The following is a 53,219-nucleotide window of genomic DNA, read 5'->3' on the forward strand; positions in this document are numbered from 1 at the left end:
GCCCGCCGAGCGCGGCCCAGGTCGTCGCGGCGAGGACGGCGGCGCCCGCCCGACCGCGCCGCGCGGCGGCGCCCGCCGCGAGGGCCGGCAGCGCGACGAGCGTCGCGCAGTACGCGGCGCCGACGGCGCGTGAGGGCCGGTGCTCGCGGCGCTCCGCGAGCGCGGCGGCGACCCCGAACACCGCGACGGGGTGGCCGCGACGCGGGTCGGGGACCACGCGGTCGAGGGCCCACCCGGCCAGGAGGGCGTGCGCGGTCACGCTCCGACCGGTCGGTTCGCGGCGGCGACGGTCCAGCGGCCGTCGTGGGCGTGCAGGATCGTCGCGTGCAGCGGGGCGACGTCGATCCGCCAGAACGCCTCGGGCGGGGCGCCGAGCGCGTGGACGACCGCGGCCTTCACGACGCCGCCGTGGGTGACCGCGACGGTCCGCGCGTCACGTGCCGCCTCACGGTCGAGCCAGGAGCCGACGCGGCGCAGGAGGGCGAGCAGCGACTCGCCGCCGTGCGGCGCGGCGGCCGGGTCCGTCATCCATGTGCGTGTCGCGTCGGAATCGGTCTCGGTGACGGCGGCGAGCGTCCGTCCCGCCCAGGAGCCGAAGTCGGCCTCGGCGAGCGCCGGCTCGTCACGGACGTCCGTGAGCCCGAGGAGGCGGGCCGTCTCGCGGGCGCGGCGCAGGGGGCTGCTCGCCGCGCCGTCCCGCGCCCACCCCGCGGCGGCGACGGCGGGGGCGAGCGCAGCGGCGTCGTCGCGCCCGCACGTGTCGAGCGGGTCGTCGGCGGTCGGGAAACCCGCACGAGCGGCGGCCGAGGTCCGGGCGTGGCGCAGAAGCACGAGACGGTGCACCGGGGTGGACGGTCAGCCCGCGACCGCGGCCCGCTGCGCACCCGCGGTGCGGGCCGCTCGGTCCGAGGCGATGCCGAACCCGATGCCGAGCACGGCCCAGAACACGGCCTGCGTGCCGAGCGAGCTGAGGCGGAACTCCCACAGGAGCGACGGCGGGAAGCCGGCGGGGACCTCGTCGATGGCCGGCAGGAGCGCGACGAGCGCGCCCGCGACGAGCACGTAGGTGACGATCATCGCCAGCGGGCGCCGCCACGGCTCCTCGCCGCCGGCCTCGGCGCTGCGGCCGGCGCGCGCCGCCGCGACGAACGCGAGGACGGCGCCGACGACGAGGACGACGTAGAGCGCGGTCCGCTCCCCGATGGTGTCGGGATCGCCGACGGCCGGCGGGTTCGCCGGGTACTTCACGAACGGGAGGAGCGCGAGGGCGAGGAACGCGCCGAACGCGACGAAGGTCGCGAGCTGCCAGTCGCTGCGCGGGCGGCCGCGGCCCCTCAGCGCGAGGAAGACGGCGGCGAAGACGCCGCCCATCGCGAGTCCGTAGAGGCCGTAGCCGAGGAACAGGCCGCCGCGCTGCGCCTCGCGGGTCACCTCGAGGTCTGAGATGTGGGCGGGCACCGCGAGAACGAGGCTCGCCTGCGCGGCGCCGGCCTCCTCGATGTCGATGGCGTCCTGGACGAGGGGCTCACCGACGACGTACGCGAACAGGCCCGCGAGGAGCCCGGCGAGCACGCCGACGAGGAGCCCCCGCTTCACGGGGGTCCAGATCATGGGGGGTCCTCCTGGCGCTCAGTGGCAGGGGACGCCGAGCAGATGCCGGGCGTCGTGCACGAGCTCGTGGAGGAACGCGCCGGTCTGCGAGACGGCGCCCTGGTCGAACTGCACCAGGTAGACGAGGAGGAGGAGCGCCGCGGCCGTGAGGAGGGCCGGGGCGAGGTCCCGCAGGGGGACGGGGGGCGCTGCGTGGTTCATTCGTGCCTCCCGGGATCGAGCGTCCCGTGTCGTGGGCCGTGACGGGCGGAGTGTCCTGGCTCCCGGATCGCTGCTCCCCCCGCCTTCCAGTCCGTGTGGACCGTGGCTTCATGGGGTTCGCTCCCCGGACACAGTGGCGCGACCGCCCCGGTCTCTCACCGGGTTCCTTCGCGCCGTCACGAAGTACGTCCGGCAACCTAGCGCGTCGCGACGACGAACGTCAACGCGACGGCGCGGCGCTACCCTGCCGCCCCGTGTCGCGACGTCCCGATGCCTTCACGCGGCCTCCGACGCCCGCCGGCTTCGATGCGTCGAGGGCCGCCGAGCGTGCCGCCGACCCGACCGGGTGGCGCTACGACGACGCCGCCCGCGAGGTCGTCCACCGTGTCATCGCCGATCGTCGCGACATCCGTCGCTTTCGTCCCGACCCCGTGCCCGACGAGGTTCTGCGACGTGTGTTGCACGCTGCGCACCGCGCCCCGTCGGTGGGTCTCATGCAGCCGACGCGGCTCGTCATCGTCCGCGACATCGCCACCCGCAGCGCGATGCGAGCGATCGCGCAGCGCGAGCGCCTGCGACAGTCCGCGCGCTTCGACGAGCGCTCGGCGCACTTCCTCGATCAGAAGATCGAGGGGGTCGTCGAGGCGCCTCTCGGCGTCGTCGTGTGCTGCGATCGCGGCGAGGACGGCGCCGTCGTGCTCGGCCGGGGGACGATCCCCGAGACCGACGTCTACTCGACGGCGTGCGCGGTGCAGAACCTCTGGCTCGCCGCGCGGGCCGAGGGGCTCGGCGTCGGTTGGGTGAGCTTCTACCGGCCCGACGACCTCCGCGCCCTGCTCGGGATTCCGGACCGCGTCGAGCCGCTCGCGTGGCTGTGCCTCGGCTGGCCCGACGAGCGTCCCGAGCGGCCGGGCCTCGAGGCGGCGGGGTGGGGGGCGCGGCACGACCTCGACGCCGTCGTCATGCAGGAGCGCTGGGACGAAGGGGCGCCGGTGAGCGCGACCGTGCGCCGCTCGGTCGGCCCGGACCGCGAGTCGGCCGCCGTCGCGCGCGACCGCTTCGACGAGCTCGTCGCCCCGACCGGCAGCCTCGGCGCTCTCCAGTCCCACGTCGAGCGGTGGGCCGCGGTCACCGGGGCGGCGCCGCCGACCGAGCTGCGGGCCGGCGTCCTCGTCTGCGCCGCCGACCACGGCCACGTCGCGCGCGGCACGAGCCTCTTCACCGACGGCGTGAGCACCGACATCGTCGCCGCGACGGTGCGGGGCGAGACCGCGTCGGCGGTCCTCGCGCGCGGCGGCGGCCACCGGCTCCTCGTCGCTGACGCAGGACTGCGCGGGCCGCACGTCGACGGCGCCCGCGACGTGCGGATCCGCGACGGCAGTCACGATCTCGTCGTCACCGACCCGCTCACCGCCGAGGAGGTCGACGCCGCGATCGCCGCGGGCGTGCAGCTCGCGGAGGAGCTCGCCGGCGACGGTGTCGACGCGCTCATCCTCGGCGAGATCGGCATCGGCAACACGACGACCGCCGCTGCGCTCGCCGCGGTCCTCGGCGTCGCCGAACCGGCACGTCTCATCGGCCGCGGAGCGGGGGCAGATTCCGCCGCTTTGCAGCGCAAACGCGAGGTGATCGAGGCGGTCGTCGCGCGCGTCGCGGGGGAGGGCGGGGTGACGGGCGGACGCGACGCCCTCCGCGTCGCGGGCGGGTTCGAGCTCGCGGCGCTCGCCGGCGCCGTCGAGGCCGCCGCGCGCCTCCGTCTCCCGGTCGTCCTCGATGGATTCGCGACCGCCGTCGCGGCGCTGTGTGCGGTGCGGGACGACCCGCTCGCCGGCGAGGTTCTCGTCGCCGGCCACCGCTCCGCTGAGCCCGCCCACGCGCTCGTCCTCACCGAGCTCGGGCTCGAGCCCGTACTCGACCTGAGGCTGCGGCTCGGCGAAGCGTCGGGGGCGCTCCTCGCTCTCCCGGTGCTGGCCGCGGCCGGTCGGCTCCATCGTGAGATGGGGGCGTTCGCCGAGGCGCCGTGACGAGCGCGTCTGCCGCGCCCGCGGCCTCGTCGCATCGTGGCGGGGTGTGTTGCGGCGGGGACGCTGGGTCCACGCGGAAGGGGAAGAGCCGCGCTGGAGTTCGGTCCGGGTCCGCGCGCGCACGGCCGACGCCCGCGGCGGCAGTCCCTCACGCCGCGGCGCTGACGATCTCGGACGAAAGGCTCTACGGCTGACGCCGGTCTCACGCGGTCGGATCGCGACGCACGAGTCCCGGTTTCATCGCCTGGAGCATGTTGACCATCGCGTCCCAATCCTCGTCGCTGAGGGGGAAGGCAGCCTGGAGCGTCGCCCAGCCTCCGGGCGAATACGGGATCTGGACCGACGTCCGGTCGGGACCTTGGGTGTGCCCAGCGACAGGGTCAGCTATGGCGTGGACGAACGGGTTCGCGGGGCGTGGGGGGTCCGCTCCGCGTGGTGGCGCGAGGTCCAGGGAAGCGTCCGCGGGCGCATCGTCTCCCTCGTCGGACTCCGGGCCGTCCGCGCCCTGCGACGACCCGCCGACACCGGCGAAGTCGAGCGTCGCACGGAGTCGCGAGAGGAAGTCCTTGGCTGCGCCCTCGTCGACGAAGCCGAGATCGAACAGGAGGTAGCGGAGCACGATTCTGTCGTCTGGGAGCGGCACATCGAAGTGGTCCAGCACCTGACGATGGATCTTCGGTCGCAGGGCGGCCTCCCGGACCAGTTCCAACCACCTCGCCGTCGAGCGGTCGTCACTGGAGAACGCAACGTCTCGGCCTTCGTCCGTCAGGGCTAGGAGGCGGTTTGCCCCGTCACCCACGTCCTTGACGAACCCGAAGCGCTTGAGCGCCGCTGCGACGGTCTTGCCGCTGCTACTGGTGGGTTTGAAGCCCCACTCCTCGGCAGCGGTGTCGATCGGGACCGGGTGGCGCGGCGAGATCTTGTACAGGTCGACTGTGCGCTCGATCGCTGTCTTCAGATCGATGGCTGGGTAGCCCGGGTTCCGCTTGCGTGCTGGTGCGTCGGTGTCGGCCATACACAGGAGTGTACCAGTCTCTTGGATGAAGCTGAACTGCTTCTGTCTATGCGCCCTGTATTCTTGACATCGCGAGGTGTACGGAGACATCAGCACTTGACTTCCACCGACCTCACCAGCCACGTCAGTAGAGCCGGCGCGACGATCGGAGGGGCAGCGCTCGGCTTGCCGGTCTGGCTGGTGGTCGCCGCCCTCGTGGCGACGGTGGCAGTCGATCTCGTGTGGCGCATCTACAGCCAGCCGGGCCTCTTCCAGCAGTGGCTCGATGTCTGGGACTCACGACGCAGCTGACCGCGCGCGCGAGTGAGCGACGCCTGGGAGGAACGGCCCACGGTAAGCCACCGCGGCCCGCGATCTGCGACCTGGCGACCCGACCCTGCGGGGTCTGCTGTCCGGCCTACTCCTCGCTGAGCGAGACGCTTCCCGGGCACGCCCGACCGCCCCTTCGCCCTTGCCCTCACGCGTGAACACGGGCACCGAGGCGTGCCCCGGGAACCCTCGGCCCGACGACGTGGCCCGCCTCGCACCGTGTGTCGTTCAAACGACGCTCCGCGTCGCCCGAACGCCGCACGTCCGCAGCGCCCCGCGCCGCGCCGCCGACGCGCCGCGCATCCTTCTCGCTCAGCGAGAGCTTTCCGAGGCACCCTCGCGCGTGAACCCGGACGTCCGCGGTCGGTGGCCGCTCGACTCGGTGCGCGAGCCGACGTGGGAGCTCGTTGCGCTGACGCGGCGGAAATCACGTGCCTGGCCGCCGGCGTTGAGGCCATGGTCAAGGCCGGCGCCGTCGAAGATAGCCCCCTAAGCGCTACCCACGAGCGCTACCCACGAGCCGAATCCGCGCTCTCACCACGCCCCGCCCAAAGAGAAACCCCGCGATTTGCGGGGCTTCTCTGCAAGCGGGCGACCGGGCTCGAACCGGCGACATTCAGCTTGGAAGGCTGACGCTCTACCAACTGAGCTACACCCGCAGAGCGGACTGAAGGGTACCGGGTCCGCACAGGTCCGTCTCGGCGTGCGTCATGAGAGGGTGGGGCGATGAGCGACGAGAACGATCGGGCCCTCGCCGGGCGCGTCCTCGCGATCGCCGGGGCGACGGGCGGCCTCGGGCCGAGCGTCGCGCGCCGGTTCGCCGCCGCGGGGGCGACGCTCGCGCTCGCCGACGTCGACGGGTCGGCCGTCGAAGGCCTCGCGCAGGACCTCGGCGTCCCGGGCAACCGCGTCGACGTCCGGGCGGTCGACCTCCTCGACGAGGACGCGGCGCGCGCGTGGCGCGACGATCTCCTCGAGCGGTTCGGTCACGTCGACGGCCTCGTCCACCTCGTCGGGGGCTGGCGCGGCGGCGAGCCGCTCGAGACGGCGCCGCTCGAGGACTGGGCGGTTCTGCACGACCTCCTCGTCCGCACCGTGCAGCACACGACCCGGGCGTTCTCGAACGCCCTGCTCGACAGCGGGCGGGGGAGGTTCGTCCTCGTGTCGAGCGCGCAGGCGCAGCGGCCGGAGCACGGGAGCGCCGCCTACGCGGCGGCGAAGGCGGCCGCCGAGGCCTGGACGCTCGCGCTCGCCGACGGGTTCGGTCGCGCGGCGGCGGAGGAGACGCCGCCCGGCGCACCGCGACGGCGGGCGACCGCGAACATCGTCGTCGTCGACGCGATCGCGACCCCGGAGATGGTCGAGGACAAGGACGACGACGCCTATGCGTCGTTCGCCGACGCCGACGACATCGCCGCGCTCATCGCCATGGTCGTGGGGGACGGCGCGAGCGCGATGAACGGCCAGCGCATCGGGCTCCACGGCGGCACGCGCCGCTGACCGCACCCGCACTGACGTTCCTCACGCCCAGCGTGAGGAACGTCAGGGTCGTGCGCGCGCGGGGCGCCTGCACGCCCCCAAGGAAGTGCGACGGTGCCCGCGGTTGGCGCGCGCACGTCCGGGTACCCGTCGGCGACCCCGGCGAAAGGAGACCACCGTGGCGAATCCCGTCCCGACCGGCAGCGACGTCTCGGCCGGCACCTACCGCTGCACGAGCTGCGGCTACGAGCTCGAGGTGGGCTCGACGACCCATCTGCCGCCGTGCCCGTCGTGCGGCAACAACCGGTTCGACACCGTGAGCGGCGGGGACAGCGTCCACGACCCGTACCCCGACCGGCCGGACAAGCGCCGGTAGCGAGGCCCGCCGCGTGCGTCAGGCGTCGGCGGTCGCGCCCGCCGGCGCCGCGCGCCGCGCGAGCTCCTCACGGACGACCGGCACGACCTCCGTCCCGAAGAGCTCCATCGAGCGGAGGACGTCGACGTGGTCGACCGCGCCGACGCTCATCTGCGCGAGGTAGCGGTCGTGGCCGAAGAGGTCGTGCTCCATGAGGAGCTTCTCGGCGACCTCCTGCGGCGAGCCCGCGGCGACCGCGCCCTGCGGTGAGCGCAGCGCCTGGAACTCGCGCATGCCGGACGGCGGCCAGCCACGCTCGCGGCCCACGCGGTTCATGACCTCGAGGTACGCGGGCGCGAACGACCGGTCGACGTCGACGACGCTCGGGGCGACGAACGCGTGCGTGTTGATCCCGACCTTGGCCGCCTCCGGCGGGTGGCCGCCGCGCTCGACCGCCTCGCGGTAGAGGTCGACGAGGGGGGCGAAGCGCCGCGGCTCGCCGCCGATGATCGCGATCATGAGCGGCAGGCCGAGCAGCCCCGCGCGCGCGACGGACTGCGGCGTGCCGCCGACCGCGATCCACACGGGCAGCGGGTCCTGCACGGGACGCGGATAGATCGACGCGTCCTCGAGCGGCGGCCGGTGCCTCCCCGACCACGTCACCGGCTCGCCGGAGCGCAGCCGCAGCAGCAGGTCGAGCTTCTCGGCGTAGAGCTCGTCGTAGTCCTCGAGCCGCTGACCGAAGAGCGGGAAGGACTCGGTGAACGACCCGCGGCCGGCCATGATCTCGGCGCGGCCGCCCGAGACGAGGTCGAGGTGCGCGAACTGCTGGAAGACGCGCACGGGATCCTCCGAGCTGAGGACGGTCACCGCGCTCGACAGGCGGATCCGCTCGGTCTGCGCGGCGATGGCCGCGAGCGCGACGGGGGGAGAGGAGACGAGGTAGTCCGGCCGGTGGTGCTCGCCGACGGCGAACACGTCGAGCCCCAGCTCCTCGGCGAGGCGCGCCTCCTCGAGGAGGTTCCGCATCCGCTGCTCCGGGGACTGGCCGGCGGCGAGGTCGGCGAAGGTTGCGAGTCCGATCTCCATGCCTGCACGGTAGCAGGTGGTTGCGCGCGCAACTAGTGGACTAGATCCAGCCTCGCCCCTTGAACACCGCGTAGAGCGTCCCGCTCACGCCGAGCATGAGGACGAGCGCGAACGGATACCCGAGCTCCCAGGCCAGCTCGGGCATGTCGTCGAAGTTCATGCCGTAGACCGTGCCCACGAGCGTGGGGGCGAAGAGGATCGCGGCCCATGCGGAGATCTTCTTCACCTCCTCGTTCTGCGCGTTCGACACCTCGTTGAGCGACTTCGTCTCGAGCGTGAGGTTGACGCTGAGGATGTTCTGCAGGAGGTGGCGGAAGCCGTCGGCCTGCTCGACGACCCGCGTCGCGTGGTCGTGCACGTCGCGCAGGTAGCGGGTCTCCTCCGAGCCGACGGCCTCGTCGTCCATGAGACGGGTGAGCATCCCGACGAGGGGCTGCGTCGCCCGCTGGAAGGCGATCACCTCGCGGATGAGCTCGTAGATGCGCCGCGAGACGTCCTGCGAGGTCCCGCCGAACACCTCGTCCTCGATCTCGTCGATGTCGTTCTGGATGCCGGCGAGGACCGGTGCGTAGTCGTCGACGACCTTGTCGAGGATCGCGTGCAGCACGGTGACCGGGCCCCGCGCGAGGAGGTCCGGACGACGTTCGAGTCGCTCGCGGACGTCGGCGATGTCCGGCACCTCGCTGTGGCGGACGGTGACGACGAACCCGGGCCCGGCGAAGACGTGGATCTCGCCGAAGACGACGGCCTCCTGCGCGTCGTCGTAGCGCGCGGGGCGCAGCACGCAGAAGAGCGTGTGCCCGTAGCGCTCGAGCTTCGGCCGCTGGTGGGCCTCGAGCGCGTCCTCGACCGAGAGCTCGTGGAGGCCGAACGCGTCCGCGACCCCGTCGAACTCCCGCTCCGACGGCCGGTAGAGGCCGACCCACGCCATGACGTCCGGCTCGCTGCTGCGCTCATGGAGGTGCTGGAGGTCGAACGGGCCCTCGTCCCGATGCCCGCCCCGGTAGAGCGCCTGGTCGACGATCACCCCGCGGACGCTACCCCGCGCGGGCGACGACGCCGAGAGTCATGGGCCTCGCCCGGCTTCCTGTCGACGAGCGCGCCACCCGCACCACCGGCCCCGCGCCCGGCGCGGTACCCTGTCGGACGACACGGGGAGTGGCGCAGTCTGGTAGCGCACCCGGCTGGGGGCCGGGCGGTCGCAGGTTCAAATCCTGTCTCCCCGATGCTCGAAAGCCCTGCAAATGCGGGGCTTTCGGCGTTATCGGGTACCAATCGAGGTACCAAGTTGCGGCGATCGGCGTCAGGCCGCGAGCCGACGATCGCGTCGGCTCTTGCAGCGCTTGAGCCCGCACGTGACCGCGTCTCGGCGCGACGAGACGAAGAACTCACCGCACTCGGGACACTTGCCGAAGGTGCGTGAGGCCCACTCACGGACGTAGTGCGAGCCCGGCGGCGGCGACGACGCCGGCAAGAGCGCGGTCGCCGTCCCGCGGCCCGAGAAGGCGGCAGCGATGTCGCTCAGTGTGCAGGACGGAACCCGCTCGTCGGCCGCCATGTGCCGACACCGCCTGCAGCGACGCGTGTGCGGCCGCTTCGTCGAGAACACCGCCGTGCACGAGTCGCAGACGCCTAGCCGGACGGGCGAGCCGTACCACTCGCCTGCGACCGTGCACGCTGCGTCGGTGCCGCTACCCAGCAGGCGGCGGAGGTGTCCCGAGACCATCTCCCATGCCAACAGGTCGGCGATCGCGCTCGGCGCTAGGACCACGGTCGGCCGCACGAAGCGGCCGGCCCTGCGGAGCAACCCGCGGAACGCGACGGGCTCGAGTGCGGCGAGCGGATCGCCGCTCGGCTGTCGCATGTCCTCGTCTCGGAGCACGCGGACGACGTCGGCGAGCTCGGCGAGGGGGACCGTCGCCTCCCAGTCCTCGTCGAGCCATCCCACGGGCGTCGGCAGGCTGGGGGGGTTGGCCCAGCGGTGGAGGGCCGCGAGCACCATTTCGCCGTAGGGCAGCGCCTCCAGTTGAGCAGGCGTGAGGGTCCACGGTTCAAGTTCCGGGGTCGCTCCGGGGGACTTCCGTACGGAGCTCTTCCGTGTGGTCGACGGTGGCGACATGACGCCGACTACTTCTACCAGCGACCGCGGCGCCAGACTCCGGGCCGCGCGCGAGGCGGCAGGTCTGAGCCGCGCTCAGCTGGCAGCCCTGTGCGGGCGGTCGATCGCATCGCTCGCGAACATCGAGCTCGGCGCGGTGCCCAAGCGCAGCGCCGTGCTCGAGGAGGCACTCGCGGCGATCGATGCCTACCTCGCGACCCCGGAAACGAACGAGGGCCCCGCCGCTAACGGGACCCCCGCCAAGACGCGCGACAGCACCGCGCATGCCCCAGGGTAGTCGGGCCGCAGGTCGGCCCGATGATGCCGACCTCGCTGAGATCATCGCCGCGCGCGTTGCCGCGATGCTCGCGGCCGCAGGGCCCGAGCCTCTTCTCGACGCCGACGGCGCTGCCGAGCTCCTATGCGTTCCCACGAGTCACGTCCGCGCGCTCGCGCGCGCCGGCAGGCTCCCGCATGTCAGAGTCGGCGAGAAGTACGTGCGCTTCCAGCGGGCCGAGCTCGTCCGATGGATCGAAGAGCAGCGCGCGTCATGACCCGCGAGCAGCTCTCCGAGCGCGCCCATCTCGCGGTCCTCGCCTGCGGCGGCGCCGCGCCCCCGGCTCTCATCGAGGATGTGCTTGCTGCGCACGCCGGGCAGCACATCGCCCGGACGGTCATCGCCGAGACGATCGTTCGCGGCCGGCTGCGCCTGGATGACGACGGGCTCGTGCGCCCCGTCGGGACCAAGACGGACGACGGGGCGAGTGCGTGAGGGCGTTCGATCACATCATGCTGCACACGAAGGCGGGCGCCTCCTCGAAGCTCGGCCGCCTCACGCCCGCGGAGCGCTGGGCATGGGCGGGCGGGGTTCTCTGTATCGCGGGCGACGCCGATCGCCGCGGCACCCTCACGATCGGTGACGGCATCCCGGCCGACGAGCGCGACGTCGCGCGCAAGGCCGGCGTCTCCTTGAGTGTCGCTAGGAGCGCGCTCGTGAAGATGCGAGAGCTCGGAATGCTGCACGCCGACGAGCACGGCGTCGAGTACGTCCACGACTGGGACGAGCATCAGCCGCAGCCGAAGCACGACCGAACCGCGGCTGAAAGGAAACGGCGTCAGCGGGAGCGCGAGCGCGCCGCCCGTGCCGCGACCGTCACGCCGGCGGTCACGCATGAGTCACGGCGTGACAACCGTGACGTCACGCCCCGGGAAGAAGAAGGAGAAGGAGAAGTACCGCAGCAGGAGGACGCGCGGGCGGGCGCGCGGGCGGGCGCCTTGCATCCGGCGCTGCCCGAGGTCCTCGAGATCCTCGGGGCGGCTCCCGGGCTCGTCGTCGAGCCGATGGCGGTCGAGAGCGCGTGTCGCGCCGGCGGCGATGAGCTCGACCCGGTCGCCGCGGCGTACACCGTCGCTTCGTGGGCGCACGAGGGCGGCCTCTCGGTCACATCGGCGTCTCGGCTCCTGCACCGCGCGCTCGATCGGCAGCGAACGGACGCCGCGAAGCGAGCCAAGCAGGTCGCCGCAGCGCCGGTCCGGGGGCAGCGCTCGCCGAACGGCGGGAACGGCGGGAGCCGCACCGACCGCATCCGCGAGCAGGCCGAGCGCCTCGGCGCGGCCGAGGAGGCTGGTCGATGACCCTCCGCGAGTGGGTTGAGACGCAGGCTGTCGTCGCCGCGCTGTGGCCGCACGCCCGCGAGCTCGACGACGCGCAGCTGCAGATCCAGCACCGCCTGCTCGCCGGCCTGGACCGCGACGATGTCGTCCGCGCTCTGCAGGCAGAGGCGCGGTCGGGTGCCGCGTTCCCGCCGACGCCCGGCCAACTCGCGAAGCGCTGCGCGCAGTCGGCCGCCGGCGGCGAGGCGCTGCCCTGGACTGCGGTCGCCGCCCTCCTGCGGCAGGCCGCCTCGCGGTTCGGCCGGGCGCGCGAGGCCGAGGCGCTCGCATGGCTCGCCGAGCAGTCGCCGCACGCCGCGCGGTTCGCCCTTGAGCACGGATGGGCGCAGTGGTGCGCCGAGCCGATCGACGACCCGCAGCACGGCGGCGCCGTCCTCGTCCGCCTGGAGCGGTCCTACATCAGCGTCGCGGCGGCGCTCGACACCGAGATCGCCGAGGGCCGCATCCTGCCGCGCGTCCGCGAGCGGCTCCGCGCGCTCGAGACGCGCACAGCGCCGCGCACCGGTCTCCGTCGCCTCGACGCGCGATCCGCAATCGGCGCCGAGCCGCCCGCGCTCCCCGCCGGCGACGACGATGAGGCCGCCCCGTGAGCCGAGCGGCCCGCATGAGCACACCACTTCACCCGGCCGCAGTCTCCTCCTCCTGCGTCCGCGTGAGGGCACGCTCGCCGCGTCCGGCACTCCTGGAGCTGGACGCGCAGCGCGCAGCCTCGGAGAGCCCGCCGCCGCCGCCGACAGAGGACGACGGCGCGGCGGCGGGCCCCGAACCCACCCGAGCGAACGGCGCGGCGACGACATGAGCGTCCACCCGGTCACCCGCGGCGATGGAACGCGGGCGTGGCGCGTTCGGTGGCGGGAGGACGGCCGCAACCGCTCGCGCCGGTTCGAGCGCAAGGCAGATGCCCAGGCGTGGGACGTCGAAGTCAAGCGACGTCGCCAGCTCGGGCCGCTCGCGGTCTCGCAGATGACGAGCAAGGGCCCCACGCTCGGCGAGTGGATCGCGGAGCGCTGGGCGCCGCAGCACGTCGCCGGCCTCGAGCAGTCCACCCGCGAGCTCTACGCCCGGATCTACGTCGATCGGCTCGAGCCGTGGCTCGGGCACCTCCCGCTGCAGGACCTCACCGTCTCCCGGCTCCGCGAGTGGCAGCGCGACCGGCTCGCCGATGGCCTCTCCCCGGACGCGGTCGTCAAGGCGCGCACCGTCCTCTCGAGCGTCCTGCGGCACGCCGCCGAGAGCGAGGCGATGCCGAGCAACCCGATCACCCTCGTCCGGCCGCCGAAGCGCGACCAACGCGACGAGGTCGACCCGCTAACCCCCGCGCAGATCGAGGCCGTCCGCGCCCGGCTCGGACCGCGCGACGCAGCGCTCGTGAGCGTCCTCGCCTACGCCGGCCTGCGGCCCGGCGAGATGCGCGGCCTCCGCTGGGGCGACATCCGCGAGCGCACGATGCTCGTGCAGCGCGCCGTCCGCCCCGACGGGACCGCCAAGCCGACGAAGACCCGGAAGGCGCGCACCGTCCGGCTCCTCGCCCCGCTTGCTGAGGACCTCGCCGCGTGGCGCGCCGAGAGCGGCGGCCGCGCCCGCGACGTCATCTTCGCCACCCGCGCCGGCGACTTCTGGAACGGCGACGCGTGGGAGAACTGGCGCGCCCGGGTCTGGCGGCCCGCCTGCCACGCCGCCGGGCTCGACCCGATCCCCCGGCCCTACGACCTGCGGCACAGCTTCGCGTCGCTCCTCCTCGCCGAGGGCCGCACCGTCCACGACGTCGCGACGCAGCTCGGGCACTCGCCCGAGCTCACGCTGCGCACCTACGGGCACGTCATCGACGAGTACGCCGGCCTCCCCGCCGGCGACCGCCCCGACGCCGCGGCCGAGATCGCGACCGCCCGGACGAAGTGCCACGCCGACGTGGCCGCCTCGTTCCCCTCGCCGAAGCGAACCCGAGCCGACCGCGTGACCGAACCGCCGACGGACACGGGGCGCGGCGCGCCCGCCGACCGCGCCGAGGACGGAGAGCCTGGGACGCTGCCACCCATCGCGCCGGACGTGGAGGCCGGGGGCGCATGAGCGACGCCATCCCGCACGTCCGGATCACCGGCGCGCTCCTCTCCGGCCCGACCGCCTACGCGCTGGCCCGCGGGATCGACGCCGAGGAGGTCCTCGACGCCCTCCGCGCTCGCGGGTTCGGCGAGCAGTGGCTCGAGGAGGCTCGCCGCGGGCTCGCAGCGATCGAGCGCGAGGCCGAGGCATGGGGCGAGGCCGCACGCGCTGAGGTCGAGCGACGCCGCGGAAATGCGGAAGTTCCGCGCTCCCCGGCTGTGCCACCGTCGCCACCCATGACCGACCCGATGACGACACGAGAGGCCAGCGCGGTGCTCGGGATCTCCGATCGGCAGGTACGCAACCTCGCCGCCGGCGGCGCCCTCCCGGCGCAGCGCGACAGCCGTGGATGGGCGCTCGACCGCGCGGCGGTGCTCGCCCGCGCCGAGGCGGGTGAGGCGGCATGAACGGCGCGACCCGCCGCCACCCCGTCGGGCGCATCCTGCAGGACGCTGCCCTCGGCGAGAAGCCGACGCGCGGCGACCTCGACGCGCTCGGCCTCCCCGCCGGCCAGCGCCGCCGCCTCGGCGAGGCCGCCTCGCGGGCCGTGGCCCTCAAGCGCGACGGCGCGAACCAGGCCGCTCGCCGCTGCGCGGAAGAGGCGGCCGTCGCGATCATCGCCGCGCTTCCAGAGGACCAGCGCGACGCCGAGCCGCGACCCGATCCGCTCGCCGATGTCGATGACCCCGCCGAGCTCGCCGCGCGCGTGCAGCGGTGGTGAGAGGACAGCCATGACTCAGCACACCGTCACGCCCCGCAAGATGTTCCGGTCGGCCGAGGATCGCGAGCGCGAGGAGGATGAGGCACGCCAGATCCGCTGGCGCGCGCGTCACGCCGCCGAACGCCGCGGCGATCCGCCGCGCAAGACGTTCGACGCGCGTGTCGTCGCGTTCGCCTTCCACGGCCACCAGGACGAGCTCGAGGAGCTCGACGCCCTCGCGGCTCGTCGCCGCGCCGAGCTCGACGAGCAGGCCCAGCGCGAGCAGGACCGCTTCGCTCTGCAGCACGAGACGCGCGCCGTCCTGCGCGAGTGGGACGCGCAGGCCGCGGCCGAGCGACAGGCGAAGGCCGAGGCCGAGGCCCGCCGCCGACTCGGATGGGACAAGGCCACGTGAACTTCGGCGCGCGTCATGGCCGCGTGAACGACCGCCGCGTCCCCGCGTCACCTCCTCGCGGGGCGCGGCGGTCGCCGGAGCCCCCTGGGGAGGGCTCCCCTCGACGCCCGGAGCGCACCGCCGTGGTTAGCACCAGCGACCGTGTACGGAACCCGAAGGCCGTCATCCACCCTCGTCGGGGCCCTCATCGACCCCCGGGGGTGGACCCCCTCGAGGCGGGGAGCGCACCGCGCAGGGGGGCGGCTCGCGGTGCGTGCACTGCGGTCACGGCCGGTTTTCCCGGGAGCGTCGATGCCTGAGCGGCGTATCCCGCGCGCTCCGAAGGGGCTCGGCGCGGCCGGCCGAGCGCTGTGGCGGCAACTGCACCACGCGCTCGACGACGACCAAGAGTTCGACGAGCGCGAGGCCGCGATCCTCACACTCGCGTGTCGGCAGGCGGACGACGTCGCCGCGCTCGAGGGCGCGCTCGCCGAGCACGGCGTCGTAGTGAGCGGATCGAAGGGCCAGCCGCGCCTGTCGCAGATCGTCGGCGAGGTCCGGCAGGGCCGGCTGGCGCTCTACCGCCTCCTCTCGGGCTTCGACCTCACCGACGCCGATGGGGTCGAGCGCTCGCTCGCGTCGGCTCGCGGCCGAAAGGCCGCGCGGGCCCGCTGGGACCGCCGCGACGAGCTCGCCGCGCGCAGGAGATCCGCCGATGCCTCGCAGGCGCCGCGACCTCTCCCCGCCGCGGGACGTCCTCGACGAGCGCGAGATCGCCGCCGCGGACTACGCGATCCGCTGCGTCGAGCGCACCGGCCTCGCCTCCGACCCGCCCGACGAGACGCTCCGCGGCGCCGTCCTCAACGCACGGGCGGCGACGCAGGATCTCGACGTGCCGACGCCCGCCCGGCTCGCCGCGCTCCTCGACGAGCTCGAGGTCCGCGGCGTCAACGCGCGCGCCGCGGCCGAGCGCGCCCGCTCGGCGTGGCTCGAGACCGACGGTCGCCCGTGGGTTCACCGCGGATCCGCTGCGGCGCACATGACGACCGAGGAGGACCCGAACCGATGAGCCGAACGATGGACGACGAGATCCGCCGCCGCGCGGGCCGGCAGACATCCCCCGAGGCGCGCGCGGACGCGCAGGCCGCGCAGGAGCAGCGCGACCAGGCCGAGCGGGAGCGGCGCGAGCGCGAGCAGGACGCGACGCTCGCACGCGCCCTCGATGAGAACGCCCGGCGGGCCGCGCAGGAGCGCGAGACCGCCGACCGCGAGGCGCGCGAGGCTGCGCTGCGCCGCGCCGGCTCGTTCGACGGCGGCAGCGGCGAGGGCCGCGCCAGCCACCACGACCGCAGCCCGACCGCCGACCTCGAGGACGCGCTACGCGCCGCCGCCAACGGCGAGCTGCGCGGCGTCATCGGATCGAGCGACGTCCTCGGCGACGCCGCATGAGCCCCCACGACGTCATCGCCTGGGCCGACGAGCAGCTCACCGAGCAGCGCGAGGCCAACGCGCGCGGCTACGCCCGCGCCGAAGCGCTCGCCGAGCTCCGCGGGCTCCTCGTCGAGCTCGCCGCGGCCACCGGCCGGACCTTCGTCTTCGCCGAGGACCTCGCCGACCTCGCGTCGAGCGAAGAGCAGCACGCCCACCTCAAGGCGCTCCTCGGCGCCGTCATCGACAACAACACCACCCCCGACCAGGAGGACCCCGCACCATGAGCACGACCACCCCGCACACCGCCCTCGACGTCCGCCGGGAGCACGCGCGCCGCGCCGCGGCGAAGACCGACCCGGCCGTCACGCGCCGTCAGCGCCACCAGCGCCTTCGCACCGTGAACCTCCCGACCACGATCAGCGACAAGCCGATCGCGAAGGCCGCAGCCGAGTACACGCGCCTCGTCGGCGAGGCGAAGGCCGCCGACGCGCGCGCCGCCGATCTCGAGCAGAGCCGCGGCACCGCGCTGGCCGCCGACGAGCAGGCCTACGCCGCCGCCATCCGCGCCGGCAAGCCCGACCCCGGTCAGCAGCACACCCGCAACGCCGACGAAGAGATCGTGCAGGCTCGCCGGCACGCCGACGCGACCGCGCTCGCCGCCACCCAGGCCCTCGACGACCTGCAGGCCGTTTTCGGCGACGGCCGCGAGCGCTGGGAGGCCGCGCTGCACAAGCAGGTCGACGCGCACCGCACAAAGCTCGCCGAGATCATCGACGCGCTCGAGAGCGAGGTCTCGGCGCTCGCCGAGGCCCGCGCCACGCTCGACTGGCTCGACGGTGGCCCCGAGCGCGGCCGCTTCCTGCCCGAGAAGCGTCGCGGCGCGCTGCCCGGGCTCCGCGGGCCCAACGGCGAGCCGATGCGCCTCGGCGCCGTCCTCGGCGCCCTGCGCGTCCTCGGCGACCCCGAGCCCAGCGCATAGGGGCCTAGGCGACCCCGAGCGCAGCGCATAGGGGCCTAGGCGACGGCGCGCCCGCCGCCTCGTGCGGGTCGCGCCGCGCTCGCCGGGAGCGTAGGATCGACCGCCGAACCCACAAGCGGGGCCGGCGGTGCGCGAACACCCCGGCCCCTGGACCACGAGAGGAACCCTCATGGCCGACCGACACCCTAGCCGCGACACCGCGGCGACACTGCGCGATGTCGCGGAACTCTGCGAGGTCGTCGCCGACATCGTCGCCGACGTCCTCGCCCGCGACGCCGACAGCCTCACCGACGCGTCCCGCGACCAGCTGCGCACCCTCCACGCTCGGATGCAGGCAGGCGCCGCCGAGGGTGAGCGGCGAGCCTCGGAGCACGAGCGATGAGCACGACGCACGACGCGCACCTCCACAACGCCGCGCGCACCCTCGAGCGACTCCTCGCCCACCAGCACCCCGGGCACGTCTTCGTCGTGGAGGTCCGCGACCGCCCCGCGCGCGACACGGAGCCCGCCCCGCACACGGGGGACGCGCGATGAGCCGCCGCAGCTACGGCACCGGATCGCTCTTCGTGCGGAGGGACGCTCGCGACCGGGAGGTCTGGTACGGGAAGTGGCGCCACGACGGCGCCCAGGTCAAGCGTCGGATCGGTCCCAAGCGCTCGCACGGCCGCGCCGACGGCATGACGAAGGCCGACGCCGAGACGCGCCTGCGCGAGCTCATCGCAGCGCACGCGACCGACTCGCACGGGACCGGGCGCCGCGAGTCGGCACAGACGATGGCCGACCTGTGGAAGCGGTACGACGCCGACCGCGGGCGCAGGCTCAAGGATCGGACGCGCGCCGAGTACGCGAGCTACGTCCGCGTTCACGTCGGCCCGTTCTTCGGCGACCGCGCCATCGCCCGCATCCGGCGCGAGGACGTCGCCGCGTTCGTCGCGCACCTCGAGCGCCGCGGCCTCGCCGCGAAGAGTGTCCGCAACCTCGTGATGTTCGTAGCCGGGCTCTTCAACTACGCCGTGGCGTGCGGATGGATCGGCCTGAACCCGTCGAAGGGCGTCGACCTCCCCGATCCTGAGGAGGCCGGCGCCGAGGAGCTGCGCTTCCTCGAGCCGCACGAGGTGAACGACCTTCTCTCGGCCGTCGCGGACGGCGCCTACGCCGCCGTCGATCGAGCCCTGTACACCACCGCGACGATGGCCGGCCTACGGACCGGCGAGCTCCTCGCCCTGCGATGGGAGTCCGTCGACCTCGCCAATGGTCGCCTCCGCGTCGTGCGCGCCTACTCGGGTGCGAAGGTGAGCAGCACGAAGGGTCGGCGACAGCGCAGCGTCCCGCTCGCCCCGCAGGTCTCCGAAGCACTGGAAGCGCTGCGCGCCGTGTCGCCGTGGACGCGGCCGAGTCACCTCGTCTTCGCCGACCCCCGCACCGGCGAACGGCTCGCCGGCACGCCGCGCTACCGGCGCTGGCAGGCGGCGAAGAAGGCGGCCGGGATCGACCCCGGCTTCGTCTTCCACGACCTGCGGCACACCTTCGGCACTACGTGCGCCCGCAACGGCGTCCCGCTCGCGACCATCGCCCAGTGGATGGGGCACCAGTCAACGAGCACGACCGAGATCTACGCGATGCACGCGCCGGCTCACGAGGACGGCGTCCGGCTCGGCGCCTACTTCGTCGCCGCCGACCCCCGGGCGATTGGTACCCCGGGTACCAACCTGCCCGCGTCCGGCATGCCTGAGAGCACCTCAGAACACCGCAGAGCCGCATAGATACGGGACGTCACTCTGGGGCGTCGGATTCAAATCCTGTCTCCCCGATGCAGCGGAGGGCCCTCGACGGAGGGCCCTTCTCCATCTCCTCGTGGGATCTCGCCCAGGGCCCCGAATCGCGCCCCGCGCAACCCACTCGCTCGCACTCGTCAGGGCCAGCCCTGAACCGCCTCAGGGTCTGCCCTGAACTTCCTTGACCGCGGTTCGAACGCTCCGCGACGGTCGCCTCATGCCCATCGACAAGACGGATCTCGCGGCGCTCGTCGACGAGCTCGGCGCACTGCTCGGAGCTGACGACGGGGTGAGCCCCGAGGCCACCGAATGCGGCCTGCTGAACGAGTTGCAGGAGCAGATCGTCGAGGTCGCCGGTTCGGCGGCTTCCGCGATCGTCGGGACGCTCACGCAGGACGCGGCCAGCGCGGCGCTGGCACTGCGGTTCTACGATCTCCACACCATCGTCTGCGAGGCGACGACCGACAACGTGGGCGGCGACGAGTTGAGCCTCACGCTCTCTCCGGTCGCCGCTACAGGGATTGACATCGCGTCGGTCATGGGGCAGCTCAAGGGCTTCGGCGACAGCTTCCTGCTCGACCTCGTCGGCGCCAACGTCCAGCCTCCCGCGACGCCGCTGCACGTGCCGGACATCTCGCTGAACAACTGTGAGGGCGAGGACACCTACGAGCACGGGCAGCTGCCGGTCCCCTTCCTCGGAAGTCTCCAGGTCGACATGGTCGACGACGACGACACGCTCTTCACCGGGAATGACGACCACCTGACGCCCGTGCAGATCACCGCAGAGCCCGGCCGGAGGCAGACGGTCATGGTCGGAGAGGGTGGGAGGTACGTGCTCGACTACACCGTGCTCACCCTGCAGGGCCTCCTCGGGAGCCTCGCCGGCTGCACCGGAGGTCAGCCGCTCTCCGTCGACCGGGTTCGTCGCTCCGCGGTCTGGCGCGACGACGAGGAGGACACGATCGCGGTCCGCGACGTGAGCTGGGCAGACCTGTTGGCGGCGTGGAAGACGCACTTCGAGAACGGCTTGGAGCTGGACCGCGTCGACACGCACGCTCGACACGGACAGCGGCTGTTCAGCGGCTACTTCGAGCGTCCGGACGGGTCGTCCGCGGTCGGCAGCCGGATGGAGGTCGGCGATGAGGACAGCATCCGAGCGCTGCACGGGAAGCTCGTCGGCGAGAAGTGGCGGATGACCGACCTGCTCACCTTCATGGAGGGAGGGACGCGGCGCTGGGTGGGCGTCTGGCGTCCCGGCGAGGGCATCAGCCAGATGCTGACCAACCGGACGTTCGAGGGCTTGGCGACGTGGGCGGCGAGCCAGCTGCCGATGGGCACGCGCCTGGAACGTATCCGCACCTACCTGGCGGACGGGAAGCGACTGTGGGCGGGCATCGTCAACACGGCTCCGGGCGGCTACGTCCTCGTCGTCGGCGACGAAGTCACGGTGAAGAAGTCCCAGACCGACCTGCGGGCCAAGGGGTTCGAGGTCTTCGACCTCGAGCCCTTCGTGGACGAGCAGCAGCAGCGGTGGGCGGCGCTGTTCCACGCGTCGAGCACCCCGTCACGGGTGATGTTCGGTCTCGACCACGAGACGTACGAGCTGACCACCTTCAACGAAGGGCTCAAGGGCAACGAGGCCGTCGACGTGGAGACCTACCAGGCGTGACGACGGTGCCCGCCGGGGTCCGGTCGGGCAGCACGGCGCCGCTCCCCGCCCGCCGGACCCGGCCCGGTCACCCCGGCGGTGGACCCAGCACCGCGTGGCTCGTCACCGCGCGCGCGATGACGCGGCCGTCCTGCGTGATCTCCGCCTCGGCGGACGCGATGCGGCGGCCCGCCTGGACGCACCGCCCGTGGCAGACGAGCGTCGCGCCCGCGACGGCGGCCCTGACGTACTGCACGCTGAGCTGGACGTGAGGCGCGGCGACGCCGGTCGGGACGTGGGCGTGGACCGCCCATCCGGTCGCGCTGTCGAGGAGGGCGGTGAGGTAGCCGCCGTGGACGATCCCGCCGCCGTTGAGGTGCTCCGGCGCGGGGTCGGCCTCGACGACGGCGCCCTCGAGGTCCGCGCGCAGGACCCGGAACCCCAGGTGCGCCGCGAACGGGCCGGGGCCGATGCGCTCCTTCTCGTCTTCCACGCAGCCGATGGTCGCAGGCTCGGTCGCCTTCGGGCGCGCACGAGCGACGACGCGGAACCCCTCCGCCCGGTCAGGCGGCGGCGGGCTCCGGGTCGGGCCGGACGACGACCGTGTCGGCCACGGGCACGATCTCGTCGACCGGGAGGCCGGCGCGCTGCGCGTGCTCGCGGATCGCCTCGGCGCTCGTGGCCTGGTAGATGCACACGGTGCCGAGTGGCCCCGAGCCTTCGTCGAGGACGTAGGAGCAAATCCAGCGGATGTCGTCGGACATCTCGTCGTCGCCGACCTGCTTCGAGCGGGCGGCGGCCGCCTCGAGCTCCTCCCCCGACTTCCACCCGTTGCGTCGAAGGATCACGTAGGTCTGCATGGGACCGCTCCTGTCTCGTAGTGGTCCGAAGCTACTCCTGCCCGGGCAGGTGGTCAACGTGGCCCCCGTCGCCGTCATCCCAGCAGCGCCGCGCGCAGCTCCTCGAGCTCTGCTTCGAGCTGCGCGCGCCACGTCGTGGTGCCCGCCGCGAGGGCGCGGCGCTTGACGGCCCACGTCGCGGACGTCGGGAGCCTGGCGATGTGCTCGGCGACCGCCCGGGCGGCGGTGCCGTCGCCGCGCCGGGTCGCGAGGCCGAGTCGCGCGGCCTCCTCGGCGTGCACGGTCCGGCCCGTGAGGCAGAGATCGCGCACGATCGGCTCGGGCAGCACCGCGCGCGCCGCGGCGCCGCTCGGCGGGATGCCGCGCGCGACCTCCGGGAAGCCGAAGCCCGCATCCCGCCCCACCACGCGCGCGTCGCAGAGGCATGCGAGCACCATGCCGCCTCCGAGTGCGGGGCCCTGGACGTCGGCGACGACCGGCTTCGGGAAGTCGGCGAGACCGCCGAACGCCCGCGCGCTGCTCGTGATGAGCCGCTCCCGGTGCGGGCGGTCGCCGCCGAACTCGCTCGTGTCGACACCCGCGCAGAACGCGGAGCCGGCCGCGGTGAGGAGGACGACGTGGACGCCATCGTCGGCGGCGAGCCCGTCGAGCGCATCGGCGAGGAGCTCCCGCAGCTCGATCGAGAGCGCGTTGCGCTTCTCCGGCCGGTTGAGCGTGAGCGTCGCGAGGGCGCCGTCGCGTTGGGCGATGAGCGGCGGGTCGGTCACGTGCGGATGCTCCCACGCGCGCAGCGGAACGGAGGGAGGTTCGAGCACCCGGACAGGTCGGGGGAATGCGCTCAAGTTGTGAGACGTGCGTCGCCGATAAGGCTGGAGACATCTGCGGGCAGGGCCTTCAGATGGACGACCCGCTCACGGAAGGACCTCGCCATGCGACGCACCCGGATCCTGCTTCTCTCGCTCTTCGCGCTCGCCTTGGGCGCAGTGGCCGCTGTGGTGCTTCTCCAAGCCGTGGCGCGGGACGGCAGGGACGGGCAGATGCACCTCGCGGCGCTCGAGGTCCACCTCGAGGAGATCCAGGACATCCCGTGGCTCGGGACCCCCGGACACGACAGCTCCCGCGACAGCGCCCGCGTGCAGTTCGACGCCGCAGCCGCCGACTTCGCGCGAGCCCTCGCTGATCTCCGTCGCGACGACGTCGCCGACCGCGAGCTCGCGCGGATCGACCGGCCCTTCCGGCAGATGCTCATCCCGCTGCGGACGATCATCCCCCTCGCGCAGGCCGGGGAGGCGGCACGCGCGAGCGATGCCGCCGGCGTCGCGTGGACCCATGCCGAGCGCGTCCGCATCGCGCTCCACGCGGCACGCGACCGGTACGCCGCTCACGCCGATCAGGCTCTCGACGGAGCTCTCTACGGGTCGGCGACCGCGATCGGCGTTCTCTTTCTCGCCTTCGCGTTCTTCGTCCGCCGCGCCTCGATGGCGCGCGAGGACGCCGAGAAGCTCGCTGCGGAGGTCAGTGGTCTGCTGGAGGTGACGAGCGAGCAGGCGACGACGGACGCCCTCACCGGGCTCGGCAACCTGCGCGCCTTGCGGGACGACCTCGCCACTGCGCTCGAGCGGCTGTCGGAGGCGGAGCGGCGCGTGCTCGTCGTCTTCGACCTCGACGGCTTCAAGGTCTACAACGACACCTACGGCCACCCGGCGGGGGATGCCCTCCTCGCGCGCCTCGGTCGGCGTCTCGCGACGACCGTCGAGGGCTTCGGCACCGCGTATCGCATGGGTGGCGACGAGTTCTGCCTGCTCGCCGTGCCGGGGCCCGAAGGGGCCGACGCACTCGCGCGGCTCGCCGCCGCCGCGCTCACCGAGGACGGCGAGGGCTTCAGCGTCGGCTGCTCGTACGGCCTCGTGGAGCTTCCCGGCGAGACGACCGCGGCAGGCGAGGCCCTCGCCCTCGCCGATCAGCGCATGTACCGGCAGAAGACGTCGGGCCGCGCCTCGGCGAGCAGGCAGAGCACCGACGTGCTCGTCCGCGTGCTCGGTGAGCGGGGCGTCGGACTCGAGGAGCACATCGACGGCGTCGCCCGGCTCGCCGAGCACACCGCCCGCCTCCTGCGACTGCCCGACCAGGACGTCGACACGATCCGCCTGGCCGCCGAGCTCCACGACGTGGGGAAGGTCGCGATCCCCGACGCCATCCTCCTCAACCCCGGTCCGCTCACCGACGAGGAGTGGACGTTCATGCGCCGCCACACGCTCATCGGGGAGCGCATCGCGCTCGCGGCCCCGTCTCTCGCCCACACCGCGGCGCTCATCCGGTCGAGCCACGAGCGGATGGACGGCCGCGGATACCCCGATGGTCTCTCCGGGGACGGGATCCCGCTCGGCGCCCGCATCATCTCGGTGTGCGACGCCTTCGATGCCATGATCAGCGACCGTCCGTACCACGAGGCGATGACCCCCGACGCGGCGCTCTCGGAGCTGCGTCGCTGCGCGGGGTCGCAGTTCGACGCGCAGGTGGTCGACGTCTTCGCGACCGTCCTCGCAGACGTGGACGTGATGACGGGCGGGGGGGCCGAGCGGCACGCGTAGAACGCGGGGGACTCCTCCCACGCCCACCCCCGCATGGGGGATGCTGCGCGCCATGCGCAAGCTCCAGGTCCAGGGCGTCCACCACGTCACGATCGTCGGCGCCGACCGCCAGACCTCGATCGACTTCTGGGAGGGCGTGCTCGGAATGCCGTTCGTGTTCGAGCAGCCGAACCTCGACCGCGAGGAGGAGAGCCACCTCTACTTCGACCCGGGCGACGGCCGGCTCATCACCGTCTTCACGAAGGAGGACCGCGCACCCGACCCGACGCGCGCGCCGACCGATCCCGGCTGCCTGCACCACCTGGCGCTCGCGATCTCGCAGGCGACGTTCGCCCAGACCGTCGAGCGCCTCGACGAGCGCGGCATCCGCCACAGCGGCCCCAAGGACCGCGGGTTCATGGACTCGATCTACTTCACCGATCCGCTGGGCATGCTCATCGAGCTCGCCTCCTACCGCTTCGAGCCGCCGGTCGGTCACACGCACACCGACGTCCTGTTCGAGGCGCACCTCCTCCGCGTCGAGCGCGGCGACCGGGCGATCGATCGCATCCACGTCGCGGACGCGATCGAGCGGCTCGTCCTGCGTTCGCAGAGGTCGCTCTCGGAGGACCGCACGCCGAAGGCGGCGTACCGCGAGGACGGATGAGAGGCCGCACGACCGCCCTCCGGCGCCCCGCCGCTCTCGACGTCCTCGCGGGGGTCTACGCGCTCGGCGCGGCGGGCACGGCCGCGTACTGGGCGGCGTTCGCCGCCGGCTCCGCGCGGACGAGCGACGATCCGGGCTACGTCGACTTCGAGCTCTCGTTCCCGCTGGCCGACGCCTACCTCGCCGGCATGTCGGGCGCGGCGGCCGTCGCGTGCCGGCGCCGGGACCCGAGCGCGCTGCCGCTCGGGCTCATGGCCTCCGGCGCCTCGGTCTTCCTCGGCCTGATGGACGTCCTCTACAACGTGCGCCACGGGAAGTACCGCGCGGTGCGCGGCCCGATGGCGGCGGAGGCGGTCGTCAACGCCTCCTCGCTCGTCGGCGGCGTGGTCGCCGCGCAGCGGCTGTGGGCCGCTCGCGACGAGCTGCTCGCGGGCGGCGGCGGGCCGTCCGCCTGACGTCGCCCGGCCCGGGCCTCGGGCGACGTCGAGCGGGGGAGGGGACGACCGTCAGGGCGTCGACTCGGCGGGCTCGGCCACCGGCTCCTCCGCCGGGCCGCCGATGCGCTCGAGGTCCCACTCGGCCCAGATGGGCGTCGCGAGCATGTCGCGGTGCTCCTGCGGGCTCCACGGCCACAGCGCGGGCAGGCCGTCCTTGCCGATGTACCAGCTGTCGCAGCCCGAGACCCAGATCGTCGACGGGTACGCCTCCCGCATCTCCGCGTTGAAGGCCTCGGCGGCCTCGGCCTTCGGCGTCGCCGCGTCGAAGGCGCCGCGCCGCCACGCGTCGATCCACTGCAGGACGTAGTCGACCTGCGTCTCGGTGATCATGAAGAGCGACTGGTTGCCGATCGGCGAGTGCGGGCCGAGGAGGAGGAACGTGTTCGGGAAGCCGGGCAGCCCGACCGTCCGGTAGCCGCGGGGCTCGTCGGACCACACGTCGGACAGGCGCAGACCGCCGGGCCCGACGAGCTCGACCGGCTGGAGGTAGCGGTGCGCGTGGAAGCCCGTCGCCAGCACGATGACGTCGACCTCGTGCTCGACGCCGTCCGCGGTGCGGATGCCTGTCGGCGTGACGCGTTCGATGGGCTGGTCGACGAGGTCGACGCCCTCGCGCTGGAAGGCCTCGTAGAAGCCGGTCGCGACGATGAGCCGCTTGCACATCGGCTTGTCCTCCGGCGTGAAGCGGCGGCGCAGCTCCGGATCGCGCACCGTGCGCAGGTGCGCCTTCACGGCGAGGGCGACGGAGGACCGCTGCCAGCCGGGCTTGATGACCGCCGTGCAGAAGACGCGCTCGAAGTACTGCTGCCAGAAGCGGTAGGCGAGCCGGCCCCAGACGCGGTTGAGCGCCGGGAAGCGGCGCAGGAGCCGCCTGGTCGAGCGCCGGTAGGCGGGGTTGGGGACGGGCATGATCCACTGGGGCGTGCGCTGGAAGAGCTTGAACTCGCGGCAGCGCGGGGCGAGCGCCTTCGTGATCTGCACGCCCGTGGAGCCGGTGCCGATGACGGCGACCCTGCGGCCGTCGAGCGGCACCGAGTGGTCCCAGCGCGCGGAGTGGAAGGACGCGCCCTCGAAGTCCTCGAGGCCGGGGATCTCCGGGGTCTTCGGATGGTGGAGGACGCCCGAGGCGGAGATGAGGAAGTCGTAGTCGGCCTCGTCGCCGTCGGTGGTGCGCACCCGCCAGCGGCCCTCGTCGGTCCACGTCGCCTCGTCCACCTCGCAGGCGAAGCGGATCTTCGACCGCAGCCCGAGGTCGTCGACGACGCGGTCGAGGTAGTCGAAGATCTCGCCGCCGGGGGAGAAGACGTGCGTCCAGTCCGGGTTCGGGGCGAACGTGTAGCTGTAGTACCGCGACGGGACGTCGCAGCTGAGGCCCGGGTAGGTGTTCTCGCGCCACGTGCCGCCGATGCGGTCGGCCTTCTCGTAGACGACGACGTCCTCGACCCCGGCGAACTTCAGCTTCGCGGCGGCGCAGATGCCGGACATGCCCGCGCCGATGACGGCGACCTTCGGTTCACGCATGCCGCACAACTTACAGAACGGGCGTTCTGTAGTCTAGGACCATGGCGACACAGGCCGCACGCAGCGCGACGACGCGCGAGAAGGCGATCGCGGCGACGATCGGCTGCCTCGTCGAGCGCGGCTACGCCGGCACGAGCATCGGCGCGATCTGCGAGCGGGCCGGGCTGTCCCGCGGCGCCCTCACGCACCAGTGGCCGGACAAGCAGAGCCTCGTCGTCGACACGATCGACGAGATCTCACGCCGCATCGCTGCCTCGTTCTCCGCCCGCGTCGACGCCGCGGCGAGCCTCCGGGCGCGCATCGAGCACGGCCTCGACGAGCTGTGGGGCGTCTTCACCGGCGAGGTCTTCGTCGCCGCGCTCGAGGTCTACGTCGGCGCGCGGACCGACCCGCGCCTGCTGCCGCACGTGCGCGACCTCGAGACGCGCGTCGACGCGCGGGTCCGCGAGAGCGTCGCCGAGATCGTCGGCCGCTCCACCCCCGAGATCGAGGCCCGTGCCGACGTCCTCGTCAACACCGTCCGCGGCATCGCCCTCCTCTGGACGACCGGCGGCCGCCGCGACGAGCTCGCCGTGACCTGGACCCGCGTGCGCGACGAGGCGGTCCGCGACCTCGCGGCCGCTGCGGGAGCCTGAGCGCCGTCGAGCTCGACGAGCGGGGAGCTGCGGAGGGCCGGCCCCGCCGCTCCTACTCGGAACGGCGCGCGACGAGCACGTAGTAGAAGATCTCGCCGCCCGACATGCTGAGGCGGTGGCGGAAGCGCTCGAGGACGCGCACGTCGGTCGCGTCCTCGCCCTTGCGGAGGTCCTCGACGAACTCGTGGAGCTCCTCGCCCTCGGAGGTCATGACGTCCTCGTGGAACGTCACCGCGAGGTACGAGCCGGCCGGCAGCGCGTTCCACGCCGACTCGATCTCCTCGCGGCTCATGTGCCCCATGCCGAGCGCACCGGCGCCGACGATCGCATTGACGTCGTAGGTGCGGACGAGCCGCTCGACGTCCGCCTCGTCGAGGGTCGTCGCGAGGAACTCGGCGTAGAGCCCGGGGCGGTCGCGCTCAGCCGCGGGCTTCGCCGCCGGCGTCGGGTCGAGGCCGATGAGCGTGCCGGTCACCCCGCGCTCGCGGAGCTCCTCGCCGACGACGCCGTTGCCCGCGCCGAGGTCGAGGACGCGGAGGTCGGCGGGCGAGCCGCCGTCCGCGGCCACCTGCTCGACGAGGCGGTCGGCGAGGATGCGCGCCGACAGGCACTCGAGCCGCTCGTAGACGACGTGCTCGTAGAGCCCGGGGATCGCGTACACCCGGTCGTACTCGTGGAGGCGCATCGTCTCTTCGCGTCCGTCGTCGTGAACGACGGTGAGCGTCTCCTCCGTCTGGGAGAGGCCGTCGTCCGTGCTGAGTCTCACCTGCATGCTCTGCCTTCCGTCGGGGGTGCGGGGCCGGCCCGTGCGGTGACCGACGGGCACACTAGCGGCGTGTCACCGCCGGGGCGGTCTCCGCGCGAAGAAGCGCGGGCAGCACGGGGGTCCGGAATTCCGGCTGGCGTCGCAAAGGCCGTTAAAGTGAACGTCGGGGTTCGCTCCACGCAGGTGACAGTTCAGCCGTCCCGGTCCAGCCGTTCGTGACGGAAGGGCGCGCGAGGTGCGCGCCCGTGTCAGGGGGAACGTCTCGATGAGGCACCAATGCAGGCTCAAGTTCGACGCCCGTCGCGCCGATTCACGGGGCGATCCGACGCACGCCCATCCCCGGGCGCGGAGGCCCATCATGTCCCCGGCACGCCTGCCATCACCCTCTCCTCGCCGAGCGCTCCCATGAGCCGGTCCGACGGCTCCTCGCCCGAGCTGGCTGCCGCGGCGGAGGCCGAGCAGCTGTTCCGCGCCGCGCACGCCGAGGCCGAGCGCCTCCGTCTCGCGCGCAACGATGCGATCCGAGCTGCACTGCGGCGCCACACGCATGCCGAGGTCGCGCGGGCGACGGGCCTCACCCGCGGTCGCGTCGGGCAGATCAGCGCCGCCGGCGACCACTGACCCGAACGCGCGAGCGCCAGGTCTGCCTAGGCCCCTTGCTAGGATGCGGCTCTCGGCCCGGGCGCCTTCGTCCCTACCCCTGCAGGCGCTCGGGCCGAGAACATTGCGGCGTCCCGAGGCGGCGTGGGACTCCGCGAGGTCGTAGCGTACCGCATGTCGGTGCGCCCCGTCCTGCGCGCTGCTTGCGGCTGCTTAGGGCCGTTGGCAAGATGGGGCTCGTGGAACCGCCCGTCGACGTCGCGCCGCCGCAGCCCGAGCCGTTCCGAGCCGTGGTGGTGAGCGAGCTCGTCGCGCGCGGCATCTCGGTCGCCGACCTCGCGGCGGACGTCGTCCGCGTCGCGGAGGAGGGGGGCGTCGCGCAGCCTCGCCGATTCGCCGGGGACCTCGAGGCGCACCTCAGCGGCGGCGACCAAGCGCCCGCGCCGCTCGTCATGAGCCTCACAGCCCGCGTGCTCGCGGTCAGCCCCGAGCGCTTCGCCGAGTATCGGCTCGCGCGTGTCCGCGAGGCGCTCGACGAGCGCAACGTCGGGCTGGAGACCGCCCTCGAGCGGCTGCGGCGCGTCGAGGTCGTGCTCGGCACGCCGAGCGGCCGGCCGTAGTCCCGCCCGCCACCCTCAGGGGTTGGCCGCAGGAACTCGGCGGCGTCTTCGCACCAGAAGAGGGAAAACCGCTCTCGTCTGGCCTTCGTCGCGGGTCGAGGCTGCGCGGCATGCCCCGCTTCCGCTGCACCGCGTCCGCCGCCCTCGCCGCGGCCTTCGCCTGGCCGGCGCAGGCGTCCGCGAGCTCGCCCGCCCACGATCCGCTTCGCTCCCACCAGTGGGGGATGTACGCGGTCCGGGCCGACGAGGCCCCGGCGACGCCGCGCGGAGCAGGCGTCACGGTCGCCGTCGTCGACAGCGGAGTCGACCTCGACCACCCGGACCTCCGCGGTGGCCTCGCGGCCGGCCTCGACCTCGTCGATGGCGGCGCGCCGCAGGACGCGAACGGCCATGGGACGCACGTCGCGGGCATCATCGGCGCCCGGGCCGGCAACGGCATCGGCATCGAGGGCGTCGCACCAGCTGTGACGATCCTCCCGGTGCGCGTTCTCGACGCCGCGAACAACGGGTCGATGAGCGCCGTCGCCCAGGGCATCGACAGGGCCGTCGCGGCGGGCGCTCAGGTGGTCAACCTCTCGCTCAGCCCCGGGCCGGACGCCGCGCTCCGCTACGCGCTCGATTCGCCGATCGTGACGGCGATCGACCGCGCGGTGGACGCGGGAGTCGTCGTCGTGGCGGCCGCCGGGAACTTCAGCCTCCCGCTCTGCGCCCAGCCGATCACGAGCCGGCGCATGCTCTGCGTCGGCGCCGTCGACGAGCAGCGACAGCTCGCGCACTACAGCGACTACGGCACCCGTGTCGACATGGTCGCGCCCGGGGACCGCATCATGTCGACGACCCTCAACGGCATGTACGGGACGATGTCGGGCACGTCGCAGGCGACCCCGCACGTGGCCGCGGCGGCGGCGCTCCTGCGCGCTCACGGCCTCGGAGCGGGCGCGACGGTCGACCGGCTCGTCACGACCGCCCGTGATCTCGGCATCCCCGGCGTCGACCTCACCTACGGGGCCGGCATGCTCGACATCGGCGCGGCCGTGGCGACGCTCGGGAGCACGACCGCCTCTCCCGCCACGCCCGCGAAGCTCCGGCTCGAGCGCGCCGCGATCGCCGACGGCCGCCTCGACCTCCTCGCCCGCCTCACGTCGCGCGCGAGGGGACGCGTCCGCATCACCGTGCGCGCCGGTGGCCGTAGCCACGCGCTCACCGCCCCGATCTCCGAGACGGGCTCCGTGAGGGTGAGTGCCCGGCTTCCGTCCGCGATGCGCTCGGCGAGCACCGCGATCGTCCGCATCGGCTACGGCGGCAGCGCGGCCGTGTGGCCGGCCGAGCTGAAGGCCCGCGCGGCGAGGCGCCGCGCGGACCTCCGCCGCACGTCCTCCTCCCTCGCCGACGGGCATCTGCGGGTGGCGGGCACGATCTCCCGGCGGGCACGCGGCGTCGTCCACGTCCTCTACGAGCACGGCGATGGCGCCGGCACACGCGTGCTGCACCGCTGGAAGGCGAGGATCAGCGACGGCCGCTGGCGCCTCGAGGAGCACGTCACGGGCCGTGCCGCCGAGGGGGGACAGCTGTCGATCAGCTTCACGGGGGACCTCGCCCGCCGCATCCGCGGCGAGCAGGTGTCGAAGGCGCTCCCGTCGCGGTGAGCCCGGGCGCGACCCTCCTCACGCGAGGGAGTCGTGCCCCCGGTTCATGAGCGAGGCGCGCCGGGTGGAGCGCTCGGCTCGACCTCGCGGCTCATGCCCGGCGCAGCGCGTCGGGGCGGTGCACGGCCTCACCGCCGGACTTCTCGCTCTGCACGAGGTACTGGGGGTCGTCGTCGGAGGCGCGGACGGTGCGGCCCGCGGCCTGGGTGTCCTCGGTGATCTTCTTCTTCACCTCACCGACGGCCTCACCGCCGTGCGACGACCACTTCACCTTGTCTCCGGGCTTGAACTCGGGCATGGCGGTGCCTACCCGGAGCGCGAGCGCGCGGGCGCCCGGTCAGCCGGTGTTCCTCAGCCCGCCGGAGATGCCGTTGAGCGTGAGGAGGCTCACGCGCGCGAGCGGGTCGGCCATCCCGCCGGTCGCCGCAGCCCGTCGGCGACGCAAGAGCTCGATCTGGAGGAAGCTCAGCGGATCGACGTAGGGGTTGCGACGGTCGATCGACGCCTGGAGCACCGGGGCCCGGTCGAGCAGCCGCTCCTCGTCGCGCACGGCGAGCAGCTCGGCCCGCGTGCGCTCGAACTCGTCGGTGATGCGCGACCAGATCCGCTCCCGCGGCTCCTCGAGCTCCCAGAGGTCGACGTAGCGGCGGGCGATGCGCAGATCGGCCTTGGCGAGCGCCATGCCCGCGTTCGCGAGGAGCCCGCCGAAGAACCCCCATGTGCGCTCCATGTCGCGCAAGACGTCGAGGCCGACCGTCTCCCGCGCGTCGGCGAGCGCCGTCCCGAGCCCGAACCAGGCGGGGAGGACGATCCGCGCCTGCGTCCACGAGAAGACCCACGGGATCGCGCGGAGGGTCTCGATCCCGCCGCCGGCGCGGCGACGCGCCGGACGGGACCCGACCTGGAGCCGCGAGACCTCGTCGATCGGGGTCACCGCCTCGAAGAAGCGCACGAAGTCCGGATCGCCGTGCACGAGGTCGCGGTACTCGCGCTCGGAGACCTCCGCCATGCGCGCGACGACGTCGCCGTAGCGCGCCGCGTGCGAGGCGTCGGGCGCCGGCGGCGGGCGGAAGGCGGCGAGGAGCGCGGCGCTCACGGTGAGCTCGAGCTCGCGATGGGCCACCTCCGGGACGGCGTACTTCGCCGCGAGGACCTCGCCCTGCTCGGTCATCTTCAGCCGCCCGCCGACGGTGCCGGCGGGGAGCGCGAGGACCGCGGTGTTCGTCGGCCCCCCGCCGCGGCCGAGCGCGCCGCCGCGTCCGTGGAAGAAGAGCCACGAGGCGCCGTGCTCGCGCAGGACCGCGGCGACCTCCTCCTGCGCGCGGTAGGTCGTCCAGCCGGAGGCGACGTAGCCGGCGTCCTTGTTCGAGTCGGAGTAGCCGATCATCACCTCCTGCTCGTCGCCGACGGCCCGCAGGGCCTCGCGGTACTCCGGACGGCGCAGGAGCACGTCCATCGTCGCCGCGGCCCCGCGAAGCGTGTCGGCCGCCTCGAAGAGCGGGACGATCCGCAGCTCCGCGTCGCGGCCCCCGGCGCGCGCGAGCCCCGCCTCCTTCATGAGGAGGAGCACCTCGAGGAGGTCCGCGGGACCCTCGGTGCCGGAGATGACGTACGACTCGATCGCGCCCGGGTGCTCGCCCCGGAGGAGGTCGCGGACGGTGCGGAACGCGCGCACGACCGTCCGGGTGTCCTCCTCGAAGCCGGAGAGGTCCTCCGGGACCACGGGCCGATGGTCGGCGATGAGCTCGCAGAGGAGATCGACGCGCTCGTCCGCGTCGAGGCCGGCGTAGTCCTCGCAGACGCCGAGCTCGGCGAGCATCTCGTGCAGCGCCGCGCGGTGGCGCCCCGCGTGCTCGCGGACGTCGAGCCGCGCGAAGTGCAGGCCGAAGACCTCGACCTGCCGCAGCACGTCGTGGAGGTCGCCGCCCGCGGTGATCGCGCCGGCCCCCGCGCGCAGCGAGGACTCGATCTCGCGAAGGTCCGCGAGCAGCTCGGCGGGCGACCGGTAGGCGTGGACGCGGCGGCCGAGGGTCTCCCGCAGCCGCTCGCGGAGGAACGTGAACGCGCGGCGGTACGGCTCCTCGGGGTTGAGCTCGGCGAGGCGCGCGGCGAGCGCGGGGAAGCGCGTCTCGCCATCGGCGAGGACGCGGTCGAGCCCCTCGGCAGGGCCGGCGAGCCGCTCGGAGAGCGAGACCCGGCCGGCGAGCATCTCGACCCGGTGCTCGAGGAAGCGGACGCACTGCTCGCGCATGACGTCGAGCGTCTCGGCGGTCGCCTCCGGCGTGACGAACGGGTTGCCGTCGCGGTCGCCGCCGATCCACGAGCCGAACGCGAGCAGAGGGGGCACCCCGGGGCCGGCGTCGGGATAGACGTCGCCGAGCGCCTCCTCGATGTCGCGGTAGACCTCGGGCACCTCGCGGGCGAGCGTCGTGATGAACCACACGAGCCCCGTGCGCACCTCGTCGAGGACCGTGGGGGAGACGGCGCGCAGCTCGTCGCTCGCCCACAGCTCCTGCACGGTCGGAGCGAGGCGGCGGCGGGCGACGGCAGGGGACAGCGCGGGGCGCTCGTCGAGGTCGCGGAGGACCCCGAAGACGCGCGAGAGCTTCTCGAGCGTCGTGCGGCGGCGGACCTCGGTCGGGTGCGCGGTGAGAACGAGGCGGATCTCGGCGCGGTCGAGGAGCGCGCGGACCGCGTCGGCGCCGACGCCGTCGTCCCGCAGCCGCTCGATCGCATCGCGGACCGAGCCGCGCCGCGCCGCCGGCGCCTCCCTCGCCTCCCGCGCCCGCATGCGCCGGATGCGCTCGTTGTCCTCGGCGAGGTTGATGAGCTGGAACCAGCGGGTGAGCGAGCGGACGAGGACCTCGGCCGCGCGCGCGTCGAGCGAGGCGACGAGCGCGGCGAGATCGTCGTCGGCGGTCGCCTCCCCGGCGCGCGCGGCGCGCGCCAGCTCGACGGCGCGCTCGTGGAGCGCGAGGGCGTCGGGTCCCTCGGCGAGCTCGACGACCTCGCGGAAGACGTCGAGGAGGAGGGAGCGGTCGTCCCGGAACGTGCGCGTTCCCATCGGCGGGACCCTCGCAGGTCGGCCGGGCCTCGTCATGGCCTGCTCCCCTCGCATCGGGTGAGGGCTCGTGGGTAGGGTGAGGCCATGAGCTCGCGTTCCGGACTGAAGACCGCCGACGGACAGCGCCTCAGCGTCTCGCTCGCGGCGTTGTGCGCCGGCTCGACGATCTTCCTCGAGGTCGCGGCGCGCCGGCCGCTCGACCCGCTGCGCAAGGCGCTCGACGCGACCTTCAACCTCATCGGCGGTCCGCGCCCGCAGGACGTCAGCGAGCGCGACCTCACGCTCGACGTCGCGGGCGGGCCGGGCGTGCCGGCGAAGCTCTACGAGCCGCAGGGCGCCGGCCCCGAGGACGGCCTGCTCGTCTACTTCCACGGCGGCGGCTGGGTCGTCGGGAGCCTCGACAGCCACGCGCCCACGCTGCGTGCCGTCGCCTCCCGTGCCCGGTGCCGCGTCCTGGCGGTCGGCTACCGCAAGGCGCCCGAGCACCCGTTCCCTGCGGCGTTCGACGACGCGCGCGGGGCGTACCGGTGGGCGGTCGCGCACGCCGACGAGCTGGGCGTCGACCCGGCGCGGATCGCGGTCGGGGGCGACAGCGCAGGCGGCAACCTCGCGGCCGCGGTCTGCCTCCACCTCGACACGAACGAGCGCAAGCCCGCGTTCGCGTGGCTCATCTACCCGCTCGTCGACGCCGACATGGACCGCTACCCGTCGACGGCGCACTTCGCGAAGGGCCCTCTCCTCTCGCGCCAGTCGATCCGCGACATGATCGGCCACTACGCCCCGAGCCCACGTGCCCAGCTGGACCCGCGCATGAGCGTCATCGAGTCGCACGCCCTCGAGCGGCTCCCGCGGACGTACATCGCGACCGCGGGGATGGACATCCTCCGCGATCAGGGCGAGCGCTTCGGCGAGATGGCGCGCGAGGCGGGCGTCGACGTCGAGGTCCGGCGCTTCGACGACATGCCGCACGGGTTCGCCTCGCTGCGAATCGACCCGGGAGCGCGCGCCTGCGGCGACGAGGCCGTCGACGCGCTTCGCGCGGGCCTGCGCGCCGTGGCCGACGTCGCGGTCGGCACCTGAGGGGCAGCGCCGCCCGGCGCTCCCCGACATTCGTCCAGCTCCCGCCGACGACCCACATCCGCGGTCGTGGCGGCGGGGGGCCGGGTAAAGACACACATGAGCGCTGGCGTGTCGGAAAACCCGGAGACGTTGCCGACGGCGAGTCGGCGGGACCGCTGGGCCCGCCGGGACGCGCTCGCGCGCGAGTCCGAGGAGCGCGCGGAGCGCCGCGACTGGGAAGCCGACGAGCTCGAGGCCGCCTGGCGCTCGCGAGGGCGGCGGGGCGGGCCGATCATCCGCCGCATCATCGAGCTCGCGGCGGAGTCGCGCCGCGCAGCGGCCGAGGACCGCGCTCGCGCGGCGCATGATCGCGAGATGGCGGACGACGAGATGCGCGCGCTCGCGGAGCGCGTGACGGCGAGCGAGACGGACGTGCTCACCGGCGCCCGGTCTCGGGGACCAGGGTTGACCGACCTCGCGGCCGAGATCAGCCGTGCGCGTCGCAGCGGCGTGCCGCTCACCGTCGCCTTCTGCGACCTCGTCGGACTCAAGGCCGTCAACGACACCCGGGGTCACGACGCTGGGGACGAGATGCTGCGGACCGTCGTGCGCGTCCTGCGGCAGCGTCTGCGCCCGTACGACCTCGTCGTGCGTGTCGGCGGCGACGAGTTCCTCTGCGTCATGTCGTCGGCGACGCTCGAGGACGCGAAGGGCAGGATCGCGGAGATCCGCGCGGAGCTCGCCGGCGCGGGGGCGCCGATCGCCGTCGGGTTCGCGGGCCTCGCGCCCCGGGACGACGCCGAGTCGCTCATGCGCCGCGCCGACGCCGACCTCATCGCCACGCGGCCGCGCGGCGCGACGCGGTCCGGCTGACCGGTCCCGCCCGCCGCTCGACCGCCCGGCGCGCGGTCGTCCGCACGGCATCTGGGACGATCCCGCGCGATGGAAAGCGCAGAGGACGTCCCGCTCGCGCCGCTCACGACGCTGCGCCTCGGCGGGAGCGCGGAGCGGCTCGTCCGCGCACGGACCGAGCAGGAGCTCGTCGAGGCGGTGCGCTCCGCCGACGGCTCGGATGCACCGATCCTCGTCCTCGGGGGAGGGAGCAACGTCGTCGTCGCCGACGAGGGCGTCGCGGGGACCGTCGTCCACGTCGCGACGCGCGGGGTCGAGATCGCCCGCGGCGACGGCGACGTCGTGCACGTGACCGTCGCGGCGGGGGAGCCGTGGGACGCGTTCGTCGCCCGCTGCGTCGAGGAGGGGCTCGCCGGCGTGGAGTGCCTCTCCGGGATCCCCGGACTCGTCGGCGCGACGCCGATCCAGAACGTCGGCGCCTACGGGCAGGAGGTCGCCGACACGATCGCGTCGGTCCGCGTCCTCGACCGCCGCGACGGTCAGGTGCGGGACCTGGCCGCAGCGGAGTGCGGGTTCGCCTATCGCGACAGCCGCTTCAAGGGCACCGACGACTTCGTCGTCCTCGCGGTCACCTTCGCGCTCCGCGACGATCCCGGAGGCGGGGAGGCGCGCTACGCCGAGCTCGCGCGTGCGCTCGGCGTCGAGCCCGGATCACGCGTGCCGCTCGGCGAGGCTCGAGACGCCGTGCTGCGCCTGCGGACGGGGAAGGGCATGGTCCTCGACGCCACCGACCACGACACCTGGAGCGCCGGGTCCTTCTTCACGAACCCGATCATGAGCCCGGAGGAGTTCGCCGCCCTCGAGGTGCGCGCGGCCGAGCGCCTCGGACCGGACGCCCCTGCGCCGCCGGCGTGGCCCGAGGCCGACGGGAAGGTGAAGTGCAGCGCGGCGTGGCTCATCGAGCGCGCGGGGTTCGGGAAGGGCCACGAGGGGCCCGGGGGGCGCGTCGCGCTCTCCTCGAAGCACGCGCTGGCGATCACGAACCGCGGCGGGGCGTCGACGGCGGACCTCGTCGCGCTCGCCCGAGAGCTGCGGGACGGCGTCCGCGACGCGTTCGGCGTGAACCTGCACCCCGAGCCGGTGTTCGTCGGTCACCGGCTGTAGAGAGCTCCGCGAACGGCGAGGGCCCCGGTCGACCGGGGCCCTCGGCACGTCGATGCGGATGAGAGGACTCGAACCTCCACGGAGTCTCCTCCACACGGACCTGAACCGTGCGCGTCTACCAGTTCCGCCACATCCGCGAGCGGACGCATGACGATACCGGACCCATGCCGTTCAGCGACCTCCCAACCTTTCGCCTCCGGCGGCGTTCGAACTGCACGATGACCATGTCACGAACCTCCCGAATCACCATGTCCACCATCGGCGCCGGCCTCGCCGCGGCTGCCCTCGCCGCCGGCCCTGCCGTCGCGGAGCGCCCGTCCGATGCCGACCGGCCCGGCAAGCCCGAGGGCAAGGGCAACGGCGCCCAGACCGAGCGGGGCAAGCCCGAGAGCCGCCCCGTCCGTCGCGGGAACTCCGTCGGCGCGACGAAGCGCTGCAGCAAGGGCAAGACCCGCGGGTACGTCACCGCCGGCACGCTCGTGTCGCAGTCGCTCACCGAGAACGCCGACGGCACCGTCGACGGCACCGTCGTGATCGACGTCGACCGCACGAACAAGCACGCGCGCGCCGACGAGGACAAGCAGATCACCTACACCCTCGACGACGCCCGCCTCAAGGTCGTCACGGGCGACCGCACGGGCGACGGCGAGCAGACGATCCTCGACGCCGCCGCCGGCGACCGCATCAAGCTCATCGGCCGCGTCTCGAAGACGAAGAAGAAGTGCGCCGACAACGGCACCGAGCGCGTCGTGAGCTTCCGCAAGGCGACGATCGCGCCGCCGCGTCCGGCCGAGACCGACGACGACTGACCAAGCCGCAGCGCACACCGCGGGTCCGGAGGGCGGGGCGAAGAGCCCCGCCCTCCGTGCGTCCGCACCCGCGCGGGCAAGCCGTCGAGCGGTCGCGGGACTGCCGCGTCGGCACGCGTAGTCACCACGGATCCACGTCGTACTGTCGCGGCTCAGGATGGGCGCCGCTCCACGTCCATCCCACCCGGAGGCCGCCATGCGCCCATCTCGACTCTCCCTCCTCGTCGCCTCGGCGGCGGCCGCTCTCGGCGTCGCGCCCGCGGCCGCCTCGGCGATGACCACCGCCTCGCTCTCGGGCACGACGCTCAGCGTCGTCGGCGGCCCCGAGGCCAACGTCGTGACGATCGGCGTCACCACCCCCGTCGTGAGCGACCCGGGTGGTGTCGTCGCCGGCGCCGGCTGCAGCCAGGTCAACCCGACGACGGCGGACTGCGGCTGGGACTGGGAGCGGCTCGAGGGCCGCTTCGGCGACGGCAACGACGTCCTCACCGCCGGCGCGCTCTCCCCGCGGTACGCCGTCGTCGACGGCGAGGGCGGTGACGACGACCTCGGGACGGGCGGGATGGCCGACCAGCTCAGCGGCGGCGCGGGCAACGATCGGCTCGCGAGCGGCGGCGGCGACGACCTCCTCCTCGGCGGTCCCGGCAACGACACGATCCAGGCGGGTGGCGGCAACGACAACGTCGACGCCGGGACCGGCATGGACAGCGTGAGCGCGGACGGCTACATCGGCTGGGAGGACGGCAACGACATCATCAACATCCGGGACGGCGAGTCGGACACCGCGCAGTGCGGCTTCGGCGCGGATCGCGTGACCGCGGACGCCGTCGACGTCATCGACCTCCCCGACTGCGAATCGGTGGACGTCGGCGCCGCCGCGCCGGCTCCGGCGCCCGGCACCGGGACGACCCCGGTCGCCACGGCGCCGAAGGTGACGATCGCGCCGCACGCGAAGATGCGCCTGCGGACGCTGGTCGTGAAGGGCATCGGCATGCGCACCACGTACTCGATGCCGGGGAGGGCGACCGTGCGGCTCACGGTCTCGGGCACGCAGGCCCGCAAGCTCGGGCTCAGCCGCAAGACGACGATCGCGAAGGTGACGCGCGACGTCCTCGCCGCGACCCGCACGATCCGCCTGCGGCCGGCCGAGCGCTTCCGCAACCGGCTGCGGAGGCTGCGGCGCAGCATCAGCATGGCGGTCGAGGTGACCGAGACGACGTCCGCCGGGACGGCGAAGGCGAAGCGCTCCGTCACCTTCGTCCCGTAAGGACCTCTTTCAGAATCAGCGCGTCGTGTGAGCGGGCCGGATCGCGGATGCCGGACGGCGCGGGTTCATGCAGTCGATACCGGTGGTATTGGCGGCATGGACCCGCGCCGATCCGGCGCCGCGAGGTGGTGCGCTCACGCGGCGCGCATTGTGAAAGAGGTTCTAAGGCCCCGGGCCGCCCCGACGACGCCGCGTGCGCGCCAATCGCGCGTCGCGGCGCGTCGGAGCGGCCGGCTCTGCCCACCGCAACGGTCATGAGCACCGCCCAGGACTTCATCGACGCCCTCGGCCGCCTCGAGGCCGACGGGGACACCGAGCCGATCGCCGGCCTCTACGCGCCCCAGGCGCGCTCCGAGAACCTCACGACCGTCCACGAGTCGACCGGCCCCGAGGGCGCCGCGCGCTTCTGGGAACAGGACCGCGCGCTGTTCGACGACATCCGCTCGGAGTTCCGCTCGGTCGTCGAGGACGGCGACCGGGTCGCGCTCGAATGGACCCGGGAGGGCACGCGGCGCGGACGGCCGGTCCGCTTCGACGGCGTGAGCGTCCTCGAGCTCGAGGACGGCCGCATCGCCCGCTTCACCGCCTACTTCGACCCGGCCGCCGTCGGGGTGGACTGACACCCGCCGCCCTCCGGGGCGGCAAACCGCGTCGCGCCGCTCCCCGCAGCGTCTTGCTACCCTGACGGCCGTCCTTGCCGCCATCGTCTAGGGGACTAGGACGCCGCCCTCTCACGGCGGAAACCGGGGTTCGAATCCCCGTGGCGGTACTGATCGAAGGCCCCGCTCCGGCGGGGCCTTCGACGTTCTCGCGAAGCGCCGGCCGAACGTCACCCGATCGCGTCGACGACCGCCTCGGCTCCCGCGAGGAGCGCCGAGGCCTCGTCCTCCTCGATCTGCGACGGCGTCATCGCCTCGACCTGCTGGGTGAAGGTCCGCAGCGCCCGCACGGCCGCCTCGTCGTCGCCTGCCGCGAGGTGGTCGCGAGCGGCCTCGAGCCGGCGTTCGAGCGCCCGCGAGACGCCGGGGCCGAGGTCGGCCGCCGCGAGGTCGTCGTCGAGGGCGGCCAGCGCCTGCTCGGGGGTGACGGCGTGCGCGACGGCGTCCGCGATGCCCTGGAGTATGTGCGCCTCGCCGGCGTATCCCACCTGCTTCGACACGATCTCCATGCGGCTGTCGAGGAAGACGACGAGCGGGATCGCCTGCTGGGTCGGGTCCGGCGAGTAGTCGGCGATCATCGTGGAGACCGGCGACGCGGCCGATCCGTCGGGGTGGAGGACGGGGACGCGGTTGAGCGACAGCTGGTTCGCCCACGCGGTCGCGAGGGACTGGGTGGCGGGTTGCCCAGGCGCGGACCCGTCGACGACGACCTCGACGATCTGGGCCGCGTCGGGCCCGTGGGCCGCCTCGGCGGCGTCGAGGATGCCCGGGGTGTCACGCGCGAGCTGCCGGCAGGGACTGCACCATGCGCCGCAGATGTGGAGCATGACCGCGCGCCCGTAGAACTGGTGCAGGGAGACGGGATCGCCGTACTGGTCCTTCGCGACGACGTCCGGGGCGATGTCGCCGATCCCGTAGCCCGTGCCGACGAGCCCCGAGGGCGGGGTCGCCGAGGGCCAAGAGCTCGCAGCGGCGGGAGGCGAAGCAGCGAGGAGAGCTGCTGCACATGCCGCCAGGAGCGCGGTGAGCGTGCGAGACATCGGCGGGCCTCTTCCAGTCGTGGTCGTCGCTCGAGCCTACGCCTCCCGGCATCGACGGTCAATCATCCGGAGCGTCGTGCGATCAGCCGGATCGTGTCGTTCCTGGCGCGATGACGCTCTCACGCCGGCCGCCGGGCATGCCGATACCTCCGGGAACCGTGCTCGACGAGGTCGCCCGTTCCCCGGTCCTCGTGCGCAACAACGTCCGGATCTCGGGCCGCTCGGACGGTCCGCCGGTCGTCTTCGCGCACGGCTTCGCGTGCGACCAGACGATGTGGCACCGCGTGGCGCCCGCCTTCGAGTCCACGCACATGGTCGTGCTCTTCGACCACGTCGGGTCCGGCGCATCCGACGTGGCGGCCTACGACCGCGAGCGGTACGGCTCGCTGCACGGGTACGCGGACGACCTCCTCGAGATCCTCGCCGCGCTCGACCTCCGGGACGTCGCCGTCGTCGGCCATTCGGTGGGCGCGATGATCGGCGTGCTGGCAGCGAACGCCGACCCCGACCGCATCGCGCGGCTCGCGCTCCTCGGCGGCTCGCCCTGCTACGTCGACGTCGAGGACGACGGATATCGAGGCGGGTTCACCCGGCAGGACGTCGACGACCTCCTGGAGTCGATCGACCGCAACTTCGCGGAGTGGTCGCGGGCGATGGCGCCGGTCGTCATGAACACGCCCGAGCGCCCCGACCTGACCTCGGAGCTCCAGGACGCGTTCCTGCACGCGGACGCCCGCATCGCCCAGCACTTCGCGCACGTCACCTTCCTCTCCGATCATCGGGCCGACGTCGAGCGGGTGGCCGTGCCCACGCTGATCGTGCAGAGCACCGCGGATCCGATCGTGCCGCAAGGCGTGGCGGAGCACCTGCATGCGCGGATCGCCGGCAGCCGGCTCGTGCTCCTGCACGCCACCGGGCACTATCCGCAGCTCAGCGGACCCGAGGAGACGGTCCGCGCGCTCCAGGACTTCCTGTGACCGCGACCGGGCACGACGGGCCGCGCGCGACCGCGTCGCAGCTCGACATCGAGGACCTCTACGACCACGCGCCCAGCGCCTACGTGACGACCGACGTCGACGGGCTCATCCTGCACGTCAACGCGACGTTCTCGGAGTGGACCGGGTACCGGGCGCAGGACGTCGTCGGCGTGCGGCGCTTCGTCGATCTGCTGCCGCCCGGCATCCGCGCCTTCCACACCACGCACCACCTCCCGGCGCTCGAGACGATGGGAGCGGTCCGCGAGGACAGCGCCCAGGTGGTGTGCGCGGACGGCACCCGGCTCCCGGTGTCCCTCAGCTCGACGCTGCGCGACGACGACGACGGCGCCCCCTGGCTGATCCACATCGCGCTCGCCGACGCCACCGTCAGCCAGCGCTACGAACGCGAGGTGCGCGCTGCTCGCGACCGTGAGCGCGACGCGCGGGAGCGGGCCGAGCAGATCCTCGCCGACCGCGAGCGCCTCAGGCGCGAGGAGGCCGCCGTCGCCGAGCTGGCACGTCGCGCTCTGGCGGGCGCCGACCCCGAGCGGCTGCTGGACGAGACCGTCGCAGCGGTCCGCCGCGCGCTGCTCATCGACGACGTGCGGATCCTTCGGGTCGGCGATCCGCGGCTCGACGAGCCCGTGCCGGCGGGCGGCACCCGCGTGGACATCGGGGAGCCCGGGGCGCCGAGCGACGTCCTCGCGGTGACCCCGACCGGCCGCGAGCTGCTGCCGCAGACGCACGCGTTCCTCGACACGGTCGCGAGCGTCGCGTGGCTGGCGATCGAGCGTCACCGGCTGCACGACCGGCATCGTCATCGCGCGCTCCACGACCCGCTGACCGGCCTGCCCAACCGGGTCCTCCTGCAGGACCGGCTCGACCATGCCCTCGCCCGCGCGCGGCGCGACCGCACGAGGGTGGCGGTGCTCCTGCTCGACCTCGACGGGTTCAAGCAGATCAACGACACCCTCGGTCACCAGGCCGGAGACGTCGCGCTCACCACCGTGGCCGAGCGCCTCGCCGGGACCGTGCGCACGTCCGACACGGTGGCGCGCCTCGGAGGCGACGAGTTCGTGATCGTCTGCGCCGGGCTCGCTGCCGACGACGCGGCGCGGGAAGCCGCCGCGAGGATCGAGGCGGCCGTCGCGGAGCCGATGGCGCTCGAAGGAGGCGCGTGGCGCCTGGGCGTCAGCGTGGGCGTCGTGGCGTCCGGCGGCGACGTGGACGCGGTCCGGCTGCTGCGGGAGGCGGACCGGGCGATGTACGCGGTCAAGAGGGAGCGCCGCCGCAACCCGACCGACTGACCTCGCGAGATGCAGCATCGTGACCTCCTCGATCACGTTCCTGCATCTCGCGAGGGCGACGGGGCGGCGGGGCGACCGGCCCGTCTCGCGGCGCCGCTCAGCGCTTCATGTGCGCCATGTGCGCGAGGAACCGCCAGTAGCCGGGACGCGGGACGCCGGCGGTGTCCATGAGGCCCGCGTCGAAGCGCGCGTCGCAGCCGGCGCCGGTCCAGTTGTAGAGGTAGATCCGCTGGACGGAGTCCTCGAAGTCGCGGGCCATGCCGAAGAGGTACTTGATGCGGTCGCTCGCCCTCTCCGGGTCGCACGGGAAGCTCGACGCGAACTTCACGACGCCGCCGGTCTCGGTCCACCAGAAGTGCGCGTCGGGCGCGTCCTCGCGGACCTCGCGCATGATGCGGCGGGTGCCGGTGCGGCGCTGGCGGTTGACGTCGGAGTAGTTGTGGATGCCGACGATGCGGGCCCGCCTCGCCCAGGTGCGGCCGATGTGGTGGAAGAAGCGCGCGATGTAGCTCTCGACGCCGTCCTGGTCGAGGACGTCGAGCGCGACGACCCGGCAGCTCCGGCGGGTGCAGGTGTCGAACACGGCGCGGTACATCGAGCGGAAGTAGCGCCCCGCCTTCCAGGGGCTCGAGTACGTCGGCTGGCTCACGTGGTTCGCCTCGTTCCAGACGCCGAAGTCCCGCACGCCGAGGCGCCGGAAGTAGCGCACGAGCCGGCCGACGTCGCGCGCGTAGTGATCGGTGCTCGGCAGCAGCCCCTCGCGCGGCGCGTAGTTCTCGGTGCCGACGTGGATGAACGGGCGCATCCCGGACGCTCGCGCCGACTTCACCCAGACCCGAGCGCGGAGCCGCTCCTCCTCGTCGTGGATCGCGTTCCACGGGATGACGTAGCGGACCTGCCGCAGGTCGGCCTCGCGGAAGGCCGGGTGGGAGAACATCTCGACGTGCTGGTCGCCGATCCCGACGCGCACGTCGTACTCGTGGGCGGCGGCCACTCGCGGCAGCAGCGCGAGGGCGACGAGCGTCGCCGCGATGAGCGCGGCGAGCGCCGCGGGTCGTGTGGGTGTGCGTGACATCCGTGCAGCTCCGCCCCTGTCGGCTACCCACGCGCCGCCGGCGGGAAACGACGACGCCTTGCGCGCTTGACCGCCGCCTGCTGGCCTGCCTACAGTCGCGACCTCATGGCGACGGACCCCGAGCGCGAGCTCCTCGAGCGCCATCGCCCCGTCCTCGTGTTCGACCCGCAGTACGACTACCGCGTCCTCGCGGCGTCGTCCGCGGTCGCCGCGGCGGGCACCGTCCTGCGTCGCCGCGACGGCGAGGTGATCGCGCGCTCCGGCGGCAGCCCGCCGCTGCACCTCGGGGTGCTCGACGGCTATCCGCTCGGGCTCGAGCCGAGGGACGACGACTGCATCGCGATGGCGCCGGACCACCTCGGCGACGCCCGGCGGATGGAGTGGGACGAGGAGACCCGCGGGCGGCTGTACGGGCGCGTCGTCCGCGACGGCGACGACACGTGGCTGCAGTACTGGTTCTGGTTCCTCTACAACCCGAAGAACCTCTTCGGGTTCGGAAAGCACGAGGGTGACTGGGAGATGGTGCAGATCGGTCTCGGCCCGGACGGCGAGCCGGTCGCTGCGACGTTCGCCCAGCACGACGACGGCGAGGCGCGCCGCTGGCGTCGCGGCGAGGTGCGCCTGCATCCCGACGACGAGCGCAGGATCCTCGTCCACGTCGCCCCGCACTCGCACGCCTCGTACTTCGAGGACGGCACCCACCCCTACCTCGTCGGGATCGACCACCCGCGCGACGACGGGCCGCGGGCCGACCTCCCGGTCGTCCCCTTCGGTCCCTGGGTCGACTGGCCCGGACGGTGGGGGAGCACCGAGAGGACGATCGGCGGGCGGCTCGGGTCCGGGCCGCGAAGCCCGGCGCGGCAGGGCGCGAAGTGGGAGCGGCCGGGCGCGTGGCATCGCAGCATGCGCCGCCGGCGCCTGCGCGTCGCGCTGGGGCGCGTCATCCACGCCGTCGGCCGGCTCACGTATCCCAACGCGCCCGAGCTGCGCGTCGCGGGCATCGACGGCGACCGCGTCACGGTCGCCTGGACGCTTCGCGGCGGGCGCCGGCGCCGCGGGCGCCATCTCCACATCACCCTCCACGAGGGGCACCACGTCATCGCGAGCCGCGTCGTGCGCGAGGCGGACGTCGACGGCACGACGACGCTCCCGGTCGCCGCCGGCCGGCGACCCACGGGCGTCGTCGGCAGCGCGTACAACCGGCTCCGTCAGCGCAGCGACCTCGCCGCGGTCGACGTGACCGGCTGACCCGCCGCCTCGGCATCGTCCATCCGTCGTCACGGGCCGGGGCGAGGAGTACCGTGGGCCGATGCGGACCTGGGCGCTCTCGGCTCTCCTCGTCGCGCTCGTCGCGACGCTCTCGCTCACCCCGGCGCGCGAGGATCGCGCGTCCGCCGGGACGACCCTCCCGACGCCCGCCGACCTCCGCGTCACGGCCCGCGCCGACGGCGCCGTCGACGTCCGCTGGCGCCCGCGGGCGCGCGGCGCGACGCGCCACGAGGTGCGGACGTCCCCCGCGACCCGCACCCGCCGCGTCGGCCGCTCGCGACGCTCCGTGCGCCTGCGCGGACTGCGACCTGGCAGGCGCTACCGCGTCTCCGTCCGCGCCTGCGCGGGGCGGCGCTGCGGCCGCTCGGCGTCCCGGGCCGTCCGGGTCCGCCGGCCGTCGTTCACCGGTGTGCCGCGCGTCGGCGGCTGCCCGGTCTTCCCGTCCGACGACGCGTGGAACCGCGACGTCTCGCGCGATCCCGTCGATCCGCGCTCCGACGAGTACCTCCGGTCGATCGGCCTCGACGACACGCTGCATCCCGACTTCGGCTCCGGCCGGCACGGCGACTACGGCATCCCGTTCGCGGTCGTCCCGCGGGACCAGCCGCTCGTCCCGATCCGCTTCGACGCCTACGGCGACGAGAGCGACCCCGGGCCGTACCCGATCCCCGCGACCGCGCGCGTCGAGGCCGGGGAGCGCAGCGACGGCGACCGGCACGTCCTCGTGCTCCGTCAGGGGGAGTGCAAGCTCTACGAGCTGTACCGCGCGTTCCGCGAGGGCTCGGGCTGGCGCGCGGACTCCGGAGCGGTCTTCGACCTCCGCGACCCGCGCCCGCGGCCGCGAGGCTGGACGTCCGCCGACGCCGCGGGGCTCCCGATCCTCCCGGGTCTCGCACGGGCCGACGAGGCGAGCGCCGGCCGCATCCGCCACGCGCTGCGGTTCACCGTCTCGCGCACCCAGCGAGGCTACGTCGCCCCCGCGCGGCACTTCGCGTCGTCGAGCACCGACCGGTCGCTGCCGCCGATGGGTCTGCGGCTGCGGCTGCGGCGGGACTTCGACCGGTCGCGCTACACCGGTCAGTCGCGCGCGATCCTGGACGCACTCGCGCGCTACGGGATGATCGTCGCCGACAACGGAAGCGACTGGTTCATCAGCGGGGCCGCCGACCCGGGCTGGGACGACGAGGACCTCGAGCAGCTGAAGACCATCCCCGGCCGCGCCTTCGAGGTCGTCCGCAGCGGGCCGGTCACGACCGGCTGACCCCGGCCGCCGGCGCGCGGGCGCCAGGCTTGACCGTCGCCTGCGGACGGGCCTACAGTCGGCGCGGGTCCGGGCGTGATCGTCGACCTCCACAGCCACTACCCGATGCACCTCGTCCCGGCGGCGCGCGGCACGCCGCTCGACGCCATCACGACCCGCGAGGGACGCTCGCGCGTGCGCGACCGCGTGCGTGCGCTCCTCCTCGGCCTCGCGAGCCGCGTCGGCAACTACCGCTCGTTCTCCTCCGGGCCGCGGGTGACCGTCTCCGAGCTCGCCCAGGGTGACGTCCGCGTCGCGCTCTCGGTCCTCTACTCGTTCTTCGACGAGGTCGACATCGGCGAGCCGTACGGCGCGGGCCCGCAGGACGAGTACCTCGCGCGTCTCCTCCGGCAGCTCGAGCACGTCGAGGACCACGTCGCGTCCCGGCATCCCGGGCGCGCCCGCATCGCCCGGACGCCGGCCGAGCTGGACGAGGCCGTCGCCGCCGGCGAGATCGCGCTCGTCCACTGCGTCGAGGGCGGCTTCCATCTCGGGGAGACGCCCGAGCGCGTCGACGCGGCCATCGCCGAGCTCGCCCGCCGCGGCGTCGCGTACATCACGCTCGCCCACCTCTTCTGGCGCGGCATCGCGACGAACGCGCCGGCGATCCCCTTCATCCCCGATGCCGTCTACCGCCGGCTCTTCGGTCAGCCGGAGATCGGTCTCACCGATCTCGGCCGCGCCGCGGTGCGGGCGATGGCGCGCGAGCGCGTGCTCATCGACGTCTCGCACATGTCCGACCGCGCGCTCGGCGACACGCTCGACCTCCTCGACGAGACCGGGAGCCGGACGCCGGTGCTCGCCTCGCACTCCGTCTACCGCTTCGGCGGCCAGGAGTACGCGCTCGACGACGAGGGGGTCCGCCGGATCGCCGCGCGCGACGGCGTCATCGGGCTCATCCTCGCCCAGCACCAGCTCAACGACGGCCTGCGCCGCCGGCGGACGAGGCGGTTCGCCGATTCGCTCCACGTCATCGGCCGGCACATCGACCGCATCGCGGAGATCACCGGATCGCACCGGCACGTGGCGATCGGCACCGATCTGGACGGCTTCATCAAGCCGACCGCGGCGGGACTCGACTCGGCGCGCGATCTCCGCCACCTCGAGCACGCCCTCCTCGAGCGCTACGGCGCCGCCGACGGCGAGTCGATCTGCTCCGGCAACGCGCTGCGGGTGCTGCGGGCCGGCTGGGGCGGGGCGCGCTGACGCCGGGACTCGTGCGACACGCCTCGCGTTTCGCCTTCCGGCTGGGTAGCATCGCCCGGGGGCGTCCGATCGAGGGAGGGCGGGGATGCTGGGGAGTGCTGATGATGCCGGAGGGGCGCAGGGCGACGAGGGCCGGCGGCCGCGGGGTGAGCGTGGGTCACGCGGGCCCACGCTGAGGGCGGTGCTCGTCTCGGCGGCGCTCCTCGCGGTGCTCGCCGCGGTGCCGGTCGTCGCGGCGACGGGCGATGCGATCCGCGAGGGCGTGCGCAACGGGACCGCGACGAAGGAGACGGAGATCATCTCCCGCGTCACGGGCGACCGCTACGGCACGCGGCAGAGCAACATCTCGACGGGCGAGGACGCGGGCGGCGCGGCGGTCTACGGGTGCCGCCGGCCGTCGAAGGAGTGCACGCGGCACGTCAACCTCTCCGAGGGGCCGGCCGCGGCGTTCCGCACCGACGGACTCGTCCCGTTCACGATCAGCCCGAACGCGACGGGCACGGTCGAGAACCTCAACGCCGACAAGCTCGACGGCTTCGACGCGGCGACGATCGTCGCGGCGGCCGCCTCGACCGCAACGGGGCGCGTCGGCCCGCAGGGCCCTCCGGGTCCGGCGGGCCCGCAAGGCGTTCCCGGACCGACGGGCGCGACGGGGCCGACCGGGCCACGGGGCCCGAGCACCGCCTTCCAGCATGGCAACGTGGGCCGAGTCGTCACGTCTCAGGCCCCCCAGGTCGTCGCCTCCACCGATCTCGCCGGGCCGGCCACCTACCTCATCAGCTCGTCCCTGTGGATCGAGAACCGCGTCGCGACGGCGTACCAGGTCACGTGCCGCCTCGTCGCCGGCGGCGTCGACCTCGACCTCGGGAAGTCGTCGGTCCCCGGGAGCGGATCGGCGAGCATCGCCCTCCAGGGGGCGCGGCAGGTCGCGGGCGGGACGGAAGGGGTGAGCGTCATCTGCGACGGCGGATCGGGGAGCGACTACATCGCGCGCGACATCGACATCACGAGCATCGAGGTGGGCTCCGTCACCGTCACCGAGACGCCGTAGCCGCTAGGCGAGGTCGTCGGCGTCGAGCTGGTCGGTGTGGCCGGCGACGCCGCGCTGCACCCCGTAGACGACGAGACCCGCGACGAGGAGCCCGACGTAGCGCGCGAGCACGCCGGCGTCCGAGGTGACGCCGGTGTAGACGACGAGGCCCGCCGAGACGACCGCGCCGATCGCCGGCAGGACCGTCGGCACCCGCACGTGCTCGTGCTCGACGTCGTCGCGGCGCAGGACGAGCGCGGCGACGTTGACGACGACGAACACGGTGAGGAGGAGCATCACCGTCGTGTCGGCGAGCCCGCCGAGCTTCCCCGTGCCGGCGAGGACCATCGCGACGACGCCCACGATCATGATCGCGACCCACGGCGTCCGCCGCCCCTCGTGGACGCGTCCGACCGCGCGGGGGAGGAGACCCCGCTGCGCGATGCCGTAGAGGAGCCGCGAGCTCGCGATGAGCTGCAGCAGCGCCGTGTTCGTGAGCGCGATGAGCGCGACCCCGCCGATCACCTCGGGCGGTATCGCGGAGCCCCGCTCGACGACGGCGAGGAGCGGGCCGGTCGACTGCGCGAGGTCGCCCGGGGCGACGACGACGGCCGTCGCGACCGCGACGAGCAGGTAGATGACGAGCGTCACCGCGAGGCCGCCGATGAGGCCGACCGGGTACGTGCGCGACGGGCGATCGGTCTCCTCGGCGATCTGCGCGGTGTCCTCGAAGCCGACGAAGGCGAAGAACGCGAGGGCAGCGCCGCCGAGGATCGCGAGCGGAGCCGCCTTGTCCCCGCCGGTGTCGGTGAGCCGGCCCGTCTCCGCGTCGCCCGAGAGCAGGGAGGCGACGCCCACCCCGACGACGAGCAGGAGCCCCGCGATGATCACGCCGGTGAGGACGACGTTCGCCTTGAGCGACTCCGAGATCCCCACGAAGTTGACGACCGTGAGGAGCGCGATGAACGCGACGGCGACCGGCACGGTCGGGAGCGAGACGAACGCCTCGAGGTAGTCCCCGGCGAACGCCCGCGCCGAGGTGGCCGCCGACGTGATCGCCGAGGCGGCGACGGCGACGGTGACGACGAGCGTGATCCACGGGCGGCCGAACGCCTTCGCGGCGTAGAGGCCTGCGCCGCCCGCCTTGCGGTACTTCGTCGCGAGCTCGATGTACGAGGCGCACGTGAACGCCGCGAGGACGCCGGCGGCGAGGAACGCCGCCCAGATCGCGCCGCCGCTCTCGCCGGCGACCTCGCCGACGATCGCGTAGATGCCCGCGCCGAGGATGTTCCCGACGACGAAGAGGAGGAGCAGGCCGGGGCCGATGCTCCGCTCGAGGCCCTTGTCGCCGTCCGGCATCGCCGGAGCGTTGCCCGGTGAGCGCGCGCGCACTCATCCCTTCCGCCCTCAGCCGTCGAGCGCCACCTCCAGCAGGCGCACGAACGCCTCCGGCTCGTCCCGCGGGGGGTCGTCGGCCGCCTCGTCGACGACGTGGAGCGGCCAGCCGAAGCGCTCGTGGGCCCGCTCGGCGGTCCGCAGGGGGATCGCCCGGTCGCGGCGGCCCCAGATGAGCGTCGTCGGGCAGGTGATCCGGCGGAGGTCCTCGTCGGGGATCCGTGGCACGCCGAGCCGGCGCATGACGCGGCCGGCGTCCTTGGCGGCGGGCGCCCGCGCGAGCTCGAGGTTGTAGGCCGAGAAGAGCGGCCAGTCCTCGCCGATGCGCGTCTTCAGCACGTCGAGGTCGCCTGCGCACTGGCGCATGAAGCGCTCGTAGCTGCGCTCGCTCGGCCGCGAGACGAAGCCCGCGAGACCGAGCGCGAACCGCGGTCGAGGGCGGAAGGCGCCGAGGCCGAGCGCGTCGACGAGCACGAGATGCCGGACGTCCGCACGGCCGCGGGCGGCCGTGCGCGCGGCGAGCGCCCCGCCGAGGACATGGCCGACGAGGACCGGGGGCTCCTCGCACTGCGTCGCGAGGAGCTCGTCGAGCCAGTCGAGGACGGTGTCCTCGACCGGAGGGGCGGACGGCGGCGTGAGGCCGTGCGCGGGGAGGTCGGGCGCGAGCACGCGATGCCGGGCCGCCAGCGCAGGGAGCACCCAGCGCCAGTTCACCGCGGACTCCCCCGGACCGTGGAGGAGGACGAGCGGCCGTCCGGCACCGGACTCGACGATCGCCGTCGGGAGGCCGCCCACGTCGGTGATCCGCTCTGTCGCCCCGAGCCCGTCGAGCAGCCGGTCACGCAGGGTGAGGGGCCGCACCGAGGTCATCGCGATCACCCCTCGGGCCGGTGCGCGGTCGCGACGAGCGCGAGCCCCGGGATCGCGCCGCCGCCCGCGGAGGTCACCGCCTCGAGCGCAGCGCCGGCCTCCTCGGCGACGCGCGAGCGCTCGGCGCCGTCCAGCGCGCGGAGCGCGAGCGCGAGGACGCCGGAGGTGTCCTCGACGAACGAGAGGTACGCGTCGACGCCGTCGAAGGGGAAGGTGACCGGCACCTCCTCGACGTCGACCCCCGTGAACCCGGCGGCGGCGAGCCGTGAGCCGAGGTCCGTGGGGTCGGCGAGCGCGAAGATCCCCGGTGCGCCCGGGGGCGGCGGCGACGCGTGCCCGCGGCGGGCGAGGACCGCGCCGATCGTGGTGAAGAACGGGTTCGCCGGAGGCGGTCCCCACACGGCGAGGACGAGCCGGCCACCGGGCCGGAGGACGCGGCGCGTCTCGGCGAGCGCCGCGGCGGGGTCGTCCATGAGCATGTAGCCGAACCGGCAGAGCACCCCGTCGACGGCGGCGTCGGGGAGCCCGGTGCGCTGCGCGTCGGCGACGCGGTGCTCGACCCGGGACAGGCCGAGCGCTGCGCTCCTCGCACGTGCGCCGTCGACCATCGTGGGGGAGACGTCGGTCGAGATGAGCCGGCCGGCGTCGCCGAGCCGGCGCGCGGCCGCGAAGCCGGTGTCCCCGGCCCCCGCGGCGAGCTCGAGGACGACGTCCCCCGGCCGCGGGTCGAGCGCCTCGACCATCCGCTCCCGCACCGGGGCGCCGACGTGCTCGATCTCGTCGCTCCTCGCGATCCATGACGTCGCGAGCGCCTCGGCGACCGTGTAGGGGTTCGTGCTCGCCGTCGTGCTCATCGCTCCTCCTCGGGGTCAGGGGGGTCGATGACGACGCTAGGCCGCGGCGGGGGGGCCGCGCATCGCCAGCATCCGCCACGACGCGCCGATCCACGTGGTCGATTCTCACCACGCCGGCGTCACCGCCGGCCGTCACTCCATGTCGCGAGATGCAGGAACGTGACCTCTGCGAGCACGAAGCTGCGTCTCGGCGACCGTCGGTCAGAGCAGGCCGTGCTCGAAGGCGAAGGCGCCCGCCGCGGTCCGCGAGGAGACCCCGAGCTTCGCGAAGATGTTCTGCACGTGGCGGGCGACCGTGTGCTCGCTGATCGCGAGCTCGCCGGCGATGTCGCGGTTGCTGCGACCCGCCGCGACGAGCCGGAGCACCTCGAGCTCGCGACCCGTGAGACGGTGGCGGGCGCCGGAGGCCGCGCCCGTGCTCGACGCGTCGAGCGCGGCGAGCTCCGCGGCGGCGCCGAGGCGCGCGAAGACCGCGCGGGCCGCGGAGACCGCGAGATCGGCGCCGCCAGCGTCGCCGAGCGCGCGGCACGCGACCGCCACGAGGACGCGCGTGCGCGCCCCCTCGAAGGGCGCGTCGAGCGCATCCCACGCCGCGGTGGCGTCGCGCAGGACGGCGAGCGCCTCTCCGGCCTCGCCCGCGGCGAGCGCGAGCCGGCCGGCGGCCGTCGCCGCCTCTGCCTTCAGGACGTCGCTGCAGAGACGGTCCGCGAGCGCCGCGAGCTCCTCGGCGGCGGCTCGCGCAGCGTCGCGGGCCCCGG

At 73.9% G+C, this 53,219-nt stretch carries 61 protein-coding genes, 4 tRNA genes, 1 pseudogene and 1 riboswitch (1 of these 67 running past the window's edge); of the genes and pseudogenes, 42 read left to right on the top strand and 24 right to left on the bottom strand.

Annotation, left to right across the window (positions count from 1 at the left end; all coding sequences use genetic code 11):
* The 4 genes and pseudogenes from ACME2J_RS04355 to ACME2J_RS04370 form a co-directional block, all read right to left on the bottom strand.
* Positions 1–259 (bottom strand): annotated as a pseudogene (locus tag ACME2J_RS04355) (cobalamin biosynthesis protein); the annotation flags it as partial.
* Positions 256–843 carry a histidine phosphatase family protein gene (locus ACME2J_RS04360; RefSeq protein WP_495543653.1) on the bottom strand — a complete coding sequence of 196 codons (588 nt, stop codon included), beginning with the start codon at positions 841–843 and terminating at the stop codon, positions 256–258. The gene ACME2J_RS04360 and the pseudogene ACME2J_RS04355, both read right to left, overlap by 4 nt.
* 12 nt (positions 844–855) lie before the next feature.
* Positions 856–1,611 (bottom strand): CbtA family protein, encoded by a 756-nt coding sequence (locus tag ACME2J_RS04365; protein ID WP_495543654.1) that lies wholly within the window; start codon positions 1,609–1,611, stop codon positions 856–858.
* Between the two features lie 18 nt (positions 1,612–1,629).
* Complete coding sequence (locus ACME2J_RS04370; protein ID WP_495543655.1) at positions 1,630–1,812, bottom strand: CbtB domain-containing protein; 183 nt, start codon at positions 1,810–1,812, stop codon at positions 1,630–1,632.
* A gap of 49 nt (positions 1,813–1,861) precedes the next feature.
* Positions 1,862–1,980, bottom strand: a riboswitch (cobalamin riboswitch).
* Positions 1,981–2,066: 86 nt separating this feature from the next.
* Here ACME2J_RS04370 and bluB point away from each other — a divergent pair.
* Positions 2,067–3,836, top strand: a complete 1,770-nt coding sequence (gene bluB, locus ACME2J_RS04375; RefSeq protein ID WP_495543656.1) for a 5,6-dimethylbenzimidazole synthase — start codon at positions 2,067–2,069, stop codon at positions 3,834–3,836.
* Between the two features lie 202 nt (positions 3,837–4,038).
* Here the strand turns inward: bluB and ACME2J_RS04380 are convergent, their stop codons facing one another.
* Positions 4,039–4,851, bottom strand: a complete 813-nt coding sequence (locus ACME2J_RS04380; RefSeq protein ID WP_495543657.1) for a hypothetical protein — start codon at positions 4,849–4,851, stop codon at positions 4,039–4,041.
* Positions 4,852–4,947: 96 nt separating this feature from the next.
* Here ACME2J_RS04380 and ACME2J_RS04385 point away from each other — a divergent pair, with 96 nt between their 5' ends.
* Entirely contained in the window at positions 4,948–5,142 is a 195-nt protein-coding gene (locus ACME2J_RS04385) for a hypothetical protein (protein ID WP_495543658.1), read from the top strand.
* 604 nt (positions 5,143–5,746) lie between these two features.
* Here ACME2J_RS04385 and ACME2J_RS04390 read toward each other — a convergent pair.
* Positions 5,747–5,819: transfer RNA gene (locus ACME2J_RS04390), tRNA-Gly, on the bottom strand.
* Positions 5,820–5,886: 67 nt separating this feature from the next.
* On the opposite strand from ACME2J_RS04390, the gene ACME2J_RS04395 reads away from it, so the two are divergent.
* Together ACME2J_RS04395 and ACME2J_RS04400 are read left to right on the top strand one after the other, a co-directional pair.
* Positions 5,887–6,660, top strand: coding sequence for an SDR family NAD(P)-dependent oxidoreductase (locus ACME2J_RS04395; RefSeq protein ID WP_495543659.1), 774 nt, complete (start codon positions 5,887–5,889; stop codon positions 6,658–6,660).
* A 157-nt stretch (positions 6,661–6,817) separates the two neighbouring features.
* Positions 6,818–7,015, top strand: coding sequence for an OapC/ArvC family zinc-ribbon domain-containing protein (locus ACME2J_RS04400; RefSeq protein WP_495543660.1), 198 nt, complete (start codon positions 6,818–6,820; stop codon positions 7,013–7,015).
* A gap of 18 nt (positions 7,016–7,033) precedes the next feature.
* On the opposite strand, the gene ACME2J_RS04405 is transcribed toward ACME2J_RS04400, so the two are convergent.
* Entirely contained in the window at positions 7,034–8,083 is a 1,050-nt protein-coding gene (locus tag ACME2J_RS04405; protein ID WP_495543661.1) for an LLM class flavin-dependent oxidoreductase, read from the bottom strand.
* A 40-nt stretch (positions 8,084–8,123) separates the two neighbouring features.
* Positions 8,124–9,110 carry a magnesium and cobalt transport protein CorA gene (locus ACME2J_RS04410; RefSeq protein WP_495543662.1) on the bottom strand — a complete coding sequence of 329 codons (987 nt, stop codon included), beginning with the start codon at positions 9,108–9,110 and terminating at the stop codon, positions 8,124–8,126.
* 125 nt (positions 9,111–9,235) lie between these two features.
* On the opposite strand from ACME2J_RS04410, the gene ACME2J_RS04415 reads away from it, so the two are divergent.
* A tRNA-Pro gene (locus ACME2J_RS04415) sits at positions 9,236–9,309 on the top strand.
* Positions 9,310–9,386: 77 nt separating this feature from the next.
* On the opposite strand, the gene ACME2J_RS04420 is transcribed toward ACME2J_RS04415, so the two are convergent.
* Entirely contained in the window at positions 9,387–10,031 is a 645-nt protein-coding gene (locus tag ACME2J_RS04420; RefSeq protein WP_495543663.1) for a hypothetical protein, read from the bottom strand.
* Positions 10,032–10,182: 151 nt separating this feature from the next.
* Between ACME2J_RS04420 and ACME2J_RS04425 the strand changes: the two genes are divergently transcribed.
* The 9 genes from ACME2J_RS04425 (at position 10,183) to ACME2J_RS04465 (ending at position 15,070) form a co-directional block, all read left to right on the top strand.
* Complete coding sequence (locus ACME2J_RS04425) at positions 10,183–10,479, top strand: helix-turn-helix domain-containing protein (protein ID WP_495543664.1); 297 nt, start codon at positions 10,183–10,185, stop codon at positions 10,477–10,479.
* Positions 10,480–10,543: 64 nt separating this feature from the next.
* Positions 10,544–10,735, top strand: coding sequence for a helix-turn-helix domain-containing protein (locus ACME2J_RS04430; RefSeq protein ID WP_495543665.1), 192 nt, complete (start codon positions 10,544–10,546; stop codon positions 10,733–10,735).
* The gene (locus ACME2J_RS04435; RefSeq protein ID WP_495543666.1) at positions 10,732–10,953 is read left to right on the top strand and encodes a hypothetical protein; all 222 of its coding nucleotides are present in this window, start codon (positions 10,732–10,734) and stop codon (positions 10,951–10,953) included. The genes ACME2J_RS04430 and ACME2J_RS04435 overlap by 4 nt, the downstream gene beginning before the upstream one ends.
* Positions 10,950–11,816 carry a phage replisome organizer N-terminal domain-containing protein gene (locus ACME2J_RS04440; RefSeq protein ID WP_495543667.1) on the top strand — a complete coding sequence of 289 codons (867 nt, stop codon included), beginning with the start codon at positions 10,950–10,952 and terminating at the stop codon, positions 11,814–11,816. Before ACME2J_RS04435 ends, ACME2J_RS04440 begins: the two co-directional genes overlap by 4 nt.
* On the top strand, positions 11,813–12,445 hold the full coding sequence (locus ACME2J_RS04445) for a hypothetical protein (protein ID WP_495543668.1): 633 nt from the start codon (positions 11,813–11,815) through the stop codon (positions 12,443–12,445). The genes ACME2J_RS04440 and ACME2J_RS04445 overlap by 4 nt, the downstream gene beginning before the upstream one ends.
* A 205-nt stretch (positions 12,446–12,650) precedes the next feature.
* Positions 12,651–13,922 carry a tyrosine-type recombinase/integrase gene (locus ACME2J_RS04450; protein ID WP_495543669.1) on the top strand — a complete coding sequence of 424 codons (1,272 nt, stop codon included), beginning with the start codon at positions 12,651–12,653 and terminating at the stop codon, positions 13,920–13,922.
* On the top strand, positions 13,919–14,362 hold the full coding sequence (locus tag ACME2J_RS04455) for a helix-turn-helix domain-containing protein (protein ID WP_495543670.1): 444 nt from the start codon (positions 13,919–13,921) through the stop codon (positions 14,360–14,362). The genes ACME2J_RS04450 and ACME2J_RS04455 overlap by 4 nt, the downstream gene beginning before the upstream one ends.
* The gene (locus ACME2J_RS04460; RefSeq protein WP_495543671.1) at positions 14,359–14,676 is read left to right on the top strand and encodes a hypothetical protein; all 318 of its coding nucleotides are present in this window, start codon (positions 14,359–14,361) and stop codon (positions 14,674–14,676) included. Before ACME2J_RS04455 ends, ACME2J_RS04460 begins: the two co-directional genes overlap by 4 nt.
* A 10-nt stretch (positions 14,677–14,686) precedes the next feature.
* Complete coding sequence (locus ACME2J_RS04465; RefSeq protein WP_495543672.1) at positions 14,687–15,070, top strand: hypothetical protein; 384 nt, start codon at positions 14,687–14,689, stop codon at positions 15,068–15,070.
* A gap of 264 nt (positions 15,071–15,334) precedes the next feature.
* Here the strand turns inward: ACME2J_RS04465 and ACME2J_RS04470 are convergent, their stop codons facing one another.
* The gene (locus ACME2J_RS04470; protein ID WP_495543673.1) at positions 15,335–15,547 is read right to left on the bottom strand and encodes a hypothetical protein; all 213 of its coding nucleotides are present in this window, start codon (positions 15,545–15,547) and stop codon (positions 15,335–15,337) included.
* A gap of 217 nt (positions 15,548–15,764) precedes the next feature.
* Between ACME2J_RS04470 and ACME2J_RS04475 the strand changes: the two genes are divergently transcribed.
* The 8 genes from ACME2J_RS04475 (at position 15,765) to ACME2J_RS04510 (ending at position 20,903) form a co-directional block, all read left to right on the top strand.
* Positions 15,765–16,118 (top strand): hypothetical protein, encoded by a 354-nt coding sequence (locus tag ACME2J_RS04475; protein ID WP_495543674.1) that lies wholly within the window; start codon positions 15,765–15,767, stop codon positions 16,116–16,118.
* A complete protein-coding gene (locus ACME2J_RS04480) occupies positions 16,115–16,498 on the top strand; it encodes a hypothetical protein (RefSeq protein WP_495543675.1) in 384 nt (127 codons plus the stop codon). Before ACME2J_RS04475 ends, ACME2J_RS04480 begins: the two co-directional genes overlap by 4 nt.
* Positions 16,495–16,764, top strand: coding sequence for a hypothetical protein (locus ACME2J_RS04485; RefSeq protein WP_495543676.1), 270 nt, complete (start codon positions 16,495–16,497; stop codon positions 16,762–16,764). The genes ACME2J_RS04480 and ACME2J_RS04485 overlap by 4 nt, the downstream gene beginning before the upstream one ends.
* Positions 16,761–17,459, top strand: a complete 699-nt coding sequence (locus tag ACME2J_RS04490) for a hypothetical protein (protein ID WP_495543677.1) — start codon at positions 16,761–16,763, stop codon at positions 17,457–17,459. The genes ACME2J_RS04485 and ACME2J_RS04490 overlap by 4 nt, the downstream gene beginning before the upstream one ends.
* A 169-nt stretch (positions 17,460–17,628) precedes the next feature.
* Entirely contained in the window at positions 17,629–17,841 is a 213-nt protein-coding gene (locus ACME2J_RS04495) for a hypothetical protein (protein WP_495543678.1), read from the top strand.
* Complete coding sequence (locus tag ACME2J_RS04500) at positions 17,838–17,993, top strand: hypothetical protein (protein WP_495543679.1); 156 nt, start codon at positions 17,838–17,840, stop codon at positions 17,991–17,993. The genes ACME2J_RS04495 and ACME2J_RS04500 overlap by 4 nt, the downstream gene beginning before the upstream one ends.
* A complete protein-coding gene (locus ACME2J_RS04505; protein WP_495543680.1) occupies positions 17,990–19,222 on the top strand; it encodes a tyrosine-type recombinase/integrase in 1,233 nt (410 codons plus the stop codon). Before ACME2J_RS04500 ends, ACME2J_RS04505 begins: the two co-directional genes overlap by 4 nt.
* A 301-nt stretch (positions 19,223–19,523) precedes the next feature.
* Positions 19,524–20,903: a hypothetical protein gene (locus ACME2J_RS04510; RefSeq protein WP_495543681.1), complete on the top strand. Its 1,380-nt coding sequence runs from the start codon at positions 19,524–19,526 to the stop codon at positions 20,901–20,903.
* 67 nt (positions 20,904–20,970) lie between these two features.
* On the opposite strand, the gene ACME2J_RS04515 is transcribed toward ACME2J_RS04510, so the two are convergent.
* The 3 genes from ACME2J_RS04515 to ACME2J_RS04525 form a co-directional block, all read right to left on the bottom strand.
* Positions 20,971–21,375, bottom strand: coding sequence for a PaaI family thioesterase (locus ACME2J_RS04515; protein ID WP_495543682.1), 405 nt, complete (start codon positions 21,373–21,375; stop codon positions 20,971–20,973).
* Positions 21,376–21,445: 70 nt separating this feature from the next.
* Positions 21,446–21,742 carry a DUF4242 domain-containing protein gene (locus tag ACME2J_RS04520; RefSeq protein ID WP_495543683.1) on the bottom strand — a complete coding sequence of 99 codons (297 nt, stop codon included), beginning with the start codon at positions 21,740–21,742 and terminating at the stop codon, positions 21,446–21,448.
* 74 nt (positions 21,743–21,816) lie between these two features.
* Entirely contained in the window at positions 21,817–22,509 is a 693-nt protein-coding gene (locus ACME2J_RS04525; protein ID WP_495543684.1) for an enoyl-CoA hydratase/isomerase family protein, read from the bottom strand.
* Between the two features lie 162 nt (positions 22,510–22,671).
* Here ACME2J_RS04525 and ACME2J_RS04530 point away from each other — a divergent pair, with 162 nt between their 5' ends.
* The 3 genes from ACME2J_RS04530 to ACME2J_RS04540 are packed head-to-tail and all read left to right on the top strand — an operon-like array spanning position 22,672 to position 25,434.
* Positions 22,672–24,333 carry an HD domain-containing phosphohydrolase gene (locus ACME2J_RS04530; RefSeq protein WP_495543685.1) on the top strand — a complete coding sequence of 554 codons (1,662 nt, stop codon included), beginning with the start codon at positions 22,672–22,674 and terminating at the stop codon, positions 24,331–24,333.
* Between the two features lie 52 nt (positions 24,334–24,385).
* The gene (locus ACME2J_RS04535) at positions 24,386–24,979 is read left to right on the top strand and encodes a VOC family protein (protein WP_495543686.1); all 594 of its coding nucleotides are present in this window, start codon (positions 24,386–24,388) and stop codon (positions 24,977–24,979) included.
* Entirely contained in the window at positions 24,976–25,434 is a 459-nt protein-coding gene (locus tag ACME2J_RS04540; RefSeq protein WP_495543687.1) for a hypothetical protein, read from the top strand. Before ACME2J_RS04535 ends, ACME2J_RS04540 begins: the two co-directional genes overlap by 4 nt.
* A gap of 51 nt (positions 25,435–25,485) precedes the next feature.
* Here ACME2J_RS04540 and ACME2J_RS04545 read toward each other — a convergent pair whose 3' ends face one another.
* On the bottom strand, positions 25,486–26,997 hold the full coding sequence (locus tag ACME2J_RS04545) for a flavin-containing monooxygenase (protein WP_495543688.1): 1,512 nt from the start codon (positions 26,995–26,997) through the stop codon (positions 25,486–25,488).
* Between the two features lie 41 nt (positions 26,998–27,038).
* Here ACME2J_RS04545 and ACME2J_RS04550 point away from each other — a divergent pair, with 41 nt between their 5' ends.
* Entirely contained in the window at positions 27,039–27,632 is a 594-nt protein-coding gene (locus ACME2J_RS04550; protein ID WP_495543689.1) for a TetR/AcrR family transcriptional regulator, read from the top strand.
* A gap of 52 nt (positions 27,633–27,684) precedes the next feature.
* On the opposite strand, the gene ACME2J_RS04555 is transcribed toward ACME2J_RS04550, so the two are convergent.
* Positions 27,685–28,398 (bottom strand): class I SAM-dependent methyltransferase, encoded by a 714-nt coding sequence (locus ACME2J_RS04555; protein WP_495543690.1) that lies wholly within the window; start codon positions 28,396–28,398, stop codon positions 27,685–27,687.
* Between the two features lie 405 nt (positions 28,399–28,803).
* Between ACME2J_RS04555 and ACME2J_RS04560 the strand changes: the two genes are divergently transcribed.
* The 3 genes from ACME2J_RS04560 to ACME2J_RS04570 all read left to right on the top strand — a co-directional run bounded on the left by ACME2J_RS04560 (position 28,804) and on the right by ACME2J_RS04570 (position 31,264).
* Positions 28,804–29,019 (top strand): hypothetical protein, encoded by a 216-nt coding sequence (locus tag ACME2J_RS04560; RefSeq protein ID WP_495543691.1) that lies wholly within the window; start codon positions 28,804–28,806, stop codon positions 29,017–29,019.
* A 218-nt stretch (positions 29,020–29,237) separates the two neighbouring features.
* On the top strand, positions 29,238–29,618 hold the full coding sequence (locus ACME2J_RS04565; protein ID WP_495543692.1) for a hypothetical protein: 381 nt from the start codon (positions 29,238–29,240) through the stop codon (positions 29,616–29,618).
* A gap of 110 nt (positions 29,619–29,728) precedes the next feature.
* Positions 29,729–31,264, top strand: a complete 1,536-nt coding sequence (locus ACME2J_RS04570) for a S8 family serine peptidase (protein WP_495543693.1) — start codon at positions 29,729–29,731, stop codon at positions 31,262–31,264.
* A gap of 91 nt (positions 31,265–31,355) precedes the next feature.
* On the opposite strand, the gene ACME2J_RS04575 is transcribed toward ACME2J_RS04570, so the two are convergent.
* Positions 31,356–31,562, bottom strand: coding sequence for a hypervirulence associated TUDOR domain-containing protein (locus ACME2J_RS04575; RefSeq protein WP_495543694.1), 207 nt, complete (start codon positions 31,560–31,562; stop codon positions 31,356–31,358).
* Positions 31,563–31,601: 39 nt separating this feature from the next.
* Entirely contained in the window at positions 31,602–34,328 is a 2,727-nt protein-coding gene (gene ppc / locus ACME2J_RS04580; protein WP_495543695.1) for a phosphoenolpyruvate carboxylase, read from the bottom strand.
* 84 nt (positions 34,329–34,412) lie between these two features.
* On the opposite strand from ppc, the gene ACME2J_RS04585 reads away from it, so the two are divergent.
* The 3 genes from ACME2J_RS04585 (at position 34,413) to ACME2J_RS04595 (ending at position 37,403) form a co-directional block, all read left to right on the top strand.
* Positions 34,413–35,408 carry an alpha/beta hydrolase gene (locus ACME2J_RS04585; protein ID WP_495543696.1) on the top strand — a complete coding sequence of 332 codons (996 nt, stop codon included), beginning with the start codon at positions 34,413–34,415 and terminating at the stop codon, positions 35,406–35,408.
* Between the two features lie 129 nt (positions 35,409–35,537).
* Positions 35,538–36,260, top strand: a complete 723-nt coding sequence (locus ACME2J_RS04590; RefSeq protein WP_495543697.1) for a GGDEF domain-containing protein — start codon at positions 35,538–35,540, stop codon at positions 36,258–36,260.
* A 69-nt stretch (positions 36,261–36,329) separates the two neighbouring features.
* A complete protein-coding gene (locus ACME2J_RS04595; RefSeq protein ID WP_495543698.1) occupies positions 36,330–37,403 on the top strand; it encodes a UDP-N-acetylmuramate dehydrogenase in 1,074 nt (357 codons plus the stop codon).
* Positions 37,404–37,456: 53 nt separating this feature from the next.
* Here the strand turns inward: ACME2J_RS04595 and ACME2J_RS04600 are convergent.
* Positions 37,457–37,540 (bottom strand) — tRNA-Leu (locus ACME2J_RS04600).
* 111 nt (positions 37,541–37,651) lie between these two features.
* Here ACME2J_RS04600 and ACME2J_RS04605 point away from each other — a divergent pair.
* The 4 genes from ACME2J_RS04605 (at position 37,652) to ACME2J_RS04620 (ending at position 40,248) form a co-directional block, all read left to right on the top strand.
* Positions 37,652–38,212: a hypothetical protein gene (locus ACME2J_RS04605; protein ID WP_495543699.1), complete on the top strand. Its 561-nt coding sequence runs from the start codon at positions 37,652–37,654 to the stop codon at positions 38,210–38,212.
* Between the two features lie 196 nt (positions 38,213–38,408).
* The gene (locus ACME2J_RS04610; RefSeq protein WP_495543700.1) at positions 38,409–39,479 is read left to right on the top strand and encodes a hypothetical protein; all 1,071 of its coding nucleotides are present in this window, start codon (positions 38,409–38,411) and stop codon (positions 39,477–39,479) included.
* 254 nt (positions 39,480–39,733) lie between these two features.
* Positions 39,734–40,099 carry a nuclear transport factor 2 family protein gene (locus tag ACME2J_RS04615; RefSeq protein WP_495543701.1) on the top strand — a complete coding sequence of 122 codons (366 nt, stop codon included), beginning with the start codon at positions 39,734–39,736 and terminating at the stop codon, positions 40,097–40,099.
* A gap of 76 nt (positions 40,100–40,175) precedes the next feature.
* Positions 40,176–40,248: transfer RNA gene (locus ACME2J_RS04620), tRNA-Glu, on the top strand.
* Between the two features lie 60 nt (positions 40,249–40,308).
* On the opposite strand, the gene ACME2J_RS04625 is transcribed toward ACME2J_RS04620, so the two are convergent.
* Complete coding sequence (locus tag ACME2J_RS04625) at positions 40,309–41,178, bottom strand: TlpA family protein disulfide reductase (protein WP_495543702.1); 870 nt, start codon at positions 41,176–41,178, stop codon at positions 40,309–40,311.
* A 137-nt stretch (positions 41,179–41,315) separates the two neighbouring features.
* On the opposite strand from ACME2J_RS04625, the gene ACME2J_RS04630 reads away from it, so the two are divergent.
* Together ACME2J_RS04630 and ACME2J_RS04635 are read left to right on the top strand one after the other, a co-directional pair.
* A complete protein-coding gene (locus tag ACME2J_RS04630; protein ID WP_495543761.1) occupies positions 41,316–42,155 on the top strand; it encodes an alpha/beta fold hydrolase in 840 nt (279 codons plus the stop codon).
* Complete coding sequence (locus ACME2J_RS04635) at positions 42,152–43,462, top strand: diguanylate cyclase domain-containing protein (RefSeq protein WP_495543703.1); 1,311 nt, start codon at positions 42,152–42,154, stop codon at positions 43,460–43,462. The genes ACME2J_RS04630 and ACME2J_RS04635 overlap by 4 nt, the downstream gene beginning before the upstream one ends.
* Before the next feature lie 97 nt (positions 43,463–43,559).
* On the opposite strand, the gene ACME2J_RS04640 is transcribed toward ACME2J_RS04635, so the two are convergent.
* Entirely contained in the window at positions 43,560–44,537 is a 978-nt protein-coding gene (locus ACME2J_RS04640; protein ID WP_495543704.1) for a hypothetical protein, read from the bottom strand.
* A gap of 105 nt (positions 44,538–44,642) precedes the next feature.
* Between ACME2J_RS04640 and ACME2J_RS04645 the strand changes: the two genes are divergently transcribed.
* The 4 genes from ACME2J_RS04645 to ACME2J_RS04660 all read left to right on the top strand — a co-directional run bounded on the left by ACME2J_RS04645 (position 44,643) and on the right by ACME2J_RS04660 (position 49,363).
* The gene (locus tag ACME2J_RS04645; RefSeq protein WP_495543705.1) at positions 44,643–45,785 is read left to right on the top strand and encodes a hypothetical protein; all 1,143 of its coding nucleotides are present in this window, start codon (positions 44,643–44,645) and stop codon (positions 45,783–45,785) included.
* A gap of 61 nt (positions 45,786–45,846) precedes the next feature.
* Positions 45,847–47,067, top strand: a complete 1,221-nt coding sequence (locus ACME2J_RS04650) for a fibronectin type III domain-containing protein (protein ID WP_495543706.1) — start codon at positions 45,847–45,849, stop codon at positions 47,065–47,067.
* A 75-nt stretch (positions 47,068–47,142) separates the two neighbouring features.
* The gene (locus ACME2J_RS04655) at positions 47,143–48,312 is read left to right on the top strand and encodes a dipeptidase (protein ID WP_495543707.1); all 1,170 of its coding nucleotides are present in this window, start codon (positions 47,143–47,145) and stop codon (positions 48,310–48,312) included.
* Positions 48,313–48,493: 181 nt separating this feature from the next.
* On the top strand, positions 48,494–49,363 hold the full coding sequence (locus ACME2J_RS04660) for a hypothetical protein (RefSeq protein ID WP_495543708.1): 870 nt from the start codon (positions 48,494–48,496) through the stop codon (positions 49,361–49,363).
* Positions 49,364–49,366: 3 nt separating this feature from the next.
* Here ACME2J_RS04660 and ACME2J_RS04665 read toward each other — a convergent pair whose 3' ends face one another.
* The 4 genes from ACME2J_RS04665 to ACME2J_RS04680 form a co-directional block, all read right to left on the bottom strand.
* Entirely contained in the window at positions 49,367–50,701 is a 1,335-nt protein-coding gene (locus tag ACME2J_RS04665) for an APC family permease (protein WP_495543709.1), read from the bottom strand.
* A gap of 48 nt (positions 50,702–50,749) precedes the next feature.
* Positions 50,750–51,607, bottom strand: a complete 858-nt coding sequence (locus ACME2J_RS04670) for an alpha/beta fold hydrolase (RefSeq protein WP_495543710.1) — start codon at positions 51,605–51,607, stop codon at positions 50,750–50,752.
* A 5-nt stretch (positions 51,608–51,612) separates the two neighbouring features.
* A complete protein-coding gene (locus ACME2J_RS04675; RefSeq protein ID WP_495543711.1) occupies positions 51,613–52,461 on the bottom strand; it encodes a class I SAM-dependent methyltransferase in 849 nt (282 codons plus the stop codon).
* Positions 52,462–52,662: 201 nt separating this feature from the next.
* A protein-coding gene (locus tag ACME2J_RS04680) for a LuxR C-terminal-related transcriptional regulator (protein WP_495543712.1) crosses the window boundary here: on the bottom strand, positions 52,663–53,219 show its 3' end. The gene runs 1,084 nt beyond the window's last position; 557 of the gene's 1,641 nt are visible here — the last part of the coding sequence; its start codon lies beyond the right edge, outside the window; its stop codon occupies positions 52,663–52,665.

The sequence above is a fragment of the Paraconexibacter sp. genome (assembly GCF_059438195.1).

What these genes read in the sequence shown, in the direction of transcription:
- ACME2J_RS04365 (WP_495543654.1), bottom strand. Translation starts at nt 1,611, where the DNA reads ATGATCTGGACCCCCGTGAAGCGGGGGCTCCTCGTCGGCGTGCTCGCC.
- ACME2J_RS04370 (WP_495543655.1), bottom strand. Translation starts at nt 1,812, where the DNA reads ATGAACCACGCAGCGCCCCCCGTCCCCCTGCGGGACCTCGCCCCGGCC.
- ACME2J_RS04380 (WP_495543657.1), bottom strand. Translation starts at nt 4,851, where the DNA reads ATGGCCGACACCGACGCACCAGCACGCAAGCGGAACCCGGGCTACCCA.
- ACME2J_RS04395 (WP_495543659.1), top strand. Translation starts at nt 5,887, where the DNA reads ATGAGCGACGAGAACGATCGGGCCCTCGCCGGGCGCGTCCTCGCGATC.
- ACME2J_RS04405 (WP_495543661.1), bottom strand. Translation starts at nt 8,083, where the DNA reads ATGGAGATCGGACTCGCAACCTTCGCCGACCTCGCCGCCGGCCAGTCC.
- ACME2J_RS04430 (WP_495543665.1), top strand. Translation starts at nt 10,544, where the DNA reads ATGCTCGCGGCCGCAGGGCCCGAGCCTCTTCTCGACGCCGACGGCGCT.
- ACME2J_RS04435 (WP_495543666.1), top strand. Translation starts at nt 10,732, where the DNA reads ATGACCCGCGAGCAGCTCTCCGAGCGCGCCCATCTCGCGGTCCTCGCC.
- ACME2J_RS04445 (WP_495543668.1), top strand. Translation starts at nt 11,813, where the DNA reads ATGACCCTCCGCGAGTGGGTTGAGACGCAGGCTGTCGTCGCCGCGCTG.
- ACME2J_RS04450 (WP_495543669.1), top strand. Translation starts at nt 12,651, where the DNA reads ATGAGCGTCCACCCGGTCACCCGCGGCGATGGAACGCGGGCGTGGCGC.
- ACME2J_RS04455 (WP_495543670.1), top strand. Translation starts at nt 13,919, where the DNA reads ATGAGCGACGCCATCCCGCACGTCCGGATCACCGGCGCGCTCCTCTCC.
- ACME2J_RS04460 (WP_495543671.1), top strand. Translation starts at nt 14,359, where the DNA reads ATGAACGGCGCGACCCGCCGCCACCCCGTCGGGCGCATCCTGCAGGAC.
- ACME2J_RS04465 (WP_495543672.1), top strand. Translation starts at nt 14,687, where the DNA reads ATGACTCAGCACACCGTCACGCCCCGCAAGATGTTCCGGTCGGCCGAG.
- ACME2J_RS04475 (WP_495543674.1), top strand. Translation starts at nt 15,765, where the DNA reads ATGCCTCGCAGGCGCCGCGACCTCTCCCCGCCGCGGGACGTCCTCGAC.
- ACME2J_RS04480 (WP_495543675.1), top strand. Translation starts at nt 16,115, where the DNA reads ATGAGCCGAACGATGGACGACGAGATCCGCCGCCGCGCGGGCCGGCAG.
- ACME2J_RS04485 (WP_495543676.1), top strand. Translation starts at nt 16,495, where the DNA reads ATGAGCCCCCACGACGTCATCGCCTGGGCCGACGAGCAGCTCACCGAG.
- ACME2J_RS04490 (WP_495543677.1), top strand. Translation starts at nt 16,761, where the DNA reads ATGAGCACGACCACCCCGCACACCGCCCTCGACGTCCGCCGGGAGCAC.
- ACME2J_RS04495 (WP_495543678.1), top strand. Translation starts at nt 17,629, where the DNA reads ATGGCCGACCGACACCCTAGCCGCGACACCGCGGCGACACTGCGCGAT.
- ACME2J_RS04500 (WP_495543679.1), top strand. Translation starts at nt 17,838, where the DNA reads ATGAGCACGACGCACGACGCGCACCTCCACAACGCCGCGCGCACCCTC.
- ACME2J_RS04505 (WP_495543680.1), top strand. Translation starts at nt 17,990, where the DNA reads ATGAGCCGCCGCAGCTACGGCACCGGATCGCTCTTCGTGCGGAGGGAC.
- ACME2J_RS04520 (WP_495543683.1), bottom strand. Translation starts at nt 21,742, where the DNA reads ATGCAGACCTACGTGATCCTTCGACGCAACGGGTGGAAGTCGGGGGAG.
- ACME2J_RS04530 (WP_495543685.1), top strand. Translation starts at nt 22,672, where the DNA reads ATGCGACGCACCCGGATCCTGCTTCTCTCGCTCTTCGCGCTCGCCTTG.
- ACME2J_RS04535 (WP_495543686.1), top strand. Translation starts at nt 24,386, where the DNA reads ATGCGCAAGCTCCAGGTCCAGGGCGTCCACCACGTCACGATCGTCGGC.
- ACME2J_RS04540 (WP_495543687.1), top strand. Translation starts at nt 24,976, where the DNA reads ATGAGAGGCCGCACGACCGCCCTCCGGCGCCCCGCCGCTCTCGACGTC.
- ACME2J_RS04545 (WP_495543688.1), bottom strand. Translation starts at nt 26,997, where the DNA reads ATGCGTGAACCGAAGGTCGCCGTCATCGGCGCGGGCATGTCCGGCATC.
- ACME2J_RS04550 (WP_495543689.1), top strand. Translation starts at nt 27,039, where the DNA reads ATGGCGACACAGGCCGCACGCAGCGCGACGACGCGCGAGAAGGCGATC.
- ACME2J_RS04560 (WP_495543691.1), top strand. Translation starts at nt 28,804, where the DNA reads ATGAGCCGGTCCGACGGCTCCTCGCCCGAGCTGGCTGCCGCGGCGGAG.
- ACME2J_RS04570 (WP_495543693.1), top strand. Translation starts at nt 29,729, where the DNA reads ATGCCCCGCTTCCGCTGCACCGCGTCCGCCGCCCTCGCCGCGGCCTTC.
- ACME2J_RS04575 (WP_495543694.1), bottom strand. Translation starts at nt 31,562, where the DNA reads ATGCCCGAGTTCAAGCCCGGAGACAAGGTGAAGTGGTCGTCGCACGGC.
- ppc (WP_495543695.1), bottom strand. Translation starts at nt 34,328, where the DNA reads ATGGGAACGCGCACGTTCCGGGACGACCGCTCCCTCCTCCTCGACGTC.
- ACME2J_RS04585 (WP_495543696.1), top strand. Translation starts at nt 34,413, where the DNA reads ATGAGCTCGCGTTCCGGACTGAAGACCGCCGACGGACAGCGCCTCAGC.
- ACME2J_RS04595 (WP_495543698.1), top strand. Translation starts at nt 36,330, where the DNA reads ATGGAAAGCGCAGAGGACGTCCCGCTCGCGCCGCTCACGACGCTGCGC.
- ACME2J_RS04605 (WP_495543699.1), top strand. Translation starts at nt 37,652, where the DNA reads ATGTCCACCATCGGCGCCGGCCTCGCCGCGGCTGCCCTCGCCGCCGGC.
- ACME2J_RS04610 (WP_495543700.1), top strand. Translation starts at nt 38,409, where the DNA reads ATGCGCCCATCTCGACTCTCCCTCCTCGTCGCCTCGGCGGCGGCCGCT.
- ACME2J_RS04615 (WP_495543701.1), top strand. Translation starts at nt 39,734, where the DNA reads ATGAGCACCGCCCAGGACTTCATCGACGCCCTCGGCCGCCTCGAGGCC.
- ACME2J_RS04625 (WP_495543702.1), bottom strand. Translation starts at nt 41,178, where the DNA reads ATGTCTCGCACGCTCACCGCGCTCCTGGCGGCATGTGCAGCAGCTCTC.
- ACME2J_RS04630 (WP_495543761.1), top strand. Translation starts at nt 41,316, where the DNA reads ATGCCGATACCTCCGGGAACCGTGCTCGACGAGGTCGCCCGTTCCCCG.
- ACME2J_RS04640 (WP_495543704.1), bottom strand. Translation starts at nt 44,537, where the DNA reads ATGTCACGCACACCCACACGACCCGCGGCGCTCGCCGCGCTCATCGCG.
- ACME2J_RS04645 (WP_495543705.1), top strand. Translation starts at nt 44,643, where the DNA reads ATGGCGACGGACCCCGAGCGCGAGCTCCTCGAGCGCCATCGCCCCGTC.
- ACME2J_RS04650 (WP_495543706.1), top strand. Translation starts at nt 45,847, where the DNA reads ATGCGGACCTGGGCGCTCTCGGCTCTCCTCGTCGCGCTCGTCGCGACG.
- ACME2J_RS04665 (WP_495543709.1), bottom strand. Translation starts at nt 50,701, where the DNA reads ATGCCGGACGGCGACAAGGGCCTCGAGCGGAGCATCGGCCCCGGCCTG.
- ACME2J_RS04670 (WP_495543710.1), bottom strand. Translation starts at nt 51,607, where the DNA reads ATGACCTCGGTGCGGCCCCTCACCCTGCGTGACCGGCTGCTCGACGGG.
- ACME2J_RS04675 (WP_495543711.1), bottom strand. Translation starts at nt 52,461, where the DNA reads ATGAGCACGACGGCGAGCACGAACCCCTACACGGTCGCCGAGGCGCTC.